At 58.5% G+C, this 56,225-nt stretch carries 55 protein-coding genes, 1 tRNA gene and 3 pseudogenes; 42 read left to right on the forward strand and 17 right to left on the reverse strand.

Annotation, left to right across the window (positions count from 1 at the left end):
* Positions 1-202: 202 nt before the first annotated feature.
* On the reverse strand, positions 203-1,090 hold the full coding sequence (locus tag B5G12_RS09255; RefSeq protein WP_087232808.1) for a YitT family protein: 888 nt from the start codon (positions 1,088-1,090) through the stop codon (positions 203-205).
* A 270-nt stretch (positions 1,091-1,360) separates the two neighbouring features.
* Positions 1,361-2,683 carry an NAD(P)-dependent oxidoreductase gene (locus B5G12_RS09260; protein WP_087324709.1) on the reverse strand — a complete coding sequence of 441 codons (1,323 nt, stop codon included), beginning with the start codon at positions 2,681-2,683 and terminating at the stop codon, positions 1,361-1,363.
* A gap of 403 nt (positions 2,684-3,086) precedes the next feature.
* Between B5G12_RS09260 and bsh the strand changes: the two genes are divergently transcribed.
* Positions 3,087-4,064, forward strand: a complete 978-nt coding sequence (gene bsh, locus B5G12_RS09265; protein ID WP_087324710.1) for a choloylglycine hydrolase — start codon at positions 3,087-3,089, stop codon at positions 4,062-4,064.
* Between the two features lie 67 nt (positions 4,065-4,131).
* Here bsh and B5G12_RS09270 read toward each other — a convergent pair whose 3' ends face one another.
* From B5G12_RS09270 to B5G12_RS09285, 4 genes are all read right to left on the reverse strand, one after another.
* Positions 4,132-4,815 (reverse strand): LrgB family protein, encoded by a 684-nt coding sequence (locus B5G12_RS09270; RefSeq protein ID WP_087324711.1) that lies wholly within the window; start codon positions 4,813-4,815, stop codon positions 4,132-4,134.
* Positions 4,808-5,182, reverse strand: coding sequence for a CidA/LrgA family protein (locus B5G12_RS09275; RefSeq protein ID WP_087232796.1), 375 nt, complete (start codon positions 5,180-5,182; stop codon positions 4,808-4,810). The genes B5G12_RS09270 and B5G12_RS09275 overlap by 8 nt, the downstream gene beginning before the upstream one ends.
* 443 nt (positions 5,183-5,625) lie before the next feature.
* Positions 5,626-7,986, reverse strand: a complete 2,361-nt coding sequence (locus B5G12_RS09280) for a homocysteine S-methyltransferase family protein (RefSeq protein ID WP_087324749.1) — start codon at positions 7,984-7,986, stop codon at positions 5,626-5,628.
* Between the two features lie 43 nt (positions 7,987-8,029).
* Positions 8,030-8,710, reverse strand: a complete 681-nt coding sequence (locus tag B5G12_RS09285) for a vitamin B12 dependent-methionine synthase activation domain-containing protein (RefSeq protein ID WP_087232792.1) — start codon at positions 8,708-8,710, stop codon at positions 8,030-8,032.
* A 261-nt stretch (positions 8,711-8,971) separates the two neighbouring features.
* Here B5G12_RS09285 and B5G12_RS09290 point away from each other — a divergent pair, with 261 nt between their 5' ends.
* The 12 genes from B5G12_RS09290 (at position 8,972) to B5G12_RS09345 (ending at position 20,939) form a co-directional block, all read left to right on the forward strand.
* Positions 8,972-10,306 (forward strand): FMN-binding protein, encoded by a 1,335-nt coding sequence (locus B5G12_RS09290; protein ID WP_087232789.1) that lies wholly within the window; start codon positions 8,972-8,974, stop codon positions 10,304-10,306.
* A 240-nt stretch (positions 10,307-10,546) separates the two neighbouring features.
* Positions 10,547-11,194, forward strand: a complete 648-nt coding sequence (locus B5G12_RS09295) for a rubredoxin-like domain-containing protein (RefSeq protein ID WP_087324712.1) — start codon at positions 10,547-10,549, stop codon at positions 11,192-11,194.
* Positions 11,191-11,703 (forward strand): DUF362 domain-containing protein, encoded by a 513-nt coding sequence (locus B5G12_RS09300; protein WP_242955996.1) that lies wholly within the window; start codon positions 11,191-11,193, stop codon positions 11,701-11,703. The genes B5G12_RS09295 and B5G12_RS09300 overlap by 4 nt, the downstream gene beginning before the upstream one ends.
* A 284-nt stretch (positions 11,704-11,987) precedes the next feature.
* Positions 11,988-12,464 (forward strand): peptidylprolyl isomerase, encoded by a 477-nt coding sequence (locus B5G12_RS09305; RefSeq protein ID WP_087232782.1) that lies wholly within the window; start codon positions 11,988-11,990, stop codon positions 12,462-12,464.
* A gap of 292 nt (positions 12,465-12,756) precedes the next feature.
* Complete coding sequence (locus B5G12_RS09310) at positions 12,757-13,989, forward strand: argininosuccinate synthase (RefSeq protein ID WP_087324713.1); 1,233 nt, start codon at positions 12,757-12,759, stop codon at positions 13,987-13,989.
* 166 nt (positions 13,990-14,155) lie between these two features.
* Complete coding sequence (gene argH, locus B5G12_RS09315) at positions 14,156-15,556, forward strand: argininosuccinate lyase (protein ID WP_087324714.1); 1,401 nt, start codon at positions 14,156-14,158, stop codon at positions 15,554-15,556.
* Positions 15,553-16,491 (forward strand): N-acetyl-gamma-glutamyl-phosphate reductase, encoded by a 939-nt coding sequence (argC, locus tag B5G12_RS09320; protein ID WP_087324715.1) that lies wholly within the window; start codon positions 15,553-15,555, stop codon positions 16,489-16,491. Before argH ends, argC begins: the two co-directional genes overlap by 4 nt.
* A gap of 29 nt (positions 16,492-16,520) precedes the next feature.
* The gene (gene argJ, locus B5G12_RS09325) at positions 16,521-17,747 is read left to right on the forward strand and encodes a bifunctional glutamate N-acetyltransferase/amino-acid acetyltransferase ArgJ (RefSeq protein ID WP_087232768.1); all 1,227 of its coding nucleotides are present in this window, start codon (positions 16,521-16,523) and stop codon (positions 17,745-17,747) included.
* 27 nt (positions 17,748-17,774) lie between these two features.
* Positions 17,775-18,629, forward strand: coding sequence for an acetylglutamate kinase (gene argB, locus B5G12_RS09330; protein WP_087232765.1), 855 nt, complete (start codon positions 17,775-17,777; stop codon positions 18,627-18,629).
* A gap of 21 nt (positions 18,630-18,650) precedes the next feature.
* Positions 18,651-19,844: an aspartate aminotransferase family protein gene (locus tag B5G12_RS09335; RefSeq protein ID WP_087324716.1), complete on the forward strand. Its 1,194-nt coding sequence runs from the start codon at positions 18,651-18,653 to the stop codon at positions 19,842-19,844.
* 12 nt (positions 19,845-19,856) lie between these two features.
* On the forward strand, positions 19,857-20,765 hold the full coding sequence (gene argF, locus B5G12_RS09340; protein WP_087324717.1) for an ornithine carbamoyltransferase: 909 nt from the start codon (positions 19,857-19,859) through the stop codon (positions 20,763-20,765).
* Between the two features lie 83 nt (positions 20,766-20,848).
* Positions 20,849-20,939 (forward strand) — tRNA-Ser (locus B5G12_RS09345).
* Positions 20,940-21,033: 94 nt separating this feature from the next.
* Here the strand turns inward: B5G12_RS09345 and B5G12_RS09350 are convergent.
* The 7 genes and pseudogenes from B5G12_RS09350 to B5G12_RS09385 all read right to left on the reverse strand — a co-directional run bounded on the left by B5G12_RS09350 (position 21,034) and on the right by B5G12_RS09385 (position 25,700).
* On the reverse strand, positions 21,034-22,224 hold the full coding sequence (locus B5G12_RS09350; RefSeq protein WP_242955997.1) for a tyrosine-type recombinase/integrase: 1,191 nt from the start codon (positions 22,222-22,224) through the stop codon (positions 21,034-21,036).
* 72 nt (positions 22,225-22,296) lie between these two features.
* Complete coding sequence (locus B5G12_RS09355; protein ID WP_343286632.1) at positions 22,297-22,521, reverse strand: helix-turn-helix domain-containing protein; 225 nt, start codon at positions 22,519-22,521, stop codon at positions 22,297-22,299.
* 10 nt (positions 22,522-22,531) lie between these two features.
* Positions 22,532-22,909: a type II toxin-antitoxin system PemK/MazF family toxin gene (locus B5G12_RS09360; RefSeq protein ID WP_522731433.1), complete on the reverse strand. Its 378-nt coding sequence runs from the start codon at positions 22,907-22,909 to the stop codon at positions 22,532-22,534.
* An 85-nt stretch (positions 22,910-22,994) separates the two neighbouring features.
* Positions 22,995-23,894, reverse strand: a pseudogene (locus B5G12_RS09370) (DUF6551 family protein).
* On the reverse strand, positions 23,891-24,805 hold the full coding sequence (locus B5G12_RS09375) for a ParB N-terminal domain-containing protein (protein ID WP_087324722.1): 915 nt from the start codon (positions 24,803-24,805) through the stop codon (positions 23,891-23,893). The pseudogene B5G12_RS09370 and the gene B5G12_RS09375 overlap by 4 nt, the downstream one beginning before the upstream one ends.
* On the reverse strand, positions 24,783-25,031 hold the full coding sequence (locus tag B5G12_RS09380; RefSeq protein WP_204245669.1) for a hypothetical protein: 249 nt from the start codon (positions 25,029-25,031) through the stop codon (positions 24,783-24,785). The genes B5G12_RS09375 and B5G12_RS09380 overlap by 23 nt, the downstream gene beginning before the upstream one ends.
* Before the next feature lie 381 nt (positions 25,032-25,412).
* Positions 25,413-25,700 (reverse strand): helix-turn-helix domain-containing protein, encoded by a 288-nt coding sequence (locus B5G12_RS09385; protein ID WP_087324723.1) that lies wholly within the window; start codon positions 25,698-25,700, stop codon positions 25,413-25,415.
* A 1,200-nt stretch (positions 25,701-26,900) separates the two neighbouring features.
* Here B5G12_RS09385 and B5G12_RS09390 point away from each other — a divergent pair.
* The 9 genes from B5G12_RS09390 (at position 26,901) to B5G12_RS09430 (ending at position 35,406) form a co-directional block, all read left to right on the forward strand.
* Entirely contained in the window at positions 26,901-28,016 is a 1,116-nt protein-coding gene (locus B5G12_RS09390) for a hypothetical protein (protein WP_087324724.1), read from the forward strand.
* A 13-nt stretch (positions 28,017-28,029) separates the two neighbouring features.
* Positions 28,030-29,412, forward strand: a complete 1,383-nt coding sequence (locus B5G12_RS09395; RefSeq protein WP_087324725.1) for a DUF6138 family protein — start codon at positions 28,030-28,032, stop codon at positions 29,410-29,412.
* A gap of 96 nt (positions 29,413-29,508) precedes the next feature.
* On the forward strand, positions 29,509-31,323 hold the full coding sequence (locus B5G12_RS09400) for an antirestriction protein ArdA (protein WP_087324726.1): 1,815 nt from the start codon (positions 29,509-29,511) through the stop codon (positions 31,321-31,323).
* On the forward strand, positions 31,320-31,502 hold the full coding sequence (locus tag B5G12_RS09405; protein WP_087324727.1) for a hypothetical protein: 183 nt from the start codon (positions 31,320-31,322) through the stop codon (positions 31,500-31,502). The genes B5G12_RS09400 and B5G12_RS09405 overlap by 4 nt, the downstream gene beginning before the upstream one ends.
* A gap of 486 nt (positions 31,503-31,988) precedes the next feature.
* Positions 31,989-32,612, forward strand: a complete 624-nt coding sequence (locus tag B5G12_RS09410; RefSeq protein ID WP_087324728.1) for a class I SAM-dependent methyltransferase — start codon at positions 31,989-31,991, stop codon at positions 32,610-32,612.
* Positions 32,613-32,676: 64 nt separating this feature from the next.
* Positions 32,677-33,192: a hypothetical protein gene (locus tag B5G12_RS09415; protein WP_087293325.1), complete on the forward strand. Its 516-nt coding sequence runs from the start codon at positions 32,677-32,679 to the stop codon at positions 33,190-33,192.
* Between the two features lie 12 nt (positions 33,193-33,204).
* Complete coding sequence (locus B5G12_RS09420) at positions 33,205-34,020, forward strand: class I SAM-dependent methyltransferase (RefSeq protein ID WP_087324729.1); 816 nt, start codon at positions 33,205-33,207, stop codon at positions 34,018-34,020.
* Positions 34,021-34,034: 14 nt separating this feature from the next.
* Complete coding sequence (locus tag B5G12_RS09425) at positions 34,035-34,526, forward strand: hypothetical protein (RefSeq protein WP_021661275.1); 492 nt, start codon at positions 34,035-34,037, stop codon at positions 34,524-34,526.
* Between the two features lie 13 nt (positions 34,527-34,539).
* Entirely contained in the window at positions 34,540-35,406 is an 867-nt protein-coding gene (locus tag B5G12_RS09430) for an alpha/beta fold hydrolase (RefSeq protein WP_087238580.1), read from the forward strand.
* A gap of 48 nt (positions 35,407-35,454) precedes the next feature.
* On the opposite strand, the gene B5G12_RS09435 is transcribed toward B5G12_RS09430, so the two are convergent.
* Both B5G12_RS09435 and B5G12_RS09440 read right to left on the reverse strand, forming a co-directional pair.
* Complete coding sequence (locus B5G12_RS09435; RefSeq protein WP_242955998.1) at positions 35,455-35,625, reverse strand: DUF6050 family protein; 171 nt, start codon at positions 35,623-35,625, stop codon at positions 35,455-35,457.
* A 139-nt stretch (positions 35,626-35,764) separates the two neighbouring features.
* Positions 35,765-36,073 carry a hypothetical protein gene (locus B5G12_RS09440; protein WP_242955999.1) on the reverse strand — a complete coding sequence of 103 codons (309 nt, stop codon included), beginning with the start codon at positions 36,071-36,073 and terminating at the stop codon, positions 35,765-35,767.
* Between B5G12_RS09440 and B5G12_RS09445 the strand changes: the two genes are divergently transcribed.
* The 8 genes from B5G12_RS09445 to B5G12_RS09475 all read left to right on the forward strand — a co-directional run bounded on the left by B5G12_RS09445 (position 36,072) and on the right by B5G12_RS09475 (position 42,849).
* Positions 36,072-36,320: a heavy-metal-associated domain-containing protein gene (locus B5G12_RS09445; protein WP_087324730.1), complete on the forward strand. Its 249-nt coding sequence runs from the start codon at positions 36,072-36,074 to the stop codon at positions 36,318-36,320. The two genes, B5G12_RS09440 and B5G12_RS09445, sit on opposite strands and share 2 nt — an antisense overlap.
* 330 nt (positions 36,321-36,650) lie before the next feature.
* On the forward strand, positions 36,651-37,073 hold the full coding sequence (locus B5G12_RS09450; protein ID WP_087324731.1) for a flavodoxin: 423 nt from the start codon (positions 36,651-36,653) through the stop codon (positions 37,071-37,073).
* Between the two features lie 87 nt (positions 37,074-37,160).
* Positions 37,161-38,078, forward strand: a complete 918-nt coding sequence (locus tag B5G12_RS09455; protein WP_087324732.1) for a helix-turn-helix transcriptional regulator — start codon at positions 37,161-37,163, stop codon at positions 38,076-38,078.
* 68 nt (positions 38,079-38,146) lie between these two features.
* The gene (locus B5G12_RS15220; RefSeq protein ID WP_522731435.1) at positions 38,147-38,227 is read left to right on the forward strand and encodes a DUF6219 family protein; all 81 of its coding nucleotides are present in this window, start codon (positions 38,147-38,149) and stop codon (positions 38,225-38,227) included.
* Between the two features lie 19 nt (positions 38,228-38,246).
* Positions 38,247-38,519: a DUF6110 family protein gene (locus B5G12_RS09460; RefSeq protein ID WP_087324733.1), complete on the forward strand. Its 273-nt coding sequence runs from the start codon at positions 38,247-38,249 to the stop codon at positions 38,517-38,519.
* Between the two features lie 50 nt (positions 38,520-38,569).
* Positions 38,570-40,681 carry a heavy metal translocating P-type ATPase gene (locus B5G12_RS09465; protein ID WP_087324734.1) on the forward strand — a complete coding sequence of 704 codons (2,112 nt, stop codon included), beginning with the start codon at positions 38,570-38,572 and terminating at the stop codon, positions 40,679-40,681.
* Positions 40,682-40,915: 234 nt separating this feature from the next.
* Positions 40,916-41,908 (forward strand): ABC transporter permease, encoded by a 993-nt coding sequence (locus B5G12_RS09470; RefSeq protein ID WP_343286633.1) that lies wholly within the window; start codon positions 40,916-40,918, stop codon positions 41,906-41,908.
* Positions 41,905-42,849 (forward strand): iron chelate uptake ABC transporter family permease subunit, encoded by a 945-nt coding sequence (locus tag B5G12_RS09475; RefSeq protein WP_087324736.1) that lies wholly within the window; start codon positions 41,905-41,907, stop codon positions 42,847-42,849. Before B5G12_RS09470 ends, B5G12_RS09475 begins: the two co-directional genes overlap by 4 nt.
* Here B5G12_RS09475 and B5G12_RS09480 read toward each other — a convergent pair.
* Positions 42,803-44,271, reverse strand: a pseudogene (locus B5G12_RS09480) (recombinase family protein); the annotation flags it as partial. The gene B5G12_RS09475 and the pseudogene B5G12_RS09480 overlap by 47 nt on opposite strands.
* Before the next feature lie 532 nt (positions 44,272-44,803).
* On the opposite strand from B5G12_RS09480, the gene B5G12_RS09485 reads away from it, so the two are divergent.
* The 12 genes from B5G12_RS09485 to B5G12_RS09535 all read left to right on the forward strand — a co-directional run bounded on the left by B5G12_RS09485 (position 44,804) and on the right by B5G12_RS09535 (position 55,152).
* Positions 44,804-46,234: a VWA domain-containing protein gene (locus B5G12_RS09485; protein WP_158099708.1), complete on the forward strand. Its 1,431-nt coding sequence runs from the start codon at positions 44,804-44,806 to the stop codon at positions 46,232-46,234.
* Positions 46,234-46,842 carry a 5-bromo-4-chloroindolyl phosphate hydrolysis family protein gene (locus B5G12_RS09490; RefSeq protein ID WP_087324738.1) on the forward strand — a complete coding sequence of 203 codons (609 nt, stop codon included), beginning with the start codon at positions 46,234-46,236 and terminating at the stop codon, positions 46,840-46,842. Before B5G12_RS09485 ends, B5G12_RS09490 begins: the two co-directional genes overlap by 1 nt.
* On the forward strand, positions 46,839-47,894 hold the full coding sequence (locus B5G12_RS09495; RefSeq protein WP_087324739.1) for a hypothetical protein: 1,056 nt from the start codon (positions 46,839-46,841) through the stop codon (positions 47,892-47,894). The genes B5G12_RS09490 and B5G12_RS09495 overlap by 4 nt, the downstream gene beginning before the upstream one ends.
* Before the next feature lie 20 nt (positions 47,895-47,914).
* A complete protein-coding gene (locus B5G12_RS09500; protein WP_087324740.1) occupies positions 47,915-49,048 on the forward strand; it encodes a toxic anion resistance protein in 1,134 nt (377 codons plus the stop codon).
* Between the two features lie 919 nt (positions 49,049-49,967).
* The gene (locus tag B5G12_RS09505; protein ID WP_087324741.1) at positions 49,968-50,297 is read left to right on the forward strand and encodes a plasmid mobilization protein; all 330 of its coding nucleotides are present in this window, start codon (positions 49,968-49,970) and stop codon (positions 50,295-50,297) included.
* Between the two features lie 24 nt (positions 50,298-50,321).
* Positions 50,322-50,489: a hypothetical protein gene (locus B5G12_RS14720; protein ID WP_162614087.1), complete on the forward strand. Its 168-nt coding sequence runs from the start codon at positions 50,322-50,324 to the stop codon at positions 50,487-50,489.
* A 69-nt stretch (positions 50,490-50,558) separates the two neighbouring features.
* Entirely contained in the window at positions 50,559-51,233 is a 675-nt protein-coding gene (locus B5G12_RS09510; protein ID WP_177754549.1) for a replication initiator protein A, read from the forward strand.
* Positions 51,224-52,087 carry an ATP-binding protein gene (locus tag B5G12_RS09515; RefSeq protein ID WP_087324743.1) on the forward strand — a complete coding sequence of 288 codons (864 nt, stop codon included), beginning with the start codon at positions 51,224-51,226 and terminating at the stop codon, positions 52,085-52,087. Before B5G12_RS09510 ends, B5G12_RS09515 begins: the two co-directional genes overlap by 10 nt.
* Before the next feature lie 23 nt (positions 52,088-52,110).
* Positions 52,111-52,302 carry a hypothetical protein gene (locus tag B5G12_RS09520; protein WP_087324744.1) on the forward strand — a complete coding sequence of 64 codons (192 nt, stop codon included), beginning with the start codon at positions 52,111-52,113 and terminating at the stop codon, positions 52,300-52,302.
* Between the two features lie 291 nt (positions 52,303-52,593).
* A complete protein-coding gene (locus tag B5G12_RS09525) occupies positions 52,594-53,346 on the forward strand; it encodes an iron ABC transporter ATP-binding protein (RefSeq protein WP_087324745.1) in 753 nt (250 codons plus the stop codon).
* Between the two features lie 38 nt (positions 53,347-53,384).
* Positions 53,385-54,389 carry a siderophore ABC transporter substrate-binding protein gene (locus B5G12_RS09530; protein ID WP_522731434.1) on the forward strand — a complete coding sequence of 335 codons (1,005 nt, stop codon included), beginning with the start codon at positions 53,385-53,387 and terminating at the stop codon, positions 54,387-54,389.
* A 91-nt stretch (positions 54,390-54,480) separates the two neighbouring features.
* Positions 54,481-55,152: a peroxiredoxin gene (locus tag B5G12_RS09535; RefSeq protein ID WP_087324747.1), complete on the forward strand. Its 672-nt coding sequence runs from the start codon at positions 54,481-54,483 to the stop codon at positions 55,150-55,152.
* 301 nt (positions 55,153-55,453) lie between these two features.
* Here B5G12_RS09535 and B5G12_RS14660 read toward each other — a convergent pair.
* A pseudogene (locus B5G12_RS14660) lies at positions 55,454-56,225 on the reverse strand (relaxase/mobilization nuclease domain-containing protein); the annotation flags it as partial.

A 56,225-nucleotide genomic window follows, 5' to 3' on the forward strand; every position in this document is an offset into this window, starting at 1 on the left:
CCAAAACAGGTTCAAAGGAAGGTCCTTTCCTTTGTGTGCCTATCATAACATACCCCCCCCGGTGTCAAGACCCAATTTTCAATTTTTCCATTTTTTCTTTATTTTCTTTAGTTTGAAATTTCTAACTTTGGGGCAGGGGATTCGGAGGCAGCAAAAAAGCGCACGCTTTCGCGTGCGCTTTTTGTGTTGTGAAGAGTCGATCTCACCGGCCGTCCCTGGGGGCAGGACCGTCGTCGGCCAGGGTGAAGCCGCGGCCGTGCACCTCGCTGGCTTCGCTGACCACCATGAAACAGGCCGGGTCGATGGCATGGACCAGCCGTTCCAGGCGGGGCAGCTCCCGGCTGGAGATCACCGTCATCAGAAGCTGGCAGGGCTGGCGCAGATATCCGCCCTCCCCTTGCAGCAGGGTGACCCCCCGGTCCACCTCGGACAGGATCATCGACCGCAGTTCGTCGGTGTGGGCGCTGATGATCTTGACCTCCACCCGATGCCGGCCCATCAGGATCACCTTATCCAGCACGACGGTGTAGACGAACACCAGGACGATGCCGTACAGCACCTGTTCCTTGGGGCTGGACACCGCCTGGGCCAGCAGGATCATCAGATCCATCACGCTCATGGTAATCGGCACCGGCAGCCGGAAATATTTTTGCAGCACCAGGGGCGGGATATCCATACCGCCGGTGGAGCCGCCTACCCGGATCACCATACCCAGGGCCGTGCCAATGCCCACCCCGGCAAACAGCGCGCAGAGCAGCAGATCCTGGGTCAGGACATAGCCCGCCAGCAGCCGCTCCCACAGCGCCAGGGTCAGGGGGGACAAAAAGCTGCTGGCCAGCGTGGACAGGGCAAAACGCCGTCCCAGCAGCGCCCAGCCCACCAGCAGCATGGCCACATTGATGACCAGCATCACACCGGACACCGGCAGCCCGGCCAGCCGGTTGACGGCCAGTGCAATGCCGGTGGCCCCGCCGGTGATCAGGCCCGACGGCTCCAGAAAGACTGCCACCACCAAAGAGTAAAGCGCATTGCCCCCCAGCAGAGCCAGGGCGGTCAGGGCCAGACGGACTTTTTCACTGCGGCAGATCATAAGGCACCTCCTTCCGGGCGTATCCGAAAACGCCATCTGCGGCGCCCATGCGCCCTGCATCCGGCACGTTTGGGCGAAGGTCTCAGACGTTTGCCTTCTCAGATACACCCCAGAGCAGCATGCCCGGCAGCAGGCCGCCGGATGCCGCTCGCGAATAAAAAAGCCCCGCGCCCGCCAAAAGCAGGCGCGGGGTTCGGTATACATCGTTCAGCCCGGGCGGGACAGGCTGTGCCTCTTATTGTAGCAAAAAAGCCGGGGCGGGTCAAGGTGTCAGACTTTCAGCTCCTGCTCCCCCAGCACGTCGGAGGTAGGGGTGTCAAAGGTGGGGATGTTGGCATAGGGATCGGGGGTGTCGTCGGCCGGCAGGCTCTTCATGTATTCGTCCATCGCTACCGCCACATCCTTGGCCATGGCCACCGCTTCCACCACGGTGCGGGCGCCCTTCACCGCGTCGCCGCCCGCAAACACGCCGGGACGGGTGGTGCGGCCGTCGTGGTCCACCGTCAGCAGGCCCTTCTGGTTGGTGTCGATGCCGGTGGTGGTCTGGATCAGGCTGGACTCCGACCCCTGGCTGACCGAGATGATGACGCCGGTATGGGGGTAGAACCGTTCGCTGCCCTCCACCTGCACAAAGCGGCCGTCCTCCTGCTTGGCGGTGTCCTTGCAGATCAGGCCGTCGGGGCGGATCTCCACCGGCGCCTTGCAGAACCGGAAGCCCACGCCCTCCAGCTTGGCATAGCTGACCTCATAGGCCGATGCGCTGATGCAGCTCTCATCCCGGCGGGCATAGCAGGTGACGTGCCGGGCGCCGTTGCGGATGGCCGTGCGGGCGCAGTCCATGGCCGAGTTGCCTACCCCGATGACGGCAATGTTGTCTCCCAGCCGGAACGCCTTGCTGTTGGCCAGGTAGTCGATGCCGAACACCGCGTTGCCCAGGCTCTCGCCCTTGATGTGCATGGCGTTGGCTTTCCACAGGCCGGCGCCGATGAACACGCTCTTGTAGCCGTCCCGGAACAGGTCGTCGATGGTCAATGTGCGGCCGATCTCGGTATTGGTGCGCACCTTGATGTCCTTCAGCTCCAGATGGCGGTACTGGAAGTCATCCAGCACACTGTCGGGCAGACGGTAGTTGGGGATGCCGTAGCGCATCACCCCGCCGATCTTGTCCCGGGCCTCAAAGATGGTGATGTCATAGCCCCAGCGGGCCAGCAGCACCGCAATGGTCAGGCCCGCCGGCCCCGACCCGATGATTGCCGCCCGCATCCCGTTTTTGGGCGCCGGGCCCGCCACCATTTTGTTGGCGTAGGTGGTGGAGATATAATTTTCGATCACCGAGAAGTGCACCGGGTCATGGCTGGGCATACGGTTGCGGATGCAGTGGCCCTCGCACTGCTTTTCGTGGTCGCAGACCAGACTGCACACGGTGGTCAGGGGGTTGTTCTCAAACAGCATCCGGCCGGCCTTGTCCATCTCGCCGGCCTTCAGCAGGCGGACCACCTCCGGGATGTTGGTGCGGATGGGGCAGCCCTCCTGACACATGGGCTTTTTGCAGCCAAGGCAGCGGTTGGCCTCGTCCAGAACATGAAGTGCCATTGTGCATTCCTCCTTGATGCGGCGCTGGCTGGCGCCGGCGTGGGCACGCGCGGGCGCGCGTTGTATCCAAGCTTCTTCTATTTTTATAATACACCCATCCGCCTGCCGGTGCAATGACAAATCCACCGATTTTCAGCACTGGTTTTTGGAGTTTTTGCCAGAGCGCGTCCGGATGCCGGGCCTTTTTGCTCCCGCACAAGGCTGTATGTTGTAGACGCAGGCCGCCGGTGGTATACTGGATCTGAGAATGCGAGCCTGCTGCGCGATTGGCCCAAAATCGTCCGATGCAGCGCAGCAGGTGGAGCTTTTGGGCAGAATGGAGCCGTAGGGCGGAGTTTTCACAGACGCCTTACACCGTCCGGGCAGGCCGCATCCCGTCCCGGGCCGGAAAGGAGGATCTTCTATGTGTACCAGCATTGCCATGCAGCAGGGCGGCGGTTACTTCGGCCGCAACCTGGATCTGGAATATTCTTTTGGGGAGCAGGTGGTGGTCACGCCGCGGCGGTATCCGCTGCGGTTCCACCGGCAGCCCGCCATGGAGCACCATCTGGCCCTCATCGGGATGGCCAACGTAACCCAGGGCTGTCCCCTCTACGCCGAAGCCATGAACGAAAAGGGGCTGTATATGGCGGGGCTGAACTTCCCGGGCAACGCCTGGTATGACCCCGACCCACCCGCAGACTGCGACGCCGTAGCCCCCTACGAGCTGATCCCCTGGGTGCTGGGCAGCTGCGCCACCCTGGAACAGGCCAGGGCCCGGCTGGCCCGGTTCCGGCCTTTGGGCGTCCCCTTTGCCCCGGGGCTGCCCCTGTCCCCGCTCCACTGGCACATTGCCGACCCGACCGGGGCTCTGGTGCTGGAGGCCACCCGGGAAGGGGTCTTTCTCTACGACGATCCGGTAGGGGTGCTGACCAACAACCCGCCCTTCCCCTTCCATCAGGCCAACCTCTGCCAATACCAGGGGCTCAGCCCCCGGCCTGCGGAAAACCGGATGGCTCCCGGGCTGTCCCTTCCCCCCTTTGGCCAGGGGATGGGCGCGGTGGGCCTGCCCGGCGACTTTTCCCCCGCCTCCCGCTATGTCAAGGCGGCCTTTCTCAAGCTGAACAGCCCCGACCCCGGGTCGGAGGAGGAACGGGTGGTCCAGTTCTTCCATCTGCTGGAGGGGGTGGCCATGGTGCGGGGCAGCGTGGTGACCCCGGAAGGCCGGGAGGATATCACCACCTACTCCTGCTGCATCAGCGCCGGCGCCGGCGTATACTACTACAAGACCTATGGGAACAGCCGCATCACCGCGGTGCGGCTGGCCGGCGCCGGCCTGGACGGCGACGCCCTGACTCTCTATCCCCTGCAAAACGCCCCTGATATCCGGTTTGAAAACTGACGGCCGGAGTGCAAAAACAGGCAGACGCACCAAAATGCGTCTGCCTGTTTTGTATTGTTGCGGCTCATTACAGCAGCAGGGGGCACAGCACGGCGGTCAGGATGCCCGCGAACACCAAAGACAGGCTGCTGACTGCCTCGCAGGTCTGGCTGAACTCGGCGGCCTTGGCGGTGCCGATGACATGGGCCGAGGTACCGAAGGCCGCGCCCTGGGCCGCAGGCCAGGTCAGGCGCAGCAGCCTGCACAGCCAGGGGCCAAAGATGCTGCCCAGGATGCCGGTGAGGATGATGGCCGCGGTGGTGATGGCGGGCTCGCCGCCGGCGGCCTGGCTGACCACGATCCCCATGGCGGTGGTGATGCTTTTGGGCAGCAGGGAGGCGGTGAGCACCGCATCCAGGCGGCACAGACGGGCCATGACCCAGACAAAGCCCAGGCTGACCAGCGTGCCCGCTCCCACTCCCGCCAAAATGGCGGGCAGGTCATGGCGCAGCCGGCTGAACTGGGCGTGCAGCGGGATGGCCAGACAGACGGTGGCGGGGGTCAGCAGCCAGGAAAAGACCTCGCAGTGCTGCTGGTACACCTGGTTAGGCACGCCGGCCGCAGCCAGGACCGCCCCCGTCAGCACCGCCGCCACCAGGATGGGGTTGAACAGGGCCACACCGGTCTTTTGCTGGAACAGCCGTCCCAGCTCATAGGCCCCGAAGGTCAGGAGGATGGCGAACAGCGCCGACCCCGAAAAGAACTCACCCATCGAGACCCTCCTTTCGGCTGCGGTCGGCCCGGTCCAGCAGGCGCTGGGTGACCCAGCCGCTGACCCCGAACACCACCAGGGTGGAAGCCAGGATGATGGCCAGCACGACGGGCCACACCCGGGCCAGCATGGGCCAGCTGTCGATGAGGCCCACCGCCGGCGCGATGAACAGCAGGGGCATCAGTCCCAGCATGAACTGTCCGCACTGCTGCACCGAGTCCAGCCGGAGTTTGCCGCTCTCCAGGGCAACGAACAGGAGCACCAGCCCCCACACCGCCGCAGGCACCGGCAGCGGAACCCAGGCGTGCAAAGCCTCCCCTGCCAGGGTAAAGCCGATGATCCACAAAAACTGCCGCAAATAACGCACAACAGATCCCTTCTTTTTTCACAATATCCTGCCAGGCGGCCCCATGCGGGCCGCACAGCGGTTATTGTATCACAGCCCGCCGGAGGGCACAATGTGCAAACCGCCCCATATTCTTCCCCCAACACCCCCCAAAACTGGGGAGACAAAAAAACAGCCCCGTTTCCGGGGCTGTCCTCTATCGAAACTCCTGCGCAGGGGAGAGGATGTGTAGTCTGTCCGCCGCCCGGCGATTGCCTGGCATGGGCGGGGGAACAGTAGGATGTCGGAGCCGCCGCCTGAGGCTCCCGCGGAGCGGTGCGGCGGTAGGGTTTCCGGGAGCTGCCTGCAACAGCAGTCCGCATAGGAGGGGGAAGTCTGTTCGCTCCCCCGACTGCACCCTTAGTATACTGCACATTTGTGGCAGCTTTTTGTGGACTTTTTGAACAGTTTGCAAACATCCGTCCTTAGCGGACCTGGTAGAACTCTTTGGCGATGTCGGCCGAGCGCTTGGCATCTTTGGCATACCAGTCGGCGCCGATCTGCATGGCGTAGCTCTCGGTCAGCACCGCGCCCCCCACCATCACCTTGCAGTCCAGACCCGCCCGATGGAGGGCGGCGATGGTGTCGGCCATGCTCTGGAGGGTGGTGGTCATCAGGGCGGACAGGCCCACCAGTCTGGCGCCGGTGCGGCGCACCGCGTCCACCACGGTCTCGGGCGGCACGTCCCGCCCCAGATCCAGCACATCGAAGCCGTAATTCTCCAAAATCACCTTGACGATGTTCTTGCCGATGTCGTGGACATCCCCCTTGACGGTGGCCAGCACGATCTTGCCCTTGCTCTGACCGGGGGTCCCCTGCTTTGCCACCGCCGCCTTGATCTCCTCAAACGCAGCCTGGGCCGCGCTGGCCGACTGCAGCAGCTGCGGCAGGAACAACGTGCCCTTTTCGTACCGGGCGCCCACCGTATCCAGGGCGGGGATCAGGGCGTGGTCCACCAGGTCCAGCGGGGCGCAGCTGTCCAGCAGGGCCCGGGTGTGGGCCCCGGCCTCCCCTTTCAGCCCCTGCTCCACCGCCCGGATCAGCGGACCATACGGCCCTTCCGGCTGGTCCGGGGCTTCCCGGGACGGCAGGGCGGCAGGCTGGGCAGCCGCCGGCATGGCCCGCCCCGCGTACCGGGCGATATACCGGGCGCTCTGGGGGTCACGGCAGGTCAGTACATCGTATGCATACACTGCCCCCATCATTTCCTCGCTGGCGGGGTTCATGATGGCCAGATCCAGCCCGGCGTACATGGCCATGGTCAGGAAGGTGGTGTTCAGATAGGGGCGGCAGGGCAGCCCAAAGCTGATGTTGGACACCCCCAGCACCGTGCGCACCCCCAGCTCCTGCTTGCAGGCGGCCAGGGCCTCCAGGGTGGCCAGGACGTCCTCCTGCTGGGCGCTGGCGGTGAGGGTCAGGCAGTCGATGTAGATATCCTCCCGGGGGATGCCGGCATCCAGGGCGGCGTCCCGGATGCGGCGTGCAATGGCCACACGGCCCGCCGCCGTCTTGGGGATGCCCTGTTCGTCCATGGTCAGGCCCACCACAGCCGCGCCGTACTTTTTGCACAGGGGCAGCAGCCGGTCCAGCACCGCCTGTTCCCCGTTGACCGAGTTGACGATGGGCTTGCCGTTGCAGACCCGCAGGCCCCGGGCCAGGGCCTCGGGGTTGGAGGAGTCCAGCTGCAAGGGCAGGGACACCACGCTTTGCAGGGCCTTGACCACCCGTTCCATCATGGCGGGCTCATCCACGCCCGGGGCGCCCACATTGACGTCCAGCACGGCGGCCCCGGCCTCGGCCTGGCTGATGCCCTGGGCCAGCACATAGTCCACGTCTCCTTCCCGCAGGGCCTGCTGGAACCGCTTTTTGCCGGTGGGGTTGATCCGCTCACCCACCACCGTGATGCCGTCCACTTCCACCCGCTGCACCGGGCTGCACAGCACCGATGCCATGGGATGGGCAGGCCGTCCGGTGAGGCAGCCGTCAAAGACCTTGTGCAGCGCCCGGATGAAGTCGGGGGTGGTGCCGCAGCAGCCGCCCGCCGCAAACAGGCCCAGGTCCCGGTAGGGCATCATCTGGTGGGCGAACAACTGGGGGGTGATGTCGTAGCCGCTGCCGTCCGCGCGGGGCAGGCCCGCGTTGGGCTTGATAAAGACCGGGTAGTCCCCCGGCACCGCCTGGCAGAGGGTCCGGGCCATGGGGCAGATCTCCTTGGGGCCCAGGCTGCAGTTGATGCCAAGGCCGTCCGCCCCCAACCCCCGGGCCGTGGCCGCAAAGCTGCCCACCGTGCACCCGGTAAAGGTGCGGCCCCCTGCCTCAAAGCTCATGCTGGCCAGCACCGGCAGGCTGCTGTTCTCCTTGCAGGCCAGCAGGGCGGCTTTCAGCTCATACAGGTCGGTGAAGGTCTCCAGCAGCACCAGATCGGCCCCGGCGGCCTCCCCCGCCCGCACGATCCGGGCAAAGGCGTCCACCGCTTCCTCAAAGGGGAGGGTGCCGGCGGGCTCCAGCAGCTCCCCCAGAGGGCCTATGTCCAGGGCCACCAGGGCGCCATGGGGCGCGGCGGCCTGCCGGGCGCACTGGATGCCCGCCTGAACCGTCTGCTCCACTGTATAGCCGCTGCCCGCCAGTTTGTGGGCCGACGCGCCAAAGGTGTTGGCGCAGAGGATGCGGCTGCCCGCCTCCGCATACGCGTGATGGATGGACTGGATCAGGGCCGGGTCCTCGATGTTCAGCGCCTCGGGCTTGGCCCCCAGGGGCAGGCCCGCCGCTTGCAGCATGGTGCCCATGGCACCGTCCAGCAGGATGGTCTGATGGGTGCGCAGGATCTCTCTAGCTTTCACAGCTCTCGCCTCTCTTTCGGTATTCGCATTTGTCCCGCAGCGCGCAGTGGGCGCAGCCGGCCCTCTGCCCGGACACCGGCGCACGGCCGGCCCCCAGCACAGCCGTCACGCTCTTGCGGGGCAGCATCAGAAACGTATCGGTGACGTACAGGCCGATCCGGCGCGGGGTATCCAGGACAGCCGCCAGCCGGGGCTGCACCGCGATGGGCCAGTCCCCATACCCCGGCGAATACCGCCCGGTGAGGTACAGCCCCTGGCTTTGGGCCTCAGCCCGTAGCCGGGCTTCGGCCTCGTCGCACACCTGCTCGGCAAGGGCGCTGGCCAATGCGTCCGTGGCGGCCTGGGCGGCCACGTCCCCCACCCCGGCCCGGCGGATCTGGGCGTCCACCCCCGCCCCCAGGGTCACCGCCAGCAGCACCGCCTGGGTGCAGCCGGCCAGGTGGCGCTGCACGTCCTGTCCCTGCCACAGGAACGCAAGGGCCTCCTTGTCCCCCTGCAGGTACACCCCCCGGGGGTCGGCCGCCGCCAAAAGCGGCGGGGCCCATCGTTCCAGCAGGGCCAGGGTGGCCGCGTCCGGCTCCCCTCTGGCCCCAAGATACCGCGCCGCCTGGGCCAGGTCGATCCGGCCGGGCAGCGCCAGATGCAGCACACGGCTGGCCGGTGCAGGCATATGCAGCGCCCCTTTCTGTATGGTCGTTGCTTTATTGTAGCACACTGCATCCCCAAAGAAAAGTACACGATGCGTCCAGCCGCCCGCGGCCCGAAACTCCTTTTGACAATTTGGCTGCTTTGTTCAGGTTTTGCCCCTTTGGCGGTCACAAAAGATTATCAATTCGCTCCCGGGGATTGTAACCGCAAACACAACATGATATAATAGCTTCGCATTGGTGAAAAGCACGGATTGCAACAACATATATGGAGGTAATTCTACATGAAGCGCGCTTTTTCTTTTGTGCTGTGCGGCGCCCTGGCCCTGAATCTGGCGGCCTGCGGCGGCAGCCAGTCCACTGCCGGCAGCGCGGCCGGCAGCACCGCTGCTGAGACCCTGACCGGCACCGCCGAGGGCTTTGGCGGCGACGTCACCGCCACCCTGACGGTGGAGAACGGCACCATCACCGCCTGCACCCTGACCGGCGACGGCGAGACCCCCGAGATCGGCGGCGCTGCCCTGGAGGAGCTGCAGCAGCAGGTCGTGGACGCAGGCGGCTATGAGATCGACGGCGTCAGCGGCGCCACCGTCACCAGCAACGCGGTCCGCCAGGCTGTGGCCCAGGCCCTGGGTGAGGAGATCCAGGAGGAGGCCGCCAGCTCTACCGCTGCCCCCGAACCGGCAGCTCCTGCTGAGAACGTCCAGATCGAGGGCGGCCTGCAGATCGGCCAGTCCTACACTGCCGCCCATGGCGACAGCTGCTTCACCGAGGCTGTGGCCGTGGTGAAGGATGACGTGATCGTGGCTGCTTATCTGGACGAGTTCCAGTTCTTTGCCAGCGATGCAGGCATCACCCCTGTGCCCAACAGCGACGGCGGCTTCGGCGAGAACTACGCCGACGGCATGGTGCTGGGTTCCAAGCGTGTGAACGCTGACTACTACAGCGACCTGATGGCTTCCCACGCCGGCGCCACCACCCGCATCGACGACAACTACGACGCCATCCAGAACTATGTGGTGGGCAAGACCATCGACGAGATCGACGCTGCCGCCAGCGACGAGAACGCCGTGGATCTGGTGAGCGGCGCCACCCTGGCCGACACCGCCGGCTACCTGAAGGCCATCGCCGAGGCTGCCCGCAACGCCCAGCAGAACCAGGCCGTGGAGTTCAACGGCGATTCCAGCCAGCTGCAGCTGAACGTGGCCTATGCCGCTGCTCACGGTGACAAGTGCTTCACCACCGCCGCTGCCCTGACCGACGGCGAGAACATCATCCTGAGCTACATCGATGACTTCCAGTTCATCAGCTCGGATGAGGATGTCACCGGCGTGCCCAACAGCGACGCAGGCTTTGGCGAGAACTACGCCGACGGCGTGGTGCTGTGCTCCAAGCGTGTGAACACCGAGTATTACAGCGCCAATATGTCCTCCAAGGGCGGCGCTACCGTCACCATCGACGGCAACTTCGACGCCATCCAGAACCACCTGAACGGCATGAGCATCGCGGATGCCACCGCCCTGGCCGACCAGGAGAACCCCGTCGACTCCATCTCGGGCGCTACTCTGGTGGACACCGCCGGCTACATCCACGCTGTCCTGACCGCCGCCGGCGAGTAATCCCCCCTGCGGTTTTGACCCAGCTTTAGAACCAATCACCCCCCTGCTCTCTAGGGAGCAGGGGGTTTTTGCGTGCCGCCTTATGTGACCGGTTCACATTGACAAACGGTGTCCACATCTGTTATATTTTTTGTATAAACCGCACAAGCTTTTCGGCCTGTGCAGCAGCCAGCGCCGTCCCCCCGGCATACCCCTTGCCGGGGGCGCGGCGTCAATTCAAGCCAAAGGAGGAGTGAAGCCATGCGTTACGTCTGCCCCATCTGCGGCTACATCTACGATGAAGCCATCGAGGGGACGCCCTTTGACAGCCTGCCCGACAGCTGGTCCTGCCCGCTTTGCGGCGCGCCCAAGCTGATGTTCGGGCCGGAAGAAGCGCCCCAGCCCGCCCAGGACATCCAGCCCGCGCCGGCACTGGAGGAGGACGACTTGCAGCTTCTGCCTGCCGGGGCCTTGTCCGCCCTGTGCTCCAACCTGGCCCGGGGCTGCGAGAAACAATACAAAGACGAGGAGGCCGCCCTGTTCCGCCAGATCGCAGATTACTTTGCGCAGGCGGCGCCCGCCCTGTCCGACGCGGACCAGGCGCTGCTGGCCGGTATGCTCCAGGAGGACCTGGAACAGGGTTACCCGGCGGTCCATGCCGCCGCCCGGGACCATGCCGACCGGGGCACCCAACGGGTCTGTGTCTGGGGCGAGAAGGTGACCCAGATGCTCTACGCCCTGCTGGGCCGCTACCAGCGGGAGGGGGAAGCCTTTTTGGAGGGCACCCAGGTGTGGGTATGCTCGGTGTGCGGCTTCATCTACATCGGCGACGCGCCCCCCGAGCTGTGCCCCGTATGCAAAGTGCCCGCCTGGAAATTTGACAAGATGGAAGGGAGGCGGCCCGCATGATGAAGAAGATCGCCGTGCGCAACCTGCGCCTGTGCACCAAGGACTGCCTGTGCCTGTACGTCTGCCCCACCGGCGCGTCCGACACCGAGGACAGCATCATCGACACTTCCAAGTGTGTGGGCTGCGGCACCTGTGCCGCTGCCTGTCCCAGCGGGGCCATCTCGATGGTGCCCGTGACCTATCCGCCCCAGCAGAAGAAAGCCGAGGACGTACTGGCCCTCTCCCGCAGACTGGCCGCCCAAAAGGCCCGGGAGGAAAAGGCCGCCCTCCAGCTGGCCGACGCCGCTCCGTCCGAGGGCCTGCGCCGGCTGATGGCCGCTGCCGCCCGTTCGATGCGGCTGGTCAATGAGGACCTGCTGCGGGAGTCGGGCTATATGCTGCCCCAGAGCGGCAATACCCACGCCCTGCTGCAGAGCTGGGCCGATGACCCGCCCGGCCCCGGCTTCCCGGTGGACGCTGTCCGGCGCCTGCTGGAACTTCTTCCCAACAACGAAGGCTCCGACGCCTGACCTTTCCCCGCCCTGCGGCCCTGCTGCGGAGCGGGGATTTTTTGCCCGGCGGCAGACAGCGCCGCAGGGCATGGAGGCAGAAACGGCGGCCCGGTCCGGCCCATTCACGTTTGGTTCACATTTTTTATCTTTCCATACGGGCGAAAATATGGTAAAATGCAACTGGAACGTATCCCGGCCATCCGGGAGAGTGGGGAGCCCGCGTGCCGGCGCGCCGGCCGCCCGGGCAAGGTATATGCCGCCCCTGCATGGGGCACGTGTTAAAGAGTAGGAGAAGAAGCACTATGGTTCGTATTACAATGGAAGACGGCGGTGTGATCGATATCCAGCTTGACAAGCAGGCTGCGCCGATCACCTGCGAAAACTTTGAAAAGCTGGTCAAGTCCGGCTTTTACGACGGGCTGACCTTCCACCGGGTGATCCCCGGCTTTATGATCCAGGGCGGCTGCCCGCTGGGCAACGGCACCGGCGGCCCCGGCTGGAAGATCAAGGGCGAATTCGCCTCCAACGGCGTCAACAACCCCATCCGCCATGTGCGCGGCGTGATCAGCATGGCCCGCGCCGCCGATCCCAACAGCGCCGGCAGCCAGTTCTTCATCATGCACAAGGATGCCCCCCACCTGGACGGCCAGTACGCCGCCTTCGGCCATGTGGTGTCCGGCATGGATGTGGTGGACAAGATCGCATCGGTCCGCACCGACTGGAACGACAAGCCCGCAACCCCCGTCCGCATCAAGAGCGCCGTCCTCATCGAGGACTGAGAAGCCCCGTCCCGCCCCCGTTTCCCCTTGAGGGATGCGGGGGTTTTTGTTTGCCGGGCCTCGCACGGCAATGAATATAATCGCATTGTATGCATTTATGATTGCATAAAAATACAAATTGCCTCAAAACGGCGGCCAAAACGAGAAAAGGTTTGTCGTTTTTCTGCATTGACGCTGGAGCCTGGGCGGATATAATAGGGACAGACGCGCAAAACGCGGCGGTCCGCGCCATCTGGGGCGCGGCAGAAAGTGTGTGAAACCTGCCAAAGAACGCAAAAAGGAGCGAGCAGCAATGAAGAAAAAGGAAGACATCAAGAAGGTCGTTCTGGCCTATTCCGGCGGTCTGGATACATCCATCATCATCCCCTGGCTGAAGGAGAACTACAACAACTGTGAGGTCATCGCCGTGTCGGGCGACGTGGGCCAGGGCACCGAGCTGGACGGCCTGGAGGAGAAAGCCAAAAAGACCGGCGCTTCCAAGCTGTATGTGCTGGACCTGAAGAAAGACTTTGTGGAGAACTACATCTTCCCCACCCTGAAGTTCGGCGCCAAGTACGAGGATTACCTGCTGGGCACCTCCTTTGCACGGCCCTGCATCGCCAAGGCCCTGGCCGACATCGCCATCCAGGAGGGCGCCGACGCCATCTGCCACGGCTGCACCGGCAAGGGCAACGACCAGGTCCGCTTTGAGCTGACCCTCAAGGCCTTCTGCCCCGACATGGCCATCATCGCTCCCTGGCGTGAGTGGAACATCAAGAGCCGCGACGAGGAGATCGATTACGCCGAGGCCCACAACATCCCCCTGAAGATCAACCGGGAGACCAACTACTCCAAGGATAAGAACATCTGGCATCTGTCCCACGAGGGCCTGGACCTGGAGAACCCCGCCAACGAGCCCCAGTACAACAAGCCCGGCTTCCTGGAGCTGGGGGTCAGCCCCGAGCAGGCCCCCGACCAGCCCACCTATGTGACCATCCACTTCGAGAAGGGCATCCCCACCGCCGTGGACGGCAAAGAGATGGGCGCCGTGGAACTGGTGGAATACCTCAACCAGGTGGGCGGCGCCAATGGCATCGGCCTGCTGGACATCGTCGAGAACCGGCTGGTGGGCATGAAGAGCCGCGGCGTCTATGAGACGCCCGGCGGCGCCATCCTCTACAAGGCCATCGACGTGCTGGAGACCATCACTCTGGACAAGGAGAGCGCCCACTTCAAGGCGCAGCTGGCCCAGAAGTACGCCGATATCGTCTACAACGGCCAGTGGTTCACCCCCCTGCGCCAGGCCCTGGACGCCTTTGCCGACAGCCTGGAGCAGACCGTCACCGGCGACGTCAAGCTCAAGCTGTACAAGGGCAACATGATCAACGCCGGCGTCACTTCCCCTTACAGCCTCTACGATGAGCAGACCGCCTCCTTTGGCGAGGACGAGGATTACAACCAGGCCGATGCTGCAGGCTTCATCAACCTGTTCGGCCTGTCCATCAAAGAGCGGGCCAAGCTGTCCAAGAACTGGCCCAAAGACTGATCGATACGCTTTCCTCCCCTCTGCCCGTTCCACACTTTCCGGGCAGAGGCAACTCCGGCAGCGATGCCGGCGGCACCGCCGCAGGACGTGCATTTCCTGCGGCGGCTTTGCCGTTATTGGGACCGGCTGCGCCTGCCGTCCCCATCTGTTTTGAAAGGAGCCGACCATGGCTGAACAACTCTGGAAAGGCCGCTTTTCCAAGGCGGTGGACTCCCGCGTGAACGATTTCAACTCCTCCATCCGGTTCGACCAGCGGATGATCGCCCAGGACATGAAGGGCAGCGGCGTCCATGCCGCCATGCTGGCCCGGCAGGGGATCATCTCGGAAGAAGATTGCAGGGCCATCCTGGACGGGCTGGCCTCGATCGCCGACGACCTGGCCGCAGGCCGGCTGGAGATCGACCCCGCCGCCGAGGATGTGCACACCTTTGTGGAGCAGACCCTCACCGCCCGCATCGGGGATGCAGGCAAGCGGCTGCACACCGGCCGCAGCCGCAATGACCAGGTGGCCCTGGACATCCGGCTGACGTTGCGGGATGAGAGCATCCGTCTGCAGGGGCTGATCGCCGCCCTGGTGCGGGTCATCTGCAAAAAGGCCGGCGAGAACACCGCCTCGGTGATGCCGGGCTATACCCACCTGCAGCGGGCCCAGCCGGTCACCTTCGGCCACGCTCTGATGGCCTATGCCTGGATGCTGCTGCGGGATCTGGGCCGTTTTGCCGACGCCACCCGCCGGATGAACAGCCAGTGCCCTCTGGGCTCGGGCGCCCTGGCGGGCACCACCTATCCTCTGGACCGGGCCTTCACCGCCCAGAAGCTGGGCTTTGAGGCGCCCTGCCCCAACAGCATGGACGGCGTGTCCGACCGGGATTTCTGCATCGAGCTGGCCTCGGCCATCGCGACCTGCATGATGCACCTGTCCCGCCTGTCGGAGGAGATCATCCTCTGGTGCAGCTGGGAGTTCAAGTTCATCGAGCTGGACGACGCATTCACCACCGGCTCCTCCATCATGCCCCAGAAGAAAAACCCCGACGTCACCGAGCTGATCCGGGGCAAGACCGGCCGGGTGTACGGCGATCTGAACACCCTGCTGGTCATGATGAAGGGCCTGCCCCTGGCTTACAACAAGGATATGCAGGAGGACAAGGAGGCCATCTTTGACGCGGTGGATACGCTGTCCCTCTGCCTGACCACCATCACCCCCATGCTGGACACCATGCGCACCCTGCCGGCCAATATGCGCCGGGCGGCGGCGGCCGGCTTCATCAACGCCACCGACTGCGCCGACTACCTGACCCGCAAGGGGATGCCCTTCCGGGACGCCTACAAGCTGACCGGCCAGATGGTGGCCGACTGCATCGCCCAGGGCACCGTGCTGGAGGAGCTGACGCTGGAGCAGTTCCGGCAGTACAGCCCCCTGTTTGAGCAGGACATCTACCAGGCGGTGGACCTGGTCAACTGCTGCGAGGGCCGCACCAGCTACGGCGGCCCCAGCGCCGCCAGCGTCCGCCTCCAGATCCAGCAGGCCCAGCAGGCCCTGGAAGCATGGGAGGAGGGACAGGCATGAGCTACAAGGTGTTCATCGACGGTTCGTCAGGCACCACCGGACTGCGCATCGCGGACCGTCTGGCCGGACGGCCCGAGCTGGAGCTGCTGTCCATCCCCGAGGAGAGCCGCAAGGACCTGCACAAGCGGGCCGAAACCATCAACGCCGCCGACCTGGCGTTCCTGTGCCTGCCCGACGCCGCCTCCAAAGAGGTGATCCCCCTGGTGGAGCCTCACGTCAGGGTGCTGGACACCTCCACCGCCTTCCGCACCGCGCCGGGGTGGGTATACGGCTTCCCCGAGCTGCACGGCCAGCGGGAAAAAATCCGGCAGGCAAACCGTGTGGCGGTGCCCGGGTGCCATGCGTCCGGCTTCATCTGCCTGGCGCGCCCTCTGGTGGAACTGGGCCTGGCGCCGGCGGACTATCCCTTCACCTGCCACAGCCTGACCGGTTATTCGGGCGGGGGCAAGAAGATGATCGCCGAATACCAGGACCCCGGCCGCCCCGCCCTTTACAGCACACCCCGGGCCTACGGCCTGACTTTGCACCACAAGCACCTGCCCGAAATGCAGGCGGTGTCGGGTCTGACGGCCGCGCCGGTGTTCTGCCCCATCGTGGATGACTACTATGCCGGCATGGAGGTCACCGTCCCCATGCGGATGGAGCTTCTGCCCGGCGTGACGCCCCAGGCGGTGGCCCAGGCCCTGGCCGATTACTATGCAGGGGAGGCGCTGTTCACCGTCCATCCCCTGGGGGAGACGCCCGCGGACGGGATGCTGGCCGCCGGAGCCATGCAGGGCACCGACCGGGTCCAGATCTACTGCACCGCCAGCCCCGACGGCAGCCAGATGCTGCTGATCTCCCTGTTCGATAACCTCGGCAAGGGGTCCTCGGGGGCGGCGGTCCAGTGCATGAACATCCTGCTGGGCCTGCCCGAGACGGCCGGGCTGGAATAAAGCCCGCAAGATATAAGGAGGAACAGTCTATGCAGTATCAGGAGGTTGCGGGAGGCATCTGCGCCCCCGCAGGGTTTGCGGCATCCGGGGTGCACTGCGGCATCCGGGCCAACCGCACCAAATACGACCTGGCCCTCATCAAGGCCGACGTGCGCTGCGCGGCGGCGGGGGTCTACACCACCAACAAGGTCTGCGGCGCCCCCATCAAGGTGGACCGCGCCCACCTGGCCGACGGCTACGCCCAGGCCATCCTGGTCAACAGCGGCAACGCCAACACCTGCGCCGCCAACGGGGTAGAGCTGGCCGAGGCCTGCTGCCAGCTGACCGGGCAGGCTCTGGGCATCCCCGCCGGGGACGTGCTGCCCGCCTCCACCGGCGTCATCGGCCAGCCCATGACCATCGATCCCTTTGCGGCGGGCATCCCGGCGGCGGCGGCCAAACTGGCCCACACCGCCCAGGGCAGCGCCGACGCGGCCACCGCCATCATGACCACCGATACCTGCCAGAAGGAGTACGCCATCCGGTTCCAGCTGGGGGGCAAGAGCTGCACCCTGGGCGCCATCGGCAAGGGCAGCGGCATGATCGCCCCCAACATGGCCACCATGCTGGCTTTCTACACCACCGACGCGGCGGTCAGCCCGGCCATGCTCCAGAAGGCCCTGCGCCAGGTGGTGCCCGGCACCTACAACCAGATGAGCGTAGACCTGGACACCTCCACCAACGACACCCTGCTCATCATGGCCTCGGGTCTGGCAGGCAATCCCTGCATCCAGTCCGAAGGCCCCGATTACGACGCCTTCGTGGAGGCCCTCACCGCCATTGCGGAGCATATGTGCGCCCTCCATGCCGGGGACGGCGAAGGGGCCACCCACCTCATCACCTGCCAGGTGACCGGCGCGCCCGACCTCAAGACGGCCCGGGCGGTGTCCCGCAGCGTGGTGTGCTCCAACCTGTTCAAGGCGGCCGTGTTCGGCCGGGACGCCAACTGGGGCCGCATCCTCTGCGCCATCGGCTATACGCCGGGGGATTTCTCCATCGATAAGGTGTGCGTCTGGCTGTCCAGCGCCGCCGGCGAGGTGTATGTCTGCGAGAATGCAGCCTACCACCCTTACAGCGAGGAAGAGGCCGCCCGGGTGCTGGCAGAGCGCGACATCCTGGTGCGAGTGGACATGGGCCTGGGGGACGCCGCTGCCAAGGCATGGGGCTGCGACCTGACCTATGACTATGTGAAGATCAACGGTGATTACAGGACCTGATACAGCAGGCGGCGGGAAAGAAAGCATATGAAAAACGAGCAAATGGCCCTCCTGTTTTCGGAGGCGACACCTTACATCCAGAAATACCATGGCAAGACCATGGTCATCAAATACGGCGGCAACGCCATGATCAACGAGACGCTGAAGGACGCGGTGATGAACGACCTGGTCACCCTCACGTTGCTGGGGGTACGGGTGGTGCTGGTCCACGGCGGCGGCCCTGCCATCAACGATATGCTCAAAAAGGTGGGGGTCCAGAGCCGCTTTGTGGACGGCCTGCGGGTGACCGACCAGGCCACCATGGAGATCGTGCAGCAGGTGCTGGCCGGCAAGGTCAACAAGGACCTGGTGTCCAAGCTGCGGGGCCGGGGGGTCGGCCTGTGCGGGATGGACGGCCAGATGCTGCGCTGCGCCGAGATGGACAGCCGTCTGGGCTATGTGGGAGAGGTGACCCATGTGGACACCACCCTGATCCGCAGCCTGCTGGACGGCGGCTACATCCCGGTGATCGCCACGGTGGGGATGGACGACCTGGGCCAGCCCTACAACATCAACGCCGACACGGCGGCGGCCCAGATCGCCATTGCCCTCCAGGCCGAAAAGCTGGTGTCCATGACCGACATCGCCGGCCTGCTGCGGGACAAGGACGACGAGAGCACCCTCATCCCCGAGGTGGAGGTGAGCGAGATCGAAGGGTACAAGGCTGCGGGCATCATCGCCGGCGGCATGATCCCCAAGATCGGCGGCATGGCCGACGCCATCTACCAGGGCGTCCATGAGGCGGTCATCATCGACGGCCGGGTTCCCCACACTGTGCTGCTGGAGCTGTTCTCCAACCGTGGCTCGGGCACCCGCTTCTACCGCCGCAGCCATCGCGAATAACAATGCCAGGGAGGCATCGAAATGGATACTGAAAAAGTCATCGTGCGGGACAACGACTACGTCCTGCACACTTATAAGCGCAACCCCATCGTCATCGAGCGGGGCCACGGGATGCACGCCTACGGCCCGGAGGGCCAGGATTATCTGGACTTCACCAGCGGCATCGGGGTGAACAGCCTGGGTTACTGCGACCTGGACTGGGCCGACGCTGTGGCGCGGCAGGCCCACAAATTGCAGCACACTTCCAACCTGTACTACACCGCCCCCTGCTCCAAGCTGGCCAAGCGCCTGTGCCGCCGCACCGGCATGAACAAGGTGTTCTTTGGCAACTCGGGGGCCGAGGCCAACGAGGGCGCCATCAAGGCTGCGCGCAAATACAGCTTTGACCGCTACGGCGCCGGCCGGGACCAGATCATCACCCTGAAGAACAGCTTCCATGGCCGCACCCTGGCCACCCTGACCGCCACCGGCCAGAACGGGTTCCATCAGTTCTTCGGACCCTTCAACGACGGCTTCCTCTATGCGGCCGCCGGGGACCTGGACGCCCTGACCAAGCTGGTGAACGAGCACACCTGCGCCATCATGCTGGAGCTGATCCAGGGTGAGGGGGGCGTGGTGCCCCTGGATCCCGCCTTTGTGCTGGGGGTGCGTTCTCTGTGCGACGACAGAGACCTGGTGCTGATCGTGGACGAAGTGCAGACCGGCGTGGGCCGCACCGGCACCTTCCTGGCCTGTGAGCAGTACAACCTGCGCCCCGACATTGTCACTCTGGCCAAGGGCCTGGGCGGCGGCCTGCCCATCGGCGCGGTCCTGCTGAACGACCGGGTGGCGGGCTGCATGGGCCCCGGCACCCACGGTTCCACCTTCGGGGGCAACCCGGTGGTCTGCGCCGGCGCCAACGTGGTGCTGGACCGGCTGAGCGACAGCTTCCTGGCGGGGGTGCGCCAGCACGGCGAACAGCTGCGGGAGGGCCTGGAAAAGCTCCCCCACGTCACCGCCGTGGATGGCATGGGCCTGATGCTGGGGGTGCAGTTTGAGGAGGGCATCACCGCCCAGGCCGTTCTGGACGCCTGCCGGGAGCGGGGCCTGCTGGTGCTGACCGCCAAGACCCGGATGCGGCTGCTGCCTCCCCTGATCGTCACCGCCCACGACATCGAGCGGGCCCTGACCATCCTGGACGAGGTGCTGTGCAGCATGGCCCCGGCCCAACGCTGAGGGGAGGGGCCTATGAACCATCTGCTGAAGATGAGCGACCTGACCCAGCAGGAGCTGTACCACATCCTGGATGTGGCCGCCCAGCTGAAAGCCGCCCAGAAAGCCGGGGGCACCCCGCCCCTGCTGGCCGGCAAAAGCGTGGCTCTGATGTTTTCCAAGGCTTCCACCCGCACCCGCACCAGCTTTGAGGTGGGCGTATACCAGCTGGGGGGCCTGGGCAACTACATGAACGCCGCCACCGAGCTGCAGGCCAGCCGGGGCGAGCCTTTGCGGGACACCGCACGGGTACTGGGCCGCTATTACGACTGCGTGGTCTGGCGCACCTACCGCCAGCGCGACCTGGAGGAGCTGGCCGAGTATGCCGGGGTGCCGGTGATCAACGGCCTGACCGACTATGCCCATCCCTGCCAGGTGCTGGCCGACCTGATGACCATTCGGGAGCGGCGCGGCTCTTTGCAGGGGCAGAAGCTGTGTTTTGTGGGAGACGGCAACAACATGGCCAACAGCCTGATCGTAGGCGGTCTGCTGGCGGGGATGCAGGTGACCTGCGTCTGCCCGCCCGCTTACCGTCCGGCGGCGGATGTCCTGATGTTCGCCCACAAATACGGCGCCGGCTTCCAGCTGCTCCACGATCCCAAAGAAGGGGTACGGGATGCCGACGTGGTGGTGACCGCCGTGTGGAACAACGGCGAGGGCGAGACAGAGCGCCGGATGCGGGACTTTCTGGGCTACCAGCTGACCGGCAGCCTGCTGGCCGGGGCCAAGCCCGACCACATGGTGCTGCACTGCCTGCCCGCCCACCGGGGCGAGGAGATCTCCAACGCGGTCTTTGAGGACCACGCCAGCGAGATCTTTGACGAAGCCGAAAACCGCCTCCATGTCCAAAAGGCAGTCCTGGCCATCCTCCTGGCCGGCCTGTGAGATAAAAATACAAAGAAAACCCGTCCCGGCAGTTGACGCCAGGGCGGGTTTTTGCTATAATAATAGGGCTGTAAAACATATCTGGAGCAGTACTCAAGTGGTCGAAGAGGCGTGACTCGAAATCTCGTAGGCCGGGCGACCGGCGCCAGGGTTCAAATCCCTGCTGCTCCGCCAAACCGAGGGGACAGGTGAATTTTGATTCATCTGTCCCCTTCTTTTTTTGCCGGCGCACCGCCCAAGATTTGCACCCAGTGCAAAGGCCGCCTCATCAGGAGGCATCCCCCAGATCGAGGCTGGCGGCCATCGCCTGCGCGGAGGAGAGCTTGGAACTGTAATCCAGATGCGCATAGATGTTGGCGGTAGTGGAGAAATCGCTGTGACCCAGCCATTCCTGAATCTGCTTCATGGGAACGCCATTGGACAGAAGCAGGCTGGCGCAGGAGTGGCGGAGGTCATGGAAGCGAATGGGGCGCATCCCGTTGGCTTTGAGGAATTTTGGGAATGCCTCTGAGATGTAGTTGGGGCGGAAGATGTTGCCTACCTCATCTACGCAAAGATAGCCGAGATACTCTTTGTTGTAGCACCGACCGCACAGTTTCCGGTAGGTTTCCTGCCGACCTTTGAGTTCCAGCAGACGGTCCCGAATCTGCGGGACCAGAGGCAGGGTGCGGAGGCTGGATTTGTTCTTGGCCCGGTCAGCCTGAACAATCACTTTCTTTCCGTCCAGATACGCCTGGGTCAAAATATGCCGGATCTCCAGTGTGTTGGCTTCAAAATCAATGGCGTCCCATTTCAGACCCAGGACTTCGCTTCGGCGCAGCCCGTAAAAGGCTCCCATCAGAACCGGGATTTCCAGCTTCGTTCCGTGGACCGCTTCCAAAAGAAGATTGATCTCCTCTGCGCTGTAAAAGTTCCCCCGGAACTCGTTTTTCTTGGGACGCTCGACCTTATCTGCCGGGTTGGCAGGAATCAGGTCGATTTTAACTGCGTATTTCAAAGCCTTGTGGATGGCCGCATGATAGTGAATCACCGAGTTGGCGCAGACCCGCTCCAACTGCTTTGTGTAAAACTCCTGTAAGTCAACTGCTTTCAAATCCACCAACCGGATGCCTTTCTTTCGGAAGTAGGGCGCGATCACATTCTGAATCATAGTCTGGTAGCTTGCATAAGTAGTGAGCTGAACAGAGTTCTTGGCGATCTCCAGCCATTTCACCAGAAAGTCTGAAAAAAGGATCTGGTCATCCAGCTTGACTTCTGCCTGTTCCTGCGGTGGAACAAAGGTCCGCCGCCGTTCCAGAAGAAGTGCTTCGGCCTTCTTCTTGTTTTTCTTGACAGGCAGGCCAGTGGATTCCCATTTTACCTTTCTTTTGCCGTTGCTGTCTTTATAGCTTAAGACGATATAAAAGATGCCGTATTTTTCTTGCAGATGTCCTGCTACCATGAGTGGTCCTCCTTTCAATCTACCCCACGAGTCAGGCTTCTGCTGCTGACATCTTTAGTATAGCCAGCAGCCGGAAAGATGACAAGGATGTCATGCCTGCACTATGCTGGGGTCAAATTGAATTAAGTAGGCTACCAAATGCGCTTTGGGAATCCGGTAAGAGCGGCCGATCTTTAGATTCTGGATTTGTCCATCCTTCAAAAGCCGATACCCGGTTTTGGTGCTGATTTTCAAAATCTCGCACATCTGCTCAATGTTCAGCACATCCGGGTAGCCTTGCAGCATAACGCGATAAGCCTCTCGATGCGTCATCATAAAAGCGTCCTCATACTTTATTAGAAGATAAATTCATTCCCAAGCTGATTTTCAACGCCGTTTCAATCCGCTCCATTTCCTCGCTGCTAGTCTGACCGGCAAACCGCTGCACACGGCGTTTGTCAATGGTGAAGATTTGCTCCAGCTGTACGATAGACGGGACTTTCAGCCCCGGATTTTGCTCAAGCAAAACGTGAGTCGGCAGGTTTAGCTTCTTATCCACCTTGGATGTAAGGGTAGCAATAATGAGCGTGGACGAATGCTTGTTGCCCATATCATTCTGCAGCACCACCACCGGCCGCTCCCCGCCTTGCTCCGAGCCAACATGGGGTTCCATATTGGCGTAGTAGATGTCTCCCCGTATATATCGCCAGTTTTTAGGAATCAAGCAACATACCCCCTTTGTATATTTTTATGTAAGACGCTGCCCACAGCCTGCGGGCAGCGTCCGCTCAAAGGGTAAAAGCAAGAATTTAGAACTTCATGGGCAGCACTTTCTTTTTGCTGCTCCCGTTGTAAATGCAGTAGACCTGATAGAGATACTTCTTGTACCCGGCCATGTTGACACCCATGGCCCGGCCTTCCCGGTAGATGGTCAGCGGGTCGGTCTTATGCAGACGGCTAATAAGGCGACGGGAGTCGTACTCGTCATGGTACAGTTCAATAAAGCGGATCACGCCCTGGACTGTCTCAGAGCGGAGGGATTCAGGGTCGCCATTCCTCTTGCGCTTAGCCGGTTTTTACGGCGCGGGATGGCACCCGCTTGCAAAAACCGGAGCGCTGCGCCAGCTTCGCCTCCCTGTTTCATCCACCGGATGCGGTCGGCTCAGCTGCCAGGCGGCCACGATCATAGACAGGGCCTCTTTATAAAGGTCGGCTCCCACCCGCTTGAACTCCTCGAATGCAGTGCCGATGCAGCCAAGACGATACTTTCCGCGGCGCTGAGCATAGTCCAGCTTCAACCCCACCGATTCCGTGGCCTTCAGGAAGGCCATACATTCCGGGTCGCCGCCGTAGATCATGGCGCGCATTTTATCGCCGGGTGTCAGCCTGGCAGATTCGCCGGTCTGCTGGGCAAAGAGCAGGGCTTCTTCGCTCTCGGTCATGCCTGTGTACACGATGCAGCGGACCATCAAATCCTTGCCGCCATTGAGCAACTTGAGGACTGCGATGGTGTGCTGGCCGTCGAACACATAGTAGCGGCCGCTGCGGTAGCTGACCTTGGGCGGGTTGAGCAGCCGGGGGTCAAACGCTGCTGCGATCTTGCGCACCCGGTGGATGTTCAGCTCCCGCTGGTAGCTGCCACGGGGGACTTCCAGAAACTTGCTGTTGATCATCATTTCCTGATAGGCGCTGGTGCGGCTTGTTCTCATGTAGTCCTCCTCATTTTTTGCAGGTAGTGGATGCCCTTTTCTGTAAGCTGTTGAATGCTGTCCCGGCAGGCGCTGCGATGTTCCTTGTTGTTTTCCAGGCAGGTGTCCCAGCGAAAAATCATGGTGTCCAGGGCGTCTTCCAGTTCTGCGCAGATATCGTCTGCGTCGATTTCCCCGTTGGACTGCAACATGTTGGCTGAGATATCCCGGATGGCTTGCAAGGTCTCGGCGGCGCTGCGCCTGGGCTTCGGCTTTTCTTCTTGCTTTTCGGTTTCTTTTGCCTGCCGGAGCTGCTGGACCAGAGCGGGTCGCTCCTCTGTCGGGGCCTTGGCAATGGCTGCCACGGCTTTCTCTGTAGGCTTGATGTTGCCGGTCAGGATTTCCTGTTTGATGCCTGGCGCAACTTTTTCAGCGGCGTCTACACCTTTGGCAAAATGCTCTGCACGTCTTACATAACTACCGCTGAGATTATTTTCCCTAGCAATGCGTTCAGCAGTACGTTCCGGTTTATAGGTGTGTTCATTTTGAACACACCTACTTTTGTCTAATGAAGTGAGCCGATTGCCGTTATAGTTTGAAGAACACTTTTCCGCTTCATATTGCAGCCCAATTAGATACTTGAACTGCTGCGGCGTTAGATTACGCCGGCCCAGCTGGTTCTTGCAGATCCATGCAATCGCCGCATACCGGTCAGAGAACTGCTTCTCGTAGGTAGTGAACTGAATTTCGGGGTGCTTCTGAAGGATACGATAGCGGTTGTGACCGTCTACGATCACCCCATCCCAGACAATGAGCGGGTTGATGACCACTCCGTCTGCCAGAATGTTTTCCTCAAGCTGTTTCAGCTCTTCCTCCCGAAGCGGTGGAATCTTGCCCTCAAACTCGGGGTCAATGGTTAGATGCAGGGACATAGGTTCTTACCTTTCGATGGGTGGTGTCTCGGTGAGCCGTAGCAGGCTGGACATAATAGTCAAAACCATAGCGGCTCTGGCAGTAAGTACAGATATCCTTGGTCTGCTGGTGAACGTCTGCCCGGCGCAGAAATGCTTTCTTGGCATCCTGAAACGCGTGCAGACAGACCGGACACAGGGTCATGAGGGATGCCGGATCGACTTTGTATACATAGTTACGGCTCATAGATTTTCCTCCTTTTATAGGTATGTAAAAGCCCACCGTCTGGGATTCTGCACTCCTGGGCGGTGGGCTGAAATCTTGTTTGGTTCCCTCCCCTATTTGTCCTCGACGCCCCGGGGAGGGTTGGGAACCCTCTGGCGGCGGATTTGCACCGCTCCATCGGCCTTTCGGCCGCCCCGCCTTCTTTGTGGCCGGGCCGCGAGTTACGGAAGTGTCATTATCTGGAAGTACCAGAAGGCTGCTTATTCACTTTTCAAGGTCCGCTGGCTTCGGGCTTGTCCCTCCGTTTGGGGGATGCCCTTGCTGTGACTCTATGATACCTTAGATTTTTCCATTGCGGGAGTGACTCGTAGTACACCTTTTAGTGTACTCTTAGTACACCTCTTACAGCATGCGCTTTGCTTGTTCAATAATTTCTATTGCTCCTGCAAGTTTCTCTTTGGCAGCATCTGTTTGTGACTTTTTACCCAAGATCAGAAAATCCAATGAAACATCATATGTAAGGGCAATTTGAGCCATCAAATCGAGCGAGCAGGCACGGCGACCACGTTCAATGGACTTCAGATGGTCAAGGCTGATGTTCAGCTGATCTGCAAATTGCATTTGTGTATAATGTAAATCCTCTCTCATAGCCCGAATTCTAATTCCACATTCCATAATGTCAAAGCGCATAGGGTTATCCTCCAGATTTTGACGCGTGTATAGACGTGCAAAATCTGGAGGTCAGGGGTATTTGGCGATGTACGTTTCCCAGTGTTGGCGCATCTGTCACTCCCGTGGGGCGACGGAAGCGACAACCAGAAAGCAAATAAAAAGGCCGGCAGACAGCCGCAATTTCCCTAACCTAAGGAAATCGCTTCCGTCTGCCGGCTCGTCCGGCCTATAGCCGGTTCAGTCCTATCGAACAAACTTTTGACTCCTGAATTCTGTTCCTAAGGGCTTGTACCCAGTTCAACAGCAGCTACAGTATGTCTCATTCCATATTCAGTTTTATGTATAATGAAGGGCTAGTTCTTAACCTAGATCTTCAAAATAGAATCCTGCGTGGGTTACTGTCACCTTGTTCCGTTCCATTTCAATCACCCAGTGCCGCCCGCATTTAGGGCATTGATGGTAGCCCATAACAATGATTCTTCCGCACATAAGCCGTGTGCCGCACTTTGGGCAGTTGGAAATATTCAAATCCATTCGTTGGTCCGAAGTCATAAGTGCCCCCTTTTCTTGATTTGTTCTTACTATCGTAAATTAGTGATAATTGTACCTAAAATCCCAATTTACATCTCATCCCCACTGGGCGAAAGTCTCGAGCTTTCTTGATGGAGAAGGTCCCTAATCAGGTAACAGCCACCGGCAGCATATAGCCAGTGGAATCAATGGAATCAAATGTAGTAGTCACTTCTACATAGATACGCGCAGTATGAGGACAGGCTTCTCCCATATCATGATCCGCCATCCATGTCACCTCCCAAGTCACAGTCTTTATCTTGGTATTATGACATCACGTCTCCATTATATTGTCAATATTACATATACAACAACTTTTTGTTTTATCCATTGTCTAGTTTCTCTAAGTCTAAATTGCTCCCCTCTCCCATTTTCCAAAGATGTGTGGTATAATGACAAAAAATTATTCTTCTTTTTCTTCAAATCAAGGCAACTCGCCCAATGATGAATCTCTCCTATGGAATCTTTGATCTGGTGGCCCAGAGCTGCCCCCTCTTTTTCTATAATTTCCCTGTCTGCCAGAGACCCGGGCCTGCCTTTCAGGCAGGGTCTGGTTTTGTGCGGTCTTTTCGCGCCCTGCGCCCTCCCCTGTCCATGTGACGGGGCGGCGTGGGGCGCTTTTTGTTTTTCTGAAAGGAGTCAACAAGTATGGAATTAAAATATACCTGCCCCGGCTGTGGGACCCCTTTGGGCTATGACGGATTATGCTGGAAGTGCAAGTGCGAACAGGATCGGAATGCGGCGCTCGCATGGACACCGGAACAAATCGCAGAGAAGCAAATAAATCTGATTCAGAATATCCAGCGTCTGGCGGATATGGAGGACCCGGAACTAACCGACTTCTGGCAGCTGCTGAGCTACCAGGACGCCATCACCACGGAAATCCAGCGGGCGGCACTGGCCGCAGAGGTGTTTTCTCCCTGTGAGCTCTACTACCACGCGCCGGAAGATGTGCGGGACGCTTTAGTTGCTGCCCTGCTAAAAGCGGAGTATTCTCGGAATGCCGCTGACCTGATGAGTTGCCTTGCTATGCAGGGGGATGACAAAGCAATGGAGACTCTGCTGGAGCTGGAACGAAATCCCCGGCCCTGGCGCAAGGGCCTCTATGTAGACCCATCCAGCTATGCGCAGATCGGCGGCTGGACCTTTGACAAGAAAGGCCACCGGATGCAGCTCAACTTCAACACCTGTTATCCCATGGTCAAGGGCGCGCCCGGCGAGGTATCCCCTGTCCGCATCGGCCGACCACGGGAGGACATCTGCCCCCACTGCGGCGGGCGGATGGTGGACATGCTGGTGCTGGACGGCCGGGATGAGCGGCTGAGGTTCCTGGGGCTGGACGGCATCCTGACCGCCGCCTGCTGCCCCAACTGCGTGGACTTCCTGAAGGGCCCTGCCCTCAACCGATTTTCTTTGGACGGCGGCGTGGAGGTCCTTTCCTCTGAGCTCTTTGACGGGGCAGAGAAGATGGATTGCTATGTCAGTCCCGAGGACTACAAGGCCCTCACTGAAAATCCCTTTGTGCTGGGCAGGGCGCCTGTGCCCCTGTTTTACGGCTGCGCCAGCGAGGATGTGAACACCATCGGCGGCTTTGGCAACTGGGTGCAGGACGCGGAGTATACTGCCTGCCCCCACTGTGGAAAACCCATGAAATACCTGGCCCAGATCCAGTGGGATACGGTATTCGACTGCGCGGAGGGCACTCTTTACATCGAGTTCTGCCCGGACTGCCAAATCGTATCCATGCAGCACCAGCAGACCTGAGAGGAGAACCGATATGAGTTTACCGAAACGAGATGGCGTACATGGCCGCTATTATCTGATCCACAAACCAGATACAGACCCCGAAGTGCTGGCACACGCCGATCGGTGCATTCAGGATGTGCTGGATGGAACCGCCAAAGAAAACCATTCCGGCTTCCCGGTGGTCGTTCGGAACCAAAGCGAGACCTCCTTCCTTCCCAGCCAGCTGCTGGAGCGGTATCTGTCCAAACTGCCCTTGAAGGGCTTTCCCTATGAGGAGGCGGTAGCCTTCTGCGACGCCCTGCGGCGTCTGGTGGGCTGGAAGGAGATCGATCACACACTGGGACAATACATCAAACACCAGGTGCAGGAACGGTATTTTCAGGTTGGCGAAAAAGAGGATTGCTTTTCAGCTTTCCCGCCCTGCACCGTGCGACCCAAACTGCGGCCGGAGGATGTGGACGAAGGCCTGCTGCGCTTTGCCTGCTATGTGGCGGTCTGTTATACCGTGTATGGGCTGAGCTTTGAGTACCTCACCACTGAGCATATCCTCGGCCTGGTTTCCCAGCTCCGCCCCGACATGGTAAAGGAGCTGAAAACGGGCGGCAGCGGCAAACTGCCGCCCAACATCCAAAAGCGGAAAACGAAACACCTGACCGCCTCGGCCAACGACGCCTTTGCCACCATCCGCATCACCGCCAGGGACTGCACCGAGGGGTGCTGCGACGAGGCATTGAGCTATCTAGTTGAGGTGCTGGAGCAGCCGGAGTTCCCCCGTAGCTACTCCATCGAGTTTCGCGGGCCGGAGAAGATTTACCTGCCCATTCCCGGCCTGCCCAAGAAGGGCGTCAACCAGCTGTTTGCCTGCGCGGTGCGGTACCCGCGCCTCCATGTCCGAATGGAGAATTATGCCCGGCTTGCCATGCAGGAGGATGAGGTGTACCAAAACCTCTCCGATGAGATCTGCGCCCTGCCTGGCACCTTCGCCGTGTTCGCTCTGGGGCTGGAGGGGCCAAAGTGGTGGGGGCTGGTGTGCGACTACCTGGACCGCTGTGATGACGAGCACTCCTCTTTACAGGAGAAGTTCCTGCATGTCCTGTTCAAAAAGTTCGGCTTTACCGCCCAGTCCCTGCCGGTGCTGGTCCACGGCGTCCAGTCTATGCAGAATCTGAGGCCCGCAAAGGAGTTCCGCACCTTGATCGCCAATGGGGAGAGCCTGGACGCCCTGCTGGAGATCAAGGGGCATCTGGAGGACTACCTGCCCGAGGAAGGGGCGCATGATCAGCGGGCGCAGGACTACCTCTGGCGGGAGGTGCTCTGGGCCATCTGGGGCTCGGCCTCCGAAAATAGCGGCGGCAGGGTCCTCAAGGCCGCACCAGAGGAGCTGAAAGAGAAATACCGTCATGTATTTGCGTAAGGAGGAGACCATGAAAAAGAGAACGGCAAAGGACTTTATCGCCCTGTATGCCCCGGAGGACGAGGATATGACAAGGATTATCCCTTTGCCGCCTTCATCACCAACCTGGGCAAGTACAACGAGGGCGACCTGGTGGGCGAATGGGTGAAGTTCCCCACCACGCCAGAGGAGATGCAGAAGGTGTTTGAACGGATCGGCATTGGGCAGAAGGATGACTTCGGCCAGCCCTATGAGGAGTGGTTCATCACTGACTATGACTGCTATGTGGACGGCCTCTACGACAAGCTGGGCGAGTATGAGAGCCTGGATGAGCTCAATTACCTGGCCTCCAAGCTGGACGAGATGAGCCAGGGCGAGTACGAACAGTTCCAGGCGGCGATGGAAATCGGCGACCACTCGGGCAGTTTGCAGGAGATCATCAACCTGACCGAGAACCTGGACTGCTACGACATTTACCCCGACATCCACGACCACGACGACCTGGGCCGGTATTACATCGAGGAGCTGGACGCCATGCAGGTGCCGGAGCACCTGCGGAACTACATCGACTATGAGGCCTACGGCCGGGACGTCGCCCTGGAGGAGGGCGGCGAGTTCACCGACCTGGGGTATGTGCGGGACACCGGGAGCAGCTTCCATGAGTATTACGATGGGGAGCATGGCAGCATCCCGGAGGAATACCGGGTGATGACCTTCCAGGACGCGGAGGAGCTGACCGAGGAGGAAAAATCCGAATGGGCGATGGACATCGCCTACGATATGGACGAGTTCTTCCGCCAGCACGACCCGCAGTATGCCGCCGAGCACCCGGAGGAGCACGCGGCCAAGGAGGAGATCTACGAAAATCTGATGGCCGGCCGCATTTCCGCCCTGGATGAGAAGCTGGCCGCCCTGGGGCAGACCCAGGAGGACTATCTCCCTTCGGAGATTGAGAAATTCAAAGACGCCACCGGCTATGAGGAATTTCTTGACTTTGATCCGGCTGTAATCAAAGCGGCATTGGAGGACCCGGACAAGTCCCATGTGGACGAGATGCTGGCCTTTGCGGAGCAGGCGGGCCGGGAGTATGAGGCGGAGCTGGCCGGACAGACCCCGGCGCCCTCCCCGGATGACCGGGAGACCGGCGAAACGGTGCGGACTCCCAAGGGCACCTTCTATGTGACGGATATGAGCCGGGAGCAGATGGAGGCGGCCGGGTACGGCCTGCACCATCAGTCTGACGATGGGAAGTATCTCGTCATGGGCAACGGTTCCCGCTCCTTCGCTATCCGAAACGAGGAGGTCCAGGAACATATCACCCCGGAAAAGATGACCGTCCTGGTGGTGGAGCCCATGAAGAAGCCCTATGTGAAGGAGATCGACCCCGGCCTCCATTCGTTACAGGCGGAAGTGGGCGGCGACATTGCCACCGCCTATCCCTTCTCCGACCCGGTGGGGCTGGTCTGCAACGATGAGGGCAAGCTCATCGGCCTGGAGCTGAACCGGGGCCTGCGGGATGAGCATGGAGAGATTTACGACATCATGGCCGGCACCTTCCTGGTGGTGGGGCTGAGTGAGGACAGCTTCACCTCCCTGACCCCGGAGCAGGTGCAGAAGTACACGGAGCACTTCAAGCAGCCGGAGCAGTTCATCAGCCTGAACGGGCAGATCATCGCCCTGCCAGCGGAGCCGGAGAACCCGCTCCGCACCGCCGAGATGACCCTGGAGGACGACTACGGGATGATCGACGGGGTGCTGAACAACGGCCGCAAAGGTGAGGAGCAGGAGAAGGCCCAGGGCGAAGCGCATAGGGGCGCCCCGGAGAAGCGCCCTTCCATCCGGGAGCGGCTGGCGGAGGCCAAACGGGAGTGCGGCGAGCGCAAGCCCCCGGACAGGGCCCAGCAGAAGAAGCCCCCGGAGCATGACCTATGAGCCGGAGCAAGAAGTGGCGGCTGGAATGGGCTTTCTTCCTGGGGGAGAACGGCCGCCGCAAGTACAACAAGGTCTGCAAGGGCTGTGTCCATCCCTGCAAGCAGAGCTTCCGGGCAGTTCTTATCTCCTGCCCCCATTACCAGTCCACACGCTCGAAAAAGTGCAGAGATAGGGGTTGAAAATAGGACGGGAAATCGCCTGTGGCGGCTTTTTCGGGAGTAGCCTTTATGATTACCATGTGGGCGTGCCCCTCCGATTTGAGGGGTGCAAAGCCCCGGTTTTGAACACTTTTTCATAGCAGAGCGGGAGCGCCGCCTTCGGTTTAGGCCGAGGGTGACGCTCCCGCTTCTTTTTTTGTTCTCTCTTTTTCTTTCAATCAGGATCGGACAGGAAGGATGTTCGCAGCAGCAGGCGCTGTGGGAATGTGTGTAAACGACCATGTCTGCGGAGCTGTGGGAAACAATGTTTGCGGGCTGTGGGAAAGCCGGCGGCTTTTCCATCGGGCCGTAAATATCCGTTTTCCATCGGTGGAGCGGCTGTTTTCCACATTTCCATAGCGCAAAATGGTCAGAGAACGCTCTTGTCTGTTGCGTTTCCGTGTAGGAAGATGTATAATGAACATGGTTAGTTTTTGCTAACCTAAATTTCAACTTCTGGAGGCAGTTATGGGGATATGGAAGGCTTTTTTCAATAATACCCGCAAGCCGGAAGGTTTGCTGGGCAAGTGTATGGTGGGCAGTATGAACCATGCCCATGCCGCCCTCGCGGATTGGGGCCTTAGTCATTTGCCGGAAACAGGTCCGGCCAAGATTGCGGAGCTGGGCTGCGGCGGCGGTCGGAACATTCGTGCGCTTCTGCGAAAATATCCGGCTGCGACTATTACTGCTCTGGACTATTCAGAAATAGCCGTGGAAAAGGCCAAGAGTGTGAACCGCGAGGGTCTGCAAGCCGGCCGCTGCCAGATTTTGCAGGGAGATGTATCCCGCCTCCCCTTTGGGGATGGTTCGTTTGATCTGGCGACCGCATTTGAAACCGTATATTTCTGGCCTGGCCCGGTGGAGAGTTTCCGGGAGGTGTACCGCACCCTGCAACCGGGCGGCATTTTTTTAATCGTCAATGAGTCGGACGGGGAAAACTCCCAGGACAACAAATGGCTTTCTGTCATTGATGGGATGAGAATCTACAATGGAGACCAGCTTGCCCGTTTTCTCACCGAGGCTGGTTTTTCTAAGGTCATCATGGATAAAGACGCCAAAAAGCACTGGCTCTGTGCGCTGGCGATCCGGTAGAATACGGGGCAAATCCATAACAGAGAGTTCCTTATGAAAAACGCAGTAGGGCAGGAGAATTTCCATGAACTGGACGCGCACCATCCTGGACGGGCTTGCCATGGCGGCCTACTTTAACCTATTTGCCGCTACGGTGGCGCTGTATCAGCCCCGGCTTATGTTTCCCAGCTATCCGCCCGCCATCATCAAGGCGGCGAACAGGCCGCCTACCAGAGAGGAAAACCGTTTTTACTGGCTTTGGATCTGCTTTGGAGAGCTGCTGCCTCTCCTTCTTTATGGTGCGGTCAGCGCTGTGGAGGGCGGGACAACCGGATTCTGGCGTCTATCCCTGATGGGATACATCCAGTGGATGATGATCAACATAGGCGATCTTCTTTTTCTGGATGTGTGGCTGATCCAGAAAAAAGCGAAAGACCGTTTTGTGATCCCTGGTACAGAGGGACATCCCGGCTATGAGTTCACAGACTGGATGAAGGGCTATGCGCTGCCAGAGCACCTGCTCCAATGGCCGCTGCTGCTGTGCCCGCTCATGGCGGCGGCTCAGGCGGGATTGGGGCTGTTATTGCAAAAGATAGGATAGGAGATGGTTCAAATGAAACAACATCAAAAGCAACAAAAAATAATCCGACTCGGCACCCACGGCGAGGACTACGGAAGCTGGATGTCTAACCCGGTTTTTTACATGATCGGTGGGCTGTTGACCCTGTCGGCGGTGCTGGCAGCGCTATCCTTTTCCATGTTTCATATTGCCGCGCTCGGCATCCTGTTCTCTGTTGCCGCAGCGGCGCTGCTTGCCCTGCTGATCTGGTGTGCATGGATACGGAAACAGTACGCTTTCGGCGGCGGAGGAATGATGGAGCGGGTCCATCAGGTCGTCCTCTCCCATCTGGATTTTGACGGGCAGGGACAACTTCTGGAGGTTGGATGCGGCTCCGGCGCACTGAGCATACGGGCGGCTCTCACCTGGCCGGACGCCCAAATCACCGGCATGGACTATTGGGGTGTGGCCTACGGCTATGGTCAGGCCATATGCGAGAAAAATGCCGAGAGCGAGGGCGTCGGCTTCAGGTGTGCGTTCCGGCACGGGGATGCCAACAAGCTGGACTTCCCGGACAAGAGTTTCGACGCCGTGGTGAGCAACTATGTCTATCACAACATCATGGGTTCGGATAAACGGGCGCTGCTGCTGGAGACCCTGCGGGTGCTGAAAAAGGGCGGCGTGTTCGCCATCAACGACAACATGAAGCCCAGTGCCTACGGGGACATGGAGGCCTTCGCCCAGGAGCTGCGGGACATGGGCTATTCGGATGTGCGGCTCATCGACACAGCCCAGGAGGCTTTCGGTTCCCGCCGGCGGGCGGCCATGATGATGCTGGGCGACTCCCGGATGCTGGCGGGGCGCAAATAATCGGGAGATGGAAGATGGTTCAAATGCTGCTGGCAGAGGGTATGCTCCTGTGTTCCTTGTTTTGGGCTTTTTGCTGGCTGGGCACCGGGAGCGACGAGAAAAACATCCGTAATTTTTCTACTTACCCGGACGAGGTACAGAAGATTGTGAAAGCCCGCCCGGAGCTATCAGGAAATATTCGGCAGCGAGGTCCTGCGGCCATCTTCGCTGGAAATCTGCTTTTGTTTACTGCGCTCCTGTTTGCGATGGGGCTTCTCACCCGGCAGGAATATTTTGCAGGCAACTTTTTGAACACTCTGCTTTTAGGACAGGCGCTGAATCTGTTTGATTTTTTGGTGATCGACCTGCTTTGGTGGCGGCACACAAAACGGGTGCGGTTTTCCGGCACCGAGGAAAGTCCGGAATTATATGCGGACCCCCGCAAACACTTTTACGCTTTCCTGCGGGGAGTTCTTCTGTTTTTGGCTGTTGCTTTAATCAACGGGTATCTGCTCACCTGGATCTGAAAGGAGGAGTTCCATGACACTTGCAGAATTTCGCCGGGTTTATCCAACCGCTGCCTTCACGGTCAGCAGCGGGAAACTCTTTACCTATCGCTACTATCAAAATCCCCAGGCCAAAGCCACGCTGGTCCTGCTCACGGGCGGCATTGGGCTGTCCGACCTGTTTTATAAGCACTTTGCCCGGTTCGCCAGGGATTTTTCGGTGCTGACCTTTGACTATCAGCTCCAGTTCGGGGACAACGGCGAGTTTGCCGATGCCGTGGCTGAACTACTCCGCCACCTGAAGGAAAAGGTCTGGCTGGTGGGACAGTCCCTGGGCGGCGTAGTGGCCCAGGTCATCGCCTCCCGCCACCCGGAAGTGGTGGAGGGGCTGGTTCTCTCCAACACCTGCTCGCTGTCCGGCAACATGAGCAAGGCCGGGTATCAGGATCTGATGAAGATAATCGAAAGCCAGCGGAAGTTCAAAAAATGGCTTGCCTTCCTGCCGTTTCCGCTCATCAAGCGGATGATGAGATGGGCGGTGATGAAAAAGAAAACCGATGGCTTTACAGCCCAGGAAAAGGCCGCTATGGAGGAACTGTGCGGCGCTATGATGGAACTGCTCACCAAGCCCTATGAACAGCACATGATTGACTTTCTCTGTGACGCAGAACACTACTTTGGCATGACCCGCAATGATTTTGCCCCGTGGGAGGGGCGGGTGCTGCTGATTTTGTCCGAGGACGACACCACCTTCACCCCGGCCTGCCGGGAGGACCTGATCGCCCTGATGCCAAGTCCCACGGTGGTCACCGACCTGACCGGCGGCCACCTGGCGCTGATGGTGCGGCTGGAACAGTATGCGGATCTGGTAACAAAATTTATTCTGGAGCGGACACCATGAGGAGAGCCGGCTGGTCAATGCCAGCCGGCTCTCTATCATTTGTCCATCTCAATATCCCACGATCAGGCGGTAGATGGTGAAGGGCACATACCATGCCGCCACCAGCAGGCGCCACACCAGGACGAAGCCGCCGATGATGCCGCCGATCACGAAGTTCAGAACAAACAGGGCGGCGCCGCCGCCCAGGGAGTCGCCGCCCGGCACGATCCACACGCACATCCGATGGATGCCGAAGGGCAGCCGCAGAGTATCCAGAGCCAGAGAAGATCCAGCTCTCCATTCCTGCCTCCCATTATACAGATAAAATCAGACCGCGCCCAGGGGCCTTTGAAAAGTCCGGCAAAGCGCACAATCCTACCTATTCCAGTTCGTGATTCCGCTGCCTCTGCGGTTCGGCTTCCCTTGGCTTTTCCAGTAGGGCCTCCACATTCTGGCGGAGGGTGTCGTACTCCCGCTCCTCCCGCTGGGCCTTCCGATATTCCGATTGCAGGGCGGTCCGCCTGGCGGTGAGCCCGTCCATCTCGGCCCGGAGCCGTTTGGTGGCGGGCAGGGGTACAGCGTCCAGGCGTTTCAGCTCTCTTGCCGCCGCCTCAAACAGGATGATTTCGCCCTCATGCCCCCGGAGGAACTTCTCCTTGTCCCTGGACTGGCGGTATTCCTCAACCATGTGGAAGTACACTGTAGAAGTCAACGGAATGATGTGCGGGATGTGCGAAGCCCATATCAACGACGCTGTGCGCAAAGCCTGCCCGGTGAAAAAGGTCCACTCCTCTCGTGCCAAATGCCAGACGGTGGTCCTCTCTGAAGCAGAGCTGGACCCGGAAACCATCGCAGCCGCCATCCGCAGCACGGGATACGAAGTTGGCGCCATCCAAAAGGAACCCTATCAAAAGAGAGGGTTCTTCGGTTTATAACCTGAAAGCGGCTTCATTCAATCCTCAGGTTGTTTATGGCAATCCGGCTATTCTCTCCATGTCGTGAATCCTAAATCAGAAAAAAGTTTCTGGGAAGGCTTGACATTCGAAGTTAGTCATATTAAACTATTGATGTTAGTTGTAGCCAACCTTCGCCCGGCTACATTCTTAGCGTTCTTTGCAACAGAGAATTCCCCTGCTGCAATCTGCCCGGATACAGCTGGAAAAAGCCATGAAAAGAGAAACGGCAAGGGAAGTTCATCGAGCAGCTCACCGTGGCTGATTGATGTTTCTACCATACAATTTTAGAAAGAAAGGTCGTTGTGTCTTATGAGTAAAGTTGCAGTTGTGTATTGGAGCGGCACAGGAAACACCGAGGCCATGGCCATGGCAGTGGCTGAAGGTGTCATGAGCAAGGGTGCTGAGGTGACTACCGTTACTGCCACAGAGTTTTCAGCGGAGCAGATCGGTGCGTATTCTGCCTTTGCCTTCGGGTGCCCCGCCATGGGATCGGAACAGCTGGAAGAAACTGAGTTTGAACCCATGTTCGCCGCCTGTGAAGGATTGCTGAACGGGAAGAAGATTGCCCTGTTCGGTTCTTACGGTTGGGGCGATGGTGAATGGATGCGCAGCTGGGAGAGCCGCTGCACCGATGACGGAGCCATTCTGGCCTGCAGCAGTGTGACCTGCAACGAGACTCCGGACGACGACGCCCTGGCGGCCTGCCGCAATTTGGGCGCATCCCTGGTCTGACCAAAACATCACAGAAGGCTTCCCCTTCTGTCTGCATGGCCGGACAGCCCACCGGTTTGATCCAGGAGAAACAGGTCGTGGAACACCATGTTGAAAGAATATTTATTGATCCAAAGATCTGACGCGGGCCGCTGGAGCAACAGTATGCCGGGGGTGCAAATCTGCCGCTTTTCCTTGCCGGAAACAGACCAGGAGCTGCAATCCATCCCCGTGTGCGGCGCACCGCTCCACTTTGAAGTGTTTTTCTGTTTGTCGGGCCGGCTGATGGCCCAGCCGCTGCAAGGTATATCCTGTACGGTACAGGCGCCGGGGATCTTCCTGCTCTCCGACAGTTCCCCTCTCCGCTGGTGCCGGTACAGAGGGAATCTGGGCGGCATTTTGATCGCCGTCGATGCCAGAGCTGCAAGAGAGAGCCTTGCTGCAGTCTGCTCCTCCCTGGGAATCAGGCTGGACACCCGAAGCGTCAAACGGAAGATGGCTGCAAAGAAGGGCTGCATGGCCCTGTCCGACACCCCCTGGACCCAGGCATTTTGGGATGCGCTTCCCCATCTGACCGGACAGGAACAGGAGCGCTACTGTGTTTTCAAGTCGGTGGAGCTGCTGTATCTGCTCTGTGCCGGGATGTCCGAATCGGAAGGATTTCCTTTTGGAGCAGCCAGCCCGGCATCCTACAATCCACTGGAAGTCGGGGCATACATTCGGGCACATCTGTCCGAGAAGCTCACCATTATGCGCCTCTGCCAACATTTTTCTGTCTCCTCAACTTTATTAAAGGAAGACTTTCGCCGTGCCTACGGAGTTCCCGTTCATCGCTTCCTGATTCAGCAGCGCCTCCAGCGCGCCCGGGAGCTGATCCGCACAACCCGGATGCCCATCCAGCAGATTGCTCAGTCTGTGGGATATGAGGGCATGAGCCAGTTCAGCGCGGCGTTCAAACAGGCGTATGGCACTACCCCCGGCCGGTACAGAAAAATGTCTGAAACCGCAATCCGGCGTCCGTTTTGACAGCGACAATTCTCTCACGTTCTGCTATAATGCCCGGAGATTCCAAAGTTTTCAAAGGAGTGACACCCATGAAACAGCATCGTTTTTGGGCGTGGGCAGCCGTGATCTGCATGATTATGGTCATGCTGACCGGCTACAAACGGAAATAAACAGAACAGGAGAATTGTCATGAGCATTTATACCAAATTGGCCTGCTTTGCAGGCGGTGCATTGTTCGGTTCCTTCGGCGTCAAGCTGCTGTCCAGCAAGGACGCCAAAAAGGCTTATGTCCACATGACGGCAGCCGGGCTGCGGATGAAGGATTCGGTCATGGAAACGGTGACCACCGTACAGGAAAACGCCGGGGATATTCTGTCCTCTGCCAAAGAGCTGAACGAGGATCGCGCAGCAAAAGAAGCGGAGGAAGCCGCCGCTGCCAATCTGGAAAGCGAAGAAGCCTGAAATCCGCAGAGGGAGCCGCCAGCGGCTCCCTCTTTTTGAAGGAGGAATCTATGAACGCAACCATCTTGCATGAAAGCCGGGGCCGCATCCGGTTTCAGCTGCAGCAGAAGCGGATGACACTTGCGCAGGCAGATCTTCTGGAAGCCTGGCTCCAGGGTAAATCCTGGACACGCCAGGTCACCGTCCACGAGCGGACCCGTGCCGTAATCCTGTACTATGAAGGCGACCGGCAAAGGGTGTTGAATGCCATCCGGCAGTTTTCCTGGCAAAAGGCGGAGCAAACTGTATCAGTGCCCGCCCATAGCAGCCGGGCACTGAACCGGGAATTTGAGGAAAAGCTGGTGGGCAAAATTCTTTGCAAAGCAGCCAGCACCCTGTTTCTCCCACCCCCTTTGCGGATCGCCCGTATTCTCTGGCATATGATCCCTTTTATCGGGCGGGGGCTCCGCTGCCTCCTGCACCGAACCATCAAGGTGGAGCTTCTGGACGCGCTGTCCATCTCGATTTCTGCCTGCCGCAGAGATTTCAGCACCGCCGGGATGGTGATGTTTCTGCTGGAAGTGGGCGAACTGCTGGAGGAATGGACCCGGAAAAAGTCGGTGGAGGATCTCGCCCGGTCCATGTCCCTCAACGTGGACCGAGTCTGGCTGCGCACAGCGCAGGGCGAAGTACTGGTCCCCATCTCCCAGGTCCAGCCGGGGGATGCCGTAATCGTCCGGGCCGGCGGCATCATTCCTTTGGACGGCCTGGTGCTGGAGGGTGAAATCACCGTCAACCAGGCGTCCCTCACCGGCGAGTCCATCCCGGTGCCCAAACATCCAGGCGGCGCAGTCTATGCCGGGACCGTAGTAGAGGAAGGCGAATGTGTACTGGAGGTGAAGCAAGCCTCCGGTCAGAGCCGATACGACCAGATTGTTCAGATGATCGAGCAGTCGGAGCAGATGAAGTCGGCGACTGAGAGCAAGGCTGCCAATCTGGCCGACAAGCTGGTCCCCTATACCCTTGCGGGGAGCCTGCTGAGCTTCGCCCTCACCCGGAATGCAGCCCGGGCTCTGTCGGTGCTGATGGTGGACTTTTCCTGTGCCTTGAAGCTGGCCATGCCCCTGGCGGTGCTTTCTGCTATGCGGGAGGCAAGCCAATCCCGGATTACCGTCAAGGGCGGCAAATTTCTGGAGGCTGCAGCTGCCGCCGATACCATTGTCTTTGATAAAACAGGCACACTGACCCACGCCTGTCCCAAAGTGGCGAGGGTGATCCCCTTTGGCGGAAAGGACGAAGCTGAGATGCTGCGGCTGGCCGCCTGCCTGGAGGAACACTTCCCCCACTCCATGGCCAACGCCGTGGTGGAGGAGGCCAAGCGCCGGGGCCTTCGCCATGAGGAATACCACTCCAAGGTGGAATACATCGTCGCTCACGGTATCGTGAGCGCTGTGGGCGGAGAAAGAGTCTTGATCGGCAGCGCCCACTTTGTCCTGGAGGACGAACATTGCCGCATTCCAGAAGGAGAACAGGAACGGTTTCACCAGCTGCCGCCAGAATATTCCCACCTCTATCTGGCCATCGGTGGCCAGCTGGCCGCTGTGATCTGCATCTCCGACCCCTTGCGTGAGGAGGCAAAGTCCGTTCTCACGGCGCTGCGCGCCCTGGGGATCACCAACACTGTCATGCTCACCGGAGACAGCTACCGTACGGCCGCAGCCATTGCCGCCCAGGTGGGTGTGGATGACTTCCGCGCCGGCGTACTTCCGTCAGACAAGGCAGAATATGTGGCCCAGCTCCGCCGGGAAGGCCATACCGTTCTGATGGTGGGCGACGGCATCAATGACTCGCCGGCTTTGTCTGAGGCGGATGCGGGCATTGCCATCAGCGACGGGGCCGCGATTGCCCGGGAGATTGCAGATATCACCATTGCTGCCGACAGTCTGTGGGAACTGGTGGAGCTGCGCCAGATCGCCATGGCCCTGATGGCCCGCATTCGCTCCCATTATCGCTTTGTCATTGGCTTCAACAGTACCCTGATCGCCCTGGGCGCAGCCGGAATCCTGCCGCCTGCCACCTCGGCCACCCTCCACAATCTCTCCACTCTGGGTGTCAGCCTGCGGAGCATGAGCCGGCTGACCATCCCGGCACGGTCCACGCAGGGCAACGCATCAACAAAATAGCAAAAAACGCATTCGTTTTCTTTTTAGTTTGTGCCTTTTGCCAAGTTGCATACAACTAACTCAATATGCTATAATAACATCACGATGCGCAGCATGGGATGGATGGTGATACCCATCACCGCTGCGCATCTTTTTCGGCCCGAAGATTAGTTATGGCTAACCTTAAGAAAGAAGGGAGCGTTTTTTATCAAACAGTATCGATCCACCATTCTTTTGTTTGTACTGCTGCTTGGATTGTCTTGCTGTTCTCTGTTCGTCGGAGTCATTGATCTGACGCCAGGCGAGATTCTGACAGGCAATTTTGAGCAAATGGAGATCTTCATCATCTCTCGCCTGCCCCGCCTGCTGGCCATTCTGTGCACCGGCATCGGGATGAGCGTGGCCGGCCTCATCATGCAGCAGCTGTGCAGCAACAAGTTTGTTTCTCCCACCACCGGCGCTACCATCTCCTCGGCCCAGCTGGGCATCCTGCTGGCGCTGCTGTTCATGCCGGCCTCCACCCTGTGGAGCCGGGCCATCTTTGCCTTTGCCACAGCGATTCTAGGCACCTGGATTTTCGTCTGGTTCATCCAGCGCATCCAGTTCAAGGATGTGGTGATGGTCCCGCTGGTGGGCATCATGTTCGGCAACGTCATCGGCGGCATCACCAACTATCTGGCCTACCAATACGAGATGACCCAGGCTCTCTCTTCCTGGCTGGTGGGCCACTTTTCCCTGGTGCTGAAAGGCCGGTATGAAATCGTCTGGCTGACGGTGCCCCTGGTGGTGCTGGCCTTCCTGTTCGCCAACCACTTCAACATTGTGGGGCTGGGGCGTGACTTCTCCAAAAATCTGGGTGTCCCCTACAATCTGGTTTTGTTTGCCGGGCTCACCATCGCCGCCATGATTACCGCCAGCATTGTGGTGGTGGTGGGTTCCATCTCCTATATTGGCCTCATCGTCCCCAATGTGGTGACCATGTACAAGGGCGACAAAATCCGGGGCACCCTGGTGGACACCGCCCTGTTCGGCGCCCTCTTTGTGCTGGTGTGCGACATGATCGGCCGGGTGATCATCTTCCCCTACGAACTGCCCATCGAGCTGATCGTGGGCATTCTGGGAAGCCTGATCTTCATTGGTCTGCTCTTTTACCGGCTCAAATATGGCCGCAAGGCCATCCGTCTGGGCAGCGCCAGCACCAGCTGCTGCTCCGCCATGCCCAATCTGAAAGGAGGTGCGGATCTGTGAATTCTGCTGCCATCCGCTCCAACCGGCGCAAACTCCTGGTCCTGGCCGCCATTGTTCTTCTCTGCGCCGCGGGCTACATGCTGGTGGGGGTGAATTTCTCCAATCCCAAGCTGTTTGCCTATGCCATGAAGATCCGCACCCCCAAGCTGGTCGTCATGCTGATCACGGCGTTTTCCATCGGCGGGGCCTCCCTGGTGTTCCAGTCCATCATCAACAACACCATTGTCACCCCCTGCCTGCTGGGAATGAATTCCCTGTACACCCTGATCCACACGGCGGTGGTGTTTTTCCTGGGCTCGGCCAGCATTGTGGCAACCAACGCCAACCTGTCCTTCGGGGTGGATGTGGTGCTGATGGGCATCACCGCCACCATCCTCTACAACTGGATCTTCCAAAAGACCAAGCACAATGTGCTGTATGTGCTGTTGGTGGGCACGGTGCTGACTTCCTTTTTCAGCAGCATCCAGACAACCCTTACCCGGGTGATGGACCCCAACGAGTATGATACCCTGCTGAACACCCTGGTGGCCAGCTTCAGCAACATCAATTCTGAAATCATCCTCTTTTCCCTGGTTCTGCTGGCAGGCGTAATCTTTGCCCTGCGCAAGGAGCTGGCCCTGCTGGACGTGCTGACCCTGGGCAAGGAACAGGCCATCAACCTGGGGGTAGACTATGACCGCTGCATCCGCCGCCTGCTGCTGGGCGTGACCCTCTGCATCGCCGTGGCCACCGCCATGGTGGGGCCCATCTCTTTCCTTGGACTCATCATCGCCAACCTGTCCCGGCAGCTTCTCAAAACCTTCCGCCATACCCAACTTGTGCTGGGTTCTGCCCTGTTTGGCATGGCGGTCCTGGTGGGCGGGCAGCTGATTGTGGAGCATGTCTATTCCTACTCGGTGCCGGTGAGCATTCCAAATCCGAACCAGAAGCATCCCTTTTAGAGGCTTCCTGTATCTCGCTGAAAGTGATTTTCTTCGTTCCATCCTTGTAGTTAAAGGTGATCAGCATTTTATCATCGTAAAGATAAATCGCATTGATAAAGGTGTCTATCAGCATTTTCCGGTGGCTCTGCTTGGTGACATCCAACTTGCGGAAACGGTGGAGCCAGAAGGTCATAAATTCGGCGCTGATCTTGGGAGGTTTGGACAACTGCTCATTGGCAAGACGGGTTTCCAATTCTTCTTTTGCCGCCTCCAATTCTTCAAGGCTCTCTTTCGTGGATTTGGTCAAAACACCCTGTTGGATCGCATTTATCAAGTTGCGAATCTTGGTATTCGTTTCCTGTAACTGTCGTTCGTACAGGGGAATATTGGTGTTGTCCTGTTCCTGCAGCTCCATGAGCATCGAAACGATAGCTTCGATTGCATCGTCATCCATGATCATCTTCATGGTCTCGGAGACAACCAAATCCTCAATCCAACCCTTCTTAACCGGCTTTTTGTGGCATTCCTTGCGCTTCTTTTTACCGAAACGCACTTGTAATAGTGGTGGACAACTCCGGTGCGGCTGGTGCCGCTTTCGCCACAGAGATAGGCTCCACAGTACCCGCAGAACAATTTGGTTGTCAGCAGATAATCGTCCTCAGCCTTGTGATGAGCCGGGGCTTTCTTGTTTTTCTCCATTTTGGCCTGTACCCGGTCAAAAAGGTCTTTCGGTACGATAGCAGGTATGCCATCAGGAATGAGAATATCCCTGTACTGATATTCGCCAATGTAGCGGCGGTTTTTCAATAGGTGCTGTACGCTGTTGTAGGTCAGGGGATTTCCACGGGTATTTTTCATGCCCTGCTCGTTGAGCCAGTCCCGAATCTGCGTCATAGTCGCGCCTTCGTCATACTGTTTGAAAGCGTCCAGAATATACGGTGCCGTGACCGGGTCGATCTGGAAATGCTGTTCCGCGTCAATCACATACCCCATCGGCAGCGTCCCGCCGTTAAACATACATTTCAGAGCATTGTCGGTCATGCCGCGCACGACTTTTTCAGAGAGGTCAACCGAATAGTACTCGGCAAAACCTTCCAGCATGGATTCCAGAATGATCCCCTCCGCGCCGTCTGAAATGACCTCCGTAGCGGAAACCACTTTCACACCATTTTTCTTGAGCTGCGCTTTATACCGGGCGCTGTCGTAGCGGTTCCGGGCAAACCGGTCAAGTTTCCAGACAATGATCATATCAAACAGCTTTTTATTGCTGTCTATAATCATATTCTGAAATTCAGGCCGGTTATCCGTCTTAGCGGAAATAGCTCGGTCGATATAGTGCCGCAGGACTGTGATCCCGTTCTTTTCGGCAAAGGCGGTACACTCCCGGATTTGTCCTTCAATACTTGCTTCTCTCTGATTATACGAATCTTTAAGAGAAATCGAGAATTGCTCTCTGCCAAAGGGGGTGTGGCATATATCAGCGCTTTTGTGTGTGATTTCGGGTCAATTTTGAGGCATTTCTGCCGCTGTATGTGGCGTTTTTCATTCTGTTAGGAAAAGATGCTTCTCAGCCTTGTTGTTTGCGATATCGTCTATTTTTTGCGGTGTCGTCAAGTTCAGCATCTTTGTTTTATTCTATGTCCTCCATCCACATACTGCTCCAAATATACATATCTTTTACCTTGCTGAGGTAGCAGATTTTACACGACGCATTGTAAAATATAATGGGTTGTTATAATTGTAAAAAATATTTACTTTGCAATATACGAATGTTGGCAAAGGAAGGGGTCTCACTATGAAAATGAAAAGGGGCTTTATTGGTTGTCTGCTGTCTATTTTCGTGATACTGACAATGTTCAGCGGCTGCAATGTAGGAAGCACGGACGGAGGTGAAGCCGACACGGTTTTGGGTGGTGGTAGCTCGGTGCTGCGTATTGTTTCCGGATCGGAAAATTCCGAACTGGAACCGATCTTGGAGGAGTTTTCCGACAGGGAGCATGTGCGCATTGAGATGACCTATATGGGCTCGCTGGATATCATGCGTCTACTGGGAGAGGAAGACATCCCCTATGACGCCGTGTGGCCGGCCAGCAGCCTGTGGCTGACGGTGGGGGATACGGAACACCGGATCAAGCACGCGGAATCCATCTCCATTTCGCCGGTGGTGTTCGGTATCCGCAAAAGCCTGGCGGAGGAGCTGGGATTTGTGGGGCGGGAGGTGTCGGTAAACGACCTTCTTGAGGCGATCCGGAACGGAAAACTCCGCTTCTGCATGACCAGCGCCACTCAGTCCAATTCCGGCGCCAGCGCGTATATCGGATTTTTGTACGCGCTCCTGGGCAACCCGGAAGTCATCACATCGGAGGATCTGCAGAGTGACGAACTGAGGGCGCAAATGCAGGAGCTTCTCTCCGGCGTGGACCGCTCCTCCGGCAGCTCGGACTGGCTGAAGGACATGTTCTTGCAGGGCGATTATGACGCTATGGTGAACTACGAGTGCCTGGTCATCCAGGCCAACCGGGAACTGGAAGAGCGTGGCGAGGAGCCGCTGTATGTAGTGTACCCCTATGACGGTCTTTCGCTGGCGGATTCGCCCCTGGGCTATGTGGACAAAGGGGACGATGGCCAGGAGGAACTGTTTTTAAAATTGCAGGAATACCTGCTGTCGGAGGATGTGCAGGACGAGATCCAGCGCACCGGCCGCCGTTCTGGCTACACCGGGGTTTCGGAGAAAAACAAGGATGTATTCCGGGCCGACTGGGGCCTGCAGCCCGACCGGGTGCTCTCCCCCATCAAAATGCCAGCTGCCGATGTTCTGTTTGAATGCCTAAATCTATACCAAACCGATTTCCGCAAGCCTTCCCTTACCGTGTACTGCCTGGACTACTCCGGCAGCATGAGCGGCGAGGGAAATGAACAGCTGGTTCAGGCCATGGAGCAGCTGCTCATCCAGGAGAACGCCCGGAAAAACTTCTTGCAGGCATCAGAAAACGAGGTGAATATCCTTATTCCCTTTAACGGGGGCGTGATCGACACTTATACGGCCACAGGCAACGGCAGCGAGCTGGAAGCGCTTTATGACAAAGTGGAAAACCAGGAAGTAGGCGGCGGTACCGATATGTACGCGGCCGCCGTGCGGGGGATTGAGCTGCTGGGAGAATATGATCTGTCGCAGTATACGCCGGCGATCATCCTGCTCACCGACGGGCAGTCCAGCGGGTCCCTGTCCGATTTTGAGGCGGCTTACGCCGGGCTTGGAACTGAGGTCCCGGTCTTCTCCATCATGTTTGGAGATGCTGACGAAACCCAACTGGAGGAGCTGGCGCGGTATACCAATGCCCGGGTGTTCGACGGCCGGGAGAATCTGACGGAGGCGTTCCGCAGCGTAAAGGGGTATAACTGATGAAAGAGACTTCGCGAATGCTCGTTTCCTCCTTTGCTGCTGCAATCGTCTTCCTGCTACTGTTCCTATTTTTCCATTGGAATCTGATTGTCTGCATCCTGCTGTGTGTCGGCATCTATTTCGGACTGTTTTTCCTGCTCAAGCCCAGCCGGAAAATCGCGGGAATTGATGTGGAATCTATGCCTGGCGGTGAAGAGATCCGGCAACTTTTGGACGATGCCCAGGCGGACCTGGCAGACATTGATAAAGCAGCAAAAGAGATCAAAACTTCCTCTGTGCGGCAGGATGCGCAGGCTCTATATGCTACCGGGGCCCGGATCCTAACCTATCTGGAGGAAAATCCAGACAAAATTAAGCTGGCGCGCCGCTTCTTTACCTATTATCTGGATACGGCCGCCAAATTGCTGACAAGATATGTGGATTTCCAGGAGACGGAGCTTCATTCGGGGGAGGTCGCCGATATTCTGCAAAAGACGGCGGAGGCCCTGCCGGTGCTGAACTCCGCCTTTGAAAAGCAGTTTGCCCATCTGATGCAGGGCGAGCTGCTGGATATCGAGGCAGATATCGAACTCCTGAAAAGCACCTTGAAAATGGAGGGCGGAAAATGAAAACCAAGCTCATTGGGCTGGGCATCCTGGCAGCTGTCATCATAGCCGCCGCTGCCTATGTATTCATCAGTAATAGCCAAACCGTTACTGAAATCAACGGTTATGTGGGCGGCGAAAAAATCGGCCTGCTGGAAGACGAGGAGGTACAGGATATCCTGCGGGACAGGTATCGGCTGGTCATCGACTACGCCAAGGCAGGTTCCATCGATATGGTCACCGACGACGCCGAGGGGCGGGATTTCCTATTCCCCTCCAATCAGACGGCTCTGGAACTGTATAAGCAGGTTCATGGAGACCCGGTGAAAAGCGAGATCATCCTCAATACACCCATCGTCCTGTATACCCGCAGCGCCGTGGCGCAGGCCTTGGTCGACAGCGGGCTTGCTGTCGTTACAAACGGCGTATACACGGTGGACATGGAAAAATTGACCGAGACCATAGAAGCCGGCACAACCTGGGAGGAAATCGGCCTTCCCCAGCTTTACGGCAGTGTTTCCGTGGGCACCACCGACCCGACCAAATCCAATTCCGGCAATATGTTCGCCGGGCTTTTGGCCAATACCCTCTGCGGCGGCGTGGCGGACGAAAGCAATCTGGCGGAGATCCTGCCCCGGCTGCAAAATATTTTTCAGAAGCTGGGGTATATGGAAAGCTCCTCCTCGGATTTGTTCGATCAGTTTCTGAAGACCGGCATGGGCGCCAAGCCTCTGATCGCCGGCTATGAAAACCAGCTGCTGGAATTCGCCGTGGAAAACCCGGATACCTGGGAACAGGTCAAGGGGGACATTGTGATAATGTATCCAACGCCCACCGTCTGGTCCTCCCATGTGTATATCGCCCTGGATGAGGCCGGTACGGCGGGGATCGATGCCCTGCTGGATGAGGACATCCAGCGGCTGGCCTGGGAAAAGCACGGGTTCCGTACCGGCGTATACGATACCCCCACGGATGCAGCCCGTTTCGGGGTGTCCGGTATTGCCGAGGAATTGACGCAGGTAGCGCCCATGCCGGATGCCAATACCATGGACAGGATCATTAAAGCGCTTTCATAGTGGGAAGGAGCAGATAAAAGATGGCAGATTCTATCACACTGGATGCTTTGATGCAGAGTAAAGGACATACCGCCTTGCAAGTGCAGAAGCCTGCAAGCGTGGAAGCGGTGCGCGCTCAGGTGGAAGAATTGAGTCCGGAGCAGAAAGCACGGGTGGAGGAGGTCAAAAACAGCATCGACCTGATGGATTCTCAGGCTGCGCTTCAGTACGGCGTCGGGGCGCAGCGGAACATTTCCAGCTTTTCTGACAATATCCTCACACAGGTGCGCAGTAAGGACAGCGGCTATGTGGGGGAGCTGATGTCGGATCTGGTGCTGAAGGTCAAAGAGGTGGATGTGGACGGGCTGGACGAGGGCTTTTGGGATAAGATCCCATTCCTGAAAAACGCCTCCCGGGCCGTTAAAAAGTTTATGCAGCGGTATGAAAAGCTGGAGGTGCAGATCGACCGCATCGAGCAGCAGCTGGACCAGGCCCGGATGCAGATGCTCAAGGACATCACCATGTTCGACGGGCTGTATGAAAAAAACCTGGAATACTTCCGGGAGCTGCAAATTTACATCGCCGCAGGCGAAGAAAAGCTACCGGAATTGCAGGAAACCACCCTGCCGCAGCTGCGCGCCGAAGCGGCGGCTAAGGGCGACGCCATGAGCGCCCAGGTGGTGCGGGATTTCGAGGACACGGTAAACCGCTTTGAAAAAAAGATCCACGACCTGAAGCTGAGCAAGACCGTCGCTATCCAGACAGCGCCGCAGATCCGCCTCATCCAGAACAACGACAAAATGCTGGTGGATAAGATCCAGACGGCGATCCTCAGCACCATTCCGCTGTGGAAGAGCCAGATTGTCATTGCCCTGGGGCTTCACCGGCAGGAGAGCGTGCTGAAAATGCAGAGAAGCGTCTCCGACGCCACCAATACCCTGCTCACCAAAAACGCAGAACTGCTCAGGCAGAACAGCACGGAAGTGGCAAGAGAATCTGAGCGCGGCATTGTGGATCTGCAAACGCTGAAAAAGGTCAACGCGGATCTGATTTCCACCATTGAGGAAACCATCAAGATCCAGCAGGAGGGCCGCGCCGCCCGCCAGAATGCCGAAACAGAACTCCTCAGTATCGAACAGAAGCTGAAAGAAGCCCTATTGACCGCGATACAGTGAAGAAAAAATGAGGGGTCCTAGACTCCCCAAAAAACTGTATTTAATCCTGGTCGGCATCTATGCTCTTCCTGGCAAATATTGGCGTTTTCGTCAGGCTCCGCTTTTAAGACTGAATGTAAAAGCAGAGGTATGATAGCTCTTATCCGTATGCACAGCAAAAGAGGCCTGGAGTACAACTCCAGGCCTCTTTTGCTGTCAATCCGGTTGCGTATGGTTTATTTTTAGAACTTGTGAACGAGCACTTCTTGAGCGCTTTTCTAAAAACGACTTATCCTTTCATCCTACGAGCACGATTTCTTGTTAAATTATGACATCCGATCTTTTCCACCAAAGTCACCATTTTCTCATCGGAAAAGCGGATTTCTTCAAACTTGAAGCGGTAATACTTTTCAGTTCCTTTCTACAACAACAAAGTGGCGTTTTTATAGGGGTTTGGGTGCTCCCAACAAGAACAAATGAGCAGACTGGCAGACAGGCCGGAACGCTCATTTCGCCGCTGTGTACGGACAGCGGCTGTGCTTGCTGCACTCTAAAATCTCATATCCGCAGAACGCGATGCTTCCGCTTTTTCCAAGGCCGGGAGCATTTTTATTTTCACTTTTTTCAAGCAGACCCCTGTTTTTCTCGGAGAAAATGTCCGTTGTAAAGTGAAAAGAATTTTGGGGGATACCCCCAATTCGCAAAAATTTGTCCGTTATAAAGTGAGAGGGACTGATTTATGGCGTGAAAATTTTATTCCTGCCGTACCCGCTAATCGGCGAAAAGAATGTCCGTTGTAAAGTGAAAGGAAATTTTTCTGAGCAGGTACCAAGTTTTTGCTCGAAACTGTCCGTTGAAATATGAGAGGGAATATTTTTTCGGGTGTCCCCCCCAATCCGTAAAAATTTGTCCGTTGTAGTTTGAAGGAGGCGAATATCCAATGGCTGAACGAACAAGGCCGATCCGCATTGAATTCTGTGTCACCGAGCAGGAGCGGCGGCTCATCCAAAGCAAAATGGCACAGCTCGGCACCAGGAACATGGGCGCATATCTCAGAAAAATGGCGATTGACGGCTACATCATCAAAGTGGACTACACCCAGCAGAAAAAGCTGGCCGCAGCCGTCAGCCGGGTTGCCGGGAATATCAACCAGATTTGCCGCCGGATCAACAGCACCGGGAATCTCTACGCTGAGGATGTTGCGGAGCTGAAAGAACGGCAGGTCGAGATTTGGTCGCTGCTCAAAGAGACCCAGCGAAAGGAATTATAACCACAGGAGGCCGCTATGCCGCGTATGAGTAAAAAACGAAAGGAGGAATGGGTGTTCTTCCTGAACGACCGGGGACGCATCACCTATAACGCCTTGTGTCGCAAGTGCGTCTACAACTGCAAACAAAGTTTCCGTGCTGCGGTGATCGTCTGCCCACATTACCACTCCAAACGATCCAACCGCCCGCCTTAATTGCCCTGCGCCGAAGAAAGGAAGTGATGTGCCATCTACTACAAAACCGATACCCCGCTGCCGCCTTTCGTGCCGTTGCCCCGGTTTATCCTTCGGGGAGAATACTCGATCAATGCCAAACTGCTTTATGCCCTTCTTCTGGGGCGCACACAGCTCTCCCAGAAATCCGGCTGGGTGTCGGAGGATGGGAATGTCTATGTGATTTACACCATCCGCCAGATGGCAAATGACCTGAACCGGAGTGAGCGGACGGTCAAGGCCGCTCTGGCCGAGCTGGAAAATGCGGGCCTCATCACCCGCGTCCGGCAGGGCTGGAACCGGGCAAATCGTATTTTCCTGCAACTGCCCGATGAGGTGCAGCTTTCTTCCCGTCCAGAGGGTAATATCTGCACAATGGATGGGCGTGAATCTTCCCCTTGTATGGGGCAAAATTTGCCCACAAGTAAGAAAGAGAAGAATAAAACAGATTCCAGTCAGAATAACAGGAGGGAGAACGCCCGCCGCTGTTTTGGGCAGTATCAGAATGTTTTTCTTTCGGACAGTGAATTGGCCGATCTGCAATCGATATATCCCGGCCAATACGAGGATTACATCAACAGGCTATCGGCCTATATGGCCTCCAACGGAAAGCACTACGCCAACCATTACGCCACAATTCGCAAGTGGCTGGACGAGGATAGCAAACCGAAGCCCAGTAAGAATTACGACTACACAGAGACCTATGAGGAAGGAGAATGTTTGTGAATGTAAATCCAATCATGGCTGCAATCGTTGAGGCAGCAGATACCCTGAACACTGCACCGGATGATTACATCAACCCGGATGACGGGCTGAAATACTGCGGCAAGTGCCACACGCCCAAAGAAGCCTATTTTCCCGAACAGTACCGCAAAAACGGGTTGGACAAGCATCCGATTGCCTGCAAATGTGCGGCTGAGGAACGGGCGCGGCGCGAAGCAGAACAGCGGGAGCTGGAGCGGCTAAACCGGATTGCCATGCTCCGCTCCGAAGCGTTCCGGGATATTCCCGCCGCCAGATGGCGGTTTGAAAATGCCGAGGTGATGACTCCACAGCTTGTTAAAGCGAGAAGATATTCCGAAAACTGGGATAGTTTCCACCAAGATGGAACCGGGCTGCTCTTGTTTGGGAATGTTGGCACCGGGAAATCCTATGCAGCGGGCTGCATTGCCAACGCCCTGATTGAGAAAATGGTTTCGGTCCTGTTTGTCGGCCTGCCCGATGTAGTGAACCGTATGCAGGGCAACTTCGGCGCGGACCGGGATGCTTACCTGAAAATGCTGATGCGCCCGGAGCTGCTGATTTTGGATGACCTGGGCGCGGAACGGAACACCAGTTTCGGCAGGGAGCGCGTGTTTGATGTGGTCAACAAACGGCTGCTGACCGGCAAACCGATGATCGTCACCACCAACATCCCGCTTTCCGTGATGCAGAAGGCTGCCGATCTGGACGAGCGCCGCATCTACGACAGGGTTTTGGAAGTCTGCGTCCCTATCCAGTTTAACGGCGAGAATTTCCGAAAGGGCAACGCGGCGGAAAATGTGAAACGGGCGGCGAAAATTCTGAATCAGGGCACCTGAACATATGAGAGAGGAGTCGTTTGTTGGCCAGAAAGAAGAAATTGATAAACAACACCTCAATTCCACAACGGGAAATTGGGATCATAGCGCGGTGCATTTTCCCCGATATTCTTGCCTTCTATGAGAGTGAGGAAGGGCAGCGGGAATTTGCAGAATGGAAAGCGCAACAGGCAGAAAAGCCAGATAAAGAAATTGCAGCACAAGCCGCTGACTAAATATAGAAACAGGCAAGTCAATCCGCCGATTTGGGGATTGCCTTGCCTGTTTTTTACTTGTCTGCCTTTTTCTTTCGCGATCCTCGCGGTTTGGATTCAGGGCGCTTTATAACGCCGTTTGGGAAATATGTATTTTCATATCTCTCGAAATAAACAAATAATCCGAACCCGTCCCCCACAGGGAAGAACTGGTTCGGATTATATTGGTTTGGTGCCGGTGAGCGTATTCATCACGGTGGGCGGCGGCCTCTACTTCCTCTATCTCCTCCTGACAAGAAAGAAGGTGTGACCATGCAGATCAAGGAACTGACCAAACAGTACGACGGCAAAACGGTGGTGGACGGAGTGACCTTTTCCATTCCTAAGGGAAAGGTGATCTCTCTCATCGGCCCCAACGGCGCGGGCAAATCCACCGTGATGGGGATGATCTCCCGGCTGATCGCCCACGACAGCGGGCTGGTGGATTTTGAGGGCAAGGACATCGGCAAATGGAAGAGCAAAGAGCTCTCCAAACGTCTGACCATTCTGACCCAGAGCAACAACATCCAGATGAAGCTGACGGTACGGGAGCTGGTGACCTTCGGGCGTTTTCCCTATTCAGGCAACCGGGTCACCCCAGAGGATCAAAAGATCATCGACCGTGCCATCGCCTATATGGAGCTGGAAGACTTCCAGGACCGGTTCATCGATGAACTGTCGGGCGGCCAGCGGCAGCGGGCCCTGATCGCCATGGTCATCGCCCAGGACACCGAATACGTCCTGCTGGACGAACCCACCAACAATCTGGATATCTACCACGCCACCAACATGATGAAGACCGTCCGCCGCCTGTGCGACGAGCTGGGCAAGACGGTAATTCTGGTGCTGCATGAAATCAACTATGCGGCATTCTATTCCGATTATATCTGTGCCTTCAAGGACGGAAAAATTGCCCGGTTCGGCACAGTGGAGGAGGTGATGACCAAGGAAAATCTGTCCCAAATCTACGGGGTGGACTTTGAGATCCTGACCATTGCAGGCAAACCTCTGTCCATCTACTATTGACCCTAATTTTCAGTACTTTTTAGAAAAGGAGAAACATGATGAAGAAAAAGATCGTTACCCTTGCCCTTGCTGGTGCAGTGGCCTTCAGCCTGATGGCTTGCTCCGGACAGACAGCCACTTCGGCCGGCAGCACAGTCAGCGCCAGCAGCCAGACTGCATCCAGTGAAACGCCGGAATCCATCACCATCTCCAGCTACAACGGCAGCAAGGAGCTGGTGGAGCTGGAAGTCCCCTATAATCCCCAGCGGATTGCCATTCTGGATATGGCATCCCTGGACATTCTGGACGCTCTGGGCGTGGGTGACCGTGTTGTGGGCACCGCCGATACCAGCCTGGAATACCTTCAGGATTACATCACCGATGACATTGCCAATCTGGGCACCATCAAGGAGGCTGATCTGGAGGCGGTCATGGCCTGCGAGCCGGATGTGATTTTCATCGGCGGCCGGCTGGCTTCCAGTTACGATGCCCTCAGTGAAATCGCCCCTGTAGTCTATCTGGCCACCGATACCGAACTTGGCGTTGTGGAGAGCGTGCGTCAGAATGCCGCTACCATCGCCTCCCTGTTCGGCCTGGAGGAGAAGGTTGACGAACTGATGGCCGGCTTTGATGCCCGCATCACCGCCCTGCAGGAGGTCTCGGCGGGGCAGACCGCCATTGTGGGCATGTGCACCAGCGGCAGCTTCAACGTACTGGGCAACGATGGCCGCTGCTCCATCATCGGCCGGGAGGTCGGCTTTGAGAATATTGGCGTGGACGCCAACATCGATACCTCCACCCACGGCAATGAGGCTTCCTTCGAGTTTATCGTTGACAAAAACCCTGACTACATCTTTGTGATGGACCGCGATGCTGCCATTGGCACCGACGGTGCCCAGCTGGCGCAGGACATCATGGAAAATGAGCTGGTTATGGGCACTGACGCCTACAAGAACGGCCATTTGATCTATCTGGCCCACCCTGCTGTCTGGTATACCGCCGAGGGTGGCATCACCGCACTGGACATCATGCTGCAGGATCTGGAAAGCGAGCTGCTGCATTAACGCTGTTTTAGATCGAGTATTACGGCCTTTCTCCAAAGAACTCATATATCGTTTTCATCGAACTTGACTACTGACGAAATGAGCGCTTACCATGGATCAGGAAAACAGAATGCCTCTCATTGGCGACAAGGCCCCGTCCTTTGAGGCCGTCACCACCCAGGGTTCTATCAAATTCCCGGAGGATTACGCTGGCAAATGGGTGATCCTCTTCTCCCATCCTGCGGATTTCACGCCAGTCTGCACCACGGAGTTTATAACCTTTGGCTCCATGAGGGATGAGTTTAAGGCTCTCAACACCGAACTGGTAGGACTTTCCGTGGACTCCATCTATTCCCACATTGCCTGGCTGCGGAAGATCCAGGAGCTTGAATGGAATGGAAAGAAAAACATCAATGTAACCTTTCCTCTGATCGAGGATATCCGCATGGAGATTGCCAACAAGTACGGCATGATCCAACCGGGCCAGTCCAATACGCAGGCGGTGCGGGCGGTATTTATCATTGATCCCAACGGGGTGGTACGGACCATCCTGTACTATCCGCTGTCTACAGGCCGCAACTTTGATGAAATCAAGCGCATCATTTTGGCTCTCCAAAAGGCAGACGCTGACACCTGCGCCACCCCCGCCGATTGGCGGCCCGGCGATGATGTCATAGTGCCCACCGCCGGCAGCTGCGGCATAGCCAAGGAGCGGATGGACAACCAGAGCGAGAATCAGTATTGCCTGGATTGGTTCATGTGCTTCCGTAGAGACTCGAAGTAACCATATCGAAACCATCCTCCCTATCCTGTCCAATCCTGATTGCCTAAAATGAGCGGGAATGTCACACTCAGCCCAAACTGAAGGTGACATTCCCGCTTTGTTCTAGACAGGTGTTTAACCGTCTGTGATGAAACTTATTTTTATTTCATTGATGACATTGTGCCAGCAAGCAATTCCTCTGGCTATCCATTTAGCCAGAGGATGCTTGTTGGTGCACACCCCAAACCCCATTTGAACGCAGAAGTCCCTTCTGCGGCTGCGCGTTCTACGAACGCTTTGTAAAATTATGACCACAGCCTGCTCAACGCTGGCTGTGGTCTTTTTCACGCCCGGCCTCGGGCGCTTCCATGTTCAGCACCCGGTCCACGTTGGCCTTGACGGTCAAAAGCTCCCGCATCTCGTCACGGGCGCGGCGGTATTCTGGATACAGTTTTTTCTTTTGGCTCAGCACCTCTGCATACGCAGCGTTCAAATCTTTGACTTTGGGCAGCTTCTTCAGGCCCAGCTTGTCGAAGGCATCTTTGGCGGCCTTGTGCAGGGTGATCTCCTCCCGGTGGGCTTCCAGAAACTTTTTGCTGTATCCCGCCTTGCGGTAGGCCACATAGGTGTCACGGGTCTTGGCGTACTGGATGATATGCGTCCGCAGGGTGCCGATCTCCTCCATCCGCTTTTCCGCTGACTTGATCTGCGCCCGCAAATCGTTGTGCCTTTCAGCCGCAGCAGCAGCCTTTGACGCAAGAGCGGCGTAGTCCAGCAGGTCATGCTCTGAAAGATAGGCCATGGTCTGGGCCATCTGCTTGAGGTTGAACACCTTGGCCCAGCGCTCATAACCTTTGCCCTTGCCCGCCTGGAGCTTGGCCTGAATGTCCACCAACAGGTTGACCTTGGGCGCTGCAGGAGCGGCAGCCGGCACTTTGTGGGGCGTGTGCTCTCTGGTCCCGGCCAGAACGGCGATCAAATCCTCCTGTGTGTAGCCCTTACCCAGACTGCGCAGCCGGACCGGCTTTTTCCAGCCAGGCGCGCAAAGCGTGATGTGCTTGCCCCGGCGTTCCACGATGCAGCCGGACTTTTTC

This window comes from Faecalibacterium sp. An58, assembly GCF_002161515.1.
Lineage (GTDB): Bacteria > Bacillota > Clostridia > Oscillospirales > Ruminococcaceae > Faecalibacterium > Faecalibacterium avium.

What these genes read in the sequence shown, in the direction of transcription:
- B5G12_RS09335 (WP_087324716.1), top strand. Translation starts at nt 18,651, where the DNA reads ATGGATACTGAAAAAGTCATCGTGCGGGACAACGACTACGTCCTGCAC.
- B5G12_RS09415 (WP_087293325.1), top strand. Translation starts at nt 32,677, where the DNA reads ATGAACTGGACGCGCACCATCCTGGACGGGCTTGCCATGGCGGCCTAC.
- B5G12_RS09290 (WP_087232789.1), top strand. Translation starts at nt 8,972, where the DNA reads ATGAAGCGCGCTTTTTCTTTTGTGCTGTGCGGCGCCCTGGCCCTGAAT.
- B5G12_RS09380 (WP_204245669.1), bottom strand. Translation starts at nt 25,031, where the DNA reads ATGAGCCGTAACTATGTATACAAAGTCGATCCGGCATCCCTCATGACC.
- B5G12_RS09260 (WP_087324709.1), bottom strand. Translation starts at nt 2,683, where the DNA reads ATGGCACTTCATGTTCTGGACGAGGCCAACCGCTGCCTTGGCTGCAAA.
- B5G12_RS09295 (WP_087324712.1), top strand. Translation starts at nt 10,547, where the DNA reads ATGCGTTACGTCTGCCCCATCTGCGGCTACATCTACGATGAAGCCATC.
- B5G12_RS09410 (WP_087324728.1), top strand. Translation starts at nt 31,989, where the DNA reads ATGGGGATATGGAAGGCTTTTTTCAATAATACCCGCAAGCCGGAAGGT.
- B5G12_RS09535 (WP_087324747.1), top strand. Translation starts at nt 54,481, where the DNA reads ATGGATCAGGAAAACAGAATGCCTCTCATTGGCGACAAGGCCCCGTCC.
- B5G12_RS09460 (WP_087324733.1), top strand. Translation starts at nt 38,247, where the DNA reads ATGAGCATTTATACCAAATTGGCCTGCTTTGCAGGCGGTGCATTGTTC.
- argJ (WP_087232768.1), top strand. Translation starts at nt 16,521, where the DNA reads ATGCAGTATCAGGAGGTTGCGGGAGGCATCTGCGCCCCCGCAGGGTTT.
- B5G12_RS09395 (WP_087324725.1), top strand. Translation starts at nt 28,030, where the DNA reads ATGAGTTTACCGAAACGAGATGGCGTACATGGCCGCTATTATCTGATC.
- B5G12_RS09430 (WP_087238580.1), top strand. Translation starts at nt 34,540, where the DNA reads ATGACACTTGCAGAATTTCGCCGGGTTTATCCAACCGCTGCCTTCACG.
- B5G12_RS15220 (WP_522731435.1), top strand. Translation starts at nt 38,147, where the DNA reads ATGAAACAGCATCGTTTTTGGGCGTGGGCAGCCGTGATCTGCATGATT.
- B5G12_RS09355 (WP_343286632.1), bottom strand. Translation starts at nt 22,521, where the DNA reads ATGATGACGCATCGAGAGGCTTATCGCGTTATGCTGCAAGGCTACCCG.
- argH (WP_087324714.1), top strand. Translation starts at nt 14,156, where the DNA reads ATGGCTGAACAACTCTGGAAAGGCCGCTTTTCCAAGGCGGTGGACTCC.
- B5G12_RS09255 (WP_087232808.1), bottom strand. Translation starts at nt 1,090, where the DNA reads ATGATCTGCCGCAGTGAAAAAGTCCGTCTGGCCCTGACCGCCCTGGCT.
- B5G12_RS09285 (WP_087232792.1), bottom strand. Translation starts at nt 8,710, where the DNA reads ATGCCTGCACCGGCCAGCCGTGTGCTGCATCTGGCGCTGCCCGGCCGG.
- argB (WP_087232765.1), top strand. Translation starts at nt 17,775, where the DNA reads ATGAAAAACGAGCAAATGGCCCTCCTGTTTTCGGAGGCGACACCTTAC.
- B5G12_RS09490 (WP_087324738.1), top strand. Translation starts at nt 46,234, where the DNA reads ATGAAAGAGACTTCGCGAATGCTCGTTTCCTCCTTTGCTGCTGCAATC.
- B5G12_RS09455 (WP_087324732.1), top strand. Translation starts at nt 37,161, where the DNA reads ATGTTGAAAGAATATTTATTGATCCAAAGATCTGACGCGGGCCGCTGG.
- B5G12_RS09305 (WP_087232782.1), top strand. Translation starts at nt 11,988, where the DNA reads ATGGTTCGTATTACAATGGAAGACGGCGGTGTGATCGATATCCAGCTT.
- argC (WP_087324715.1), top strand. Translation starts at nt 15,553, where the DNA reads ATGAGCTACAAGGTGTTCATCGACGGTTCGTCAGGCACCACCGGACTG.
- B5G12_RS09310 (WP_087324713.1), top strand. Translation starts at nt 12,757, where the DNA reads ATGAAGAAAAAGGAAGACATCAAGAAGGTCGTTCTGGCCTATTCCGGC.
- B5G12_RS09425 (WP_021661275.1), top strand. Translation starts at nt 34,035, where the DNA reads ATGGTTCAAATGCTGCTGGCAGAGGGTATGCTCCTGTGTTCCTTGTTT.
- B5G12_RS09440 (WP_242955999.1), bottom strand. Translation starts at nt 36,073, where the DNA reads ATGGTTGAGGAATACCGCCAGTCCAGGGACAAGGAGAAGTTCCTCCGG.
- B5G12_RS14720 (WP_162614087.1), top strand. Translation starts at nt 50,322, where the DNA reads ATGAGTAAAAAACGAAAGGAGGAATGGGTGTTCTTCCTGAACGACCGG.
- B5G12_RS09280 (WP_087324749.1), bottom strand. Translation starts at nt 7,986, where the DNA reads ATGGGCACCATGCTGCAAGCGGCGGGCCTGCCCCTGGGGGCCAAGCCC.
- B5G12_RS09525 (WP_087324745.1), top strand. Translation starts at nt 52,594, where the DNA reads ATGCAGATCAAGGAACTGACCAAACAGTACGACGGCAAAACGGTGGTG.
- B5G12_RS09375 (WP_087324722.1), bottom strand. Translation starts at nt 24,805, where the DNA reads ATGTCCCTGCATCTAACCATTGACCCCGAGTTTGAGGGCAAGATTCCA.
- B5G12_RS09495 (WP_087324739.1), top strand. Translation starts at nt 46,839, where the DNA reads ATGAAAACCAAGCTCATTGGGCTGGGCATCCTGGCAGCTGTCATCATA.
- argF (WP_087324717.1), top strand. Translation starts at nt 19,857, where the DNA reads ATGAACCATCTGCTGAAGATGAGCGACCTGACCCAGCAGGAGCTGTAC.
- B5G12_RS09465 (WP_087324734.1), top strand. Translation starts at nt 38,570, where the DNA reads ATGAACGCAACCATCTTGCATGAAAGCCGGGGCCGCATCCGGTTTCAG.
- B5G12_RS09500 (WP_087324740.1), top strand. Translation starts at nt 47,915, where the DNA reads ATGGCAGATTCTATCACACTGGATGCTTTGATGCAGAGTAAAGGACAT.
- B5G12_RS09530 (WP_522731434.1), top strand. Translation starts at nt 53,385, where the DNA reads ATGAAGAAAAAGATCGTTACCCTTGCCCTTGCTGGTGCAGTGGCCTTC.
- B5G12_RS09405 (WP_087324727.1), top strand. Translation starts at nt 31,320, where the DNA reads ATGAGCCGGAGCAAGAAGTGGCGGCTGGAATGGGCTTTCTTCCTGGGG.
- B5G12_RS09390 (WP_087324724.1), top strand. Translation starts at nt 26,901, where the DNA reads ATGGAATTAAAATATACCTGCCCCGGCTGTGGGACCCCTTTGGGCTAT.
- B5G12_RS09450 (WP_087324731.1), top strand. Translation starts at nt 36,651, where the DNA reads ATGAGTAAAGTTGCAGTTGTGTATTGGAGCGGCACAGGAAACACCGAG.
- bsh (WP_087324710.1), top strand. Translation starts at nt 3,087, where the DNA reads ATGTGTACCAGCATTGCCATGCAGCAGGGCGGCGGTTACTTCGGCCGC.
- B5G12_RS09505 (WP_087324741.1), top strand. Translation starts at nt 49,968, where the DNA reads ATGGCTGAACGAACAAGGCCGATCCGCATTGAATTCTGTGTCACCGAG.
- B5G12_RS09300 (WP_242955996.1), top strand. Translation starts at nt 11,191, where the DNA reads ATGATGAAGAAGATCGCCGTGCGCAACCTGCGCCTGTGCACCAAGGAC.
- B5G12_RS09445 (WP_087324730.1), top strand. Translation starts at nt 36,072, where the DNA reads ATGTGGAAGTACACTGTAGAAGTCAACGGAATGATGTGCGGGATGTGC.
- B5G12_RS09435 (WP_242955998.1), bottom strand. Translation starts at nt 35,625, where the DNA reads ATGTGCGTGTGGATCGTGCCGGGCGGCGACTCCCTGGGCGGCGGCGCC.
- B5G12_RS09385 (WP_087324723.1), bottom strand. Translation starts at nt 25,700, where the DNA reads ATGCGCTTTGACATTATGGAATGTGGAATTAGAATTCGGGCTATGAGA.
- B5G12_RS09420 (WP_087324729.1), top strand. Translation starts at nt 33,205, where the DNA reads ATGAAACAACATCAAAAGCAACAAAAAATAATCCGACTCGGCACCCAC.
- B5G12_RS09515 (WP_087324743.1), top strand. Translation starts at nt 51,224, where the DNA reads ATGTTTGTGAATGTAAATCCAATCATGGCTGCAATCGTTGAGGCAGCA.
- B5G12_RS09270 (WP_087324711.1), bottom strand. Translation starts at nt 4,815, where the DNA reads ATGGGTGAGTTCTTTTCGGGGTCGGCGCTGTTCGCCATCCTCCTGACC.